Here is a 56,945-nt window from a genome sequence, read left to right on the forward strand (position 1 = left end):
GGGGGTGTCTGGAAAGTCGGTGGCTCGTTGCTCTGTTTGTGGTGCGTCGACATGAACTGACGGACGAGTCGTGGGCGTTGATCGCTCCGTTGCTGGCACCGGGCCGTATGGGCCGGCCTGGGCGGGACCGGCGCCAGATCGTAAACGGAATCCTGTGGAAGCTGTCCACAGGTGCCGCCTGGCGGGATCTGCCAGAGCGATACGGGCCATGGAAGACGATCTACGATCGCTTCCGACACTGGTCGGCCGACGGCACGTGGGATCGCTTGCTGGCCCATGTCCAGCAGCACTCTGACGCCGTCGGCTCGGTGGACTGGTCGATCGTGTGTGTCGACTCCACCACCGTCCGGGCCCATCAGCACGCGGCCGGGGCCCGAGAAGGGGGCCCTGGCAGGGCGAGGCGCTCGGCCGGTCGCGCGGCGGGCTGACCAGCAAGATCCACCTCGCCTGCGACGGCCAGGGCAGGCCACTCGCCTTCACCCTGACTGGCGGGAACGCCAACGACTGCACCCAGTTCGAGGCCGTCATGGGCCGGATCAAGGTCGCCCGGCCGGGTCCGGGACGCCCCCGGACCCGGCCGGACCGCGTCGTCGCCGACAAGGGCTACTCCGCCCGCAAGATCCGCGCCTACCTGCGACGACGGGGCATCGCCGCAGCGATCCCGGAGCGGATCGACCAGATCAACGGACGCATCCGCCGGGGCGAGACACTCTGCCGCCTCGACCGGACCGCCTACCGGCGACGCAACGTGATCGAACGCTGCTTCAGCCGCCTCAAACAGAACCGGGCCCTGGCCACCCGCTACGACAAACGAGCCACCCACTACCAGGCCATGGTCACCCTCGCCTGCCTCCGACTCTGGCTCCAAGACTTTCCGGACACCCCCTAGGGCGTGTTTTAAGAACTGCTGATCTGCCTGGTTGGCCGCCCCGGGATGTTCCGGGCGGCCAACCAGTGGATGAGGTCGCTTGCGATGTTTCCGATGTCGGATTCGGTGCTGACCTCGTGTTCGCGGCGCGTGGCATCGCGGAGGTCGATCTCGTAGCCGCCCTCGTCCAAGACGGCGACGGAGGCGAACCAGGCTGGGGCGTCCTCATCGGGCTGGACGACCACGAAGGTGTTGTCAGTGTCGTTGAGATCGTCGATCAGCATGAACAGCGCGTCCTCGGACGGGTCATCGATGTGCTCACCGTTCTCGCTGTCGGCGCAGTAGTACCGACTCCCCATCGGGCGCCCCTCCCCTGTGCCGACGTCCCATGCGCGGTTGAGAGCGGCATGCAGTGCGGCGGCCAATGCGCGCGCCATCGGCTCGCTGTCCACGCCGTGTAGTAGCACAAGTAGACGGGGCCGCGGAGGAGTCGGGGCGGTGCCGGGAGCGGATCAGGTGGAGGACGGCTTCGCGTACGGGAGGCCGTAATACGCGAAGATGCAGGCGCGGGCGGTGTGCGCGTCACGGAGCAGGGCGGCGAATGCCGCCTCGGAGCGCCGGACATCCTTTATGGCCTCGCGAAGCCCTGCCGTCTCCTCCCGGGCCTGCGCCGCGCTGAGCGGCGGCCGCTCCGGTCGGGTGACGGAGTCCTCGTTCTGGTCTTGCGCGCCCATGTCCCCATCGTCCTCTTCGCCGGCGGACGGCACCGGCGAACCGGGGGAGGTGAAGACGAGCTCCGCCACACGCGCGGACCAAGCCGACGGTGTCGCCGGATACCCGGCCGGGCGTTCTCGTGTCTGGGGATCAGCACCACTCGTCGGCCAGGTGGGGGACGACCCTCTGGCAGTAGTGACACGTGAACCCGCTATCCAGGCCCACCGTCGAGCCGGCGCAAGTGGGGCACTCGCCCCGTTCGAGGACCGGGCCCCGTCCGGCCTCGCAGGCGGGGCAGAGGTGCGCGAGGACGTCGGGCGCAGCCGGGTAGTCCGGCAGAGCGACTGCCGACGGCCGGATGACCCAACCGGCCTCCACGATGACGTCCTTGAACCGGGCACCCTCCGGCAACACCTCGGGCTCCAGGTACAGGGCGAGGCAGCCCTCACGGTCGCAGGTCACGGCATTGCGGATCATCGGCTCTCCCGGTTCTCGCGTGGCTGGGCCAGTACAAGCGGGTGCCCGGGGCGTCCCCGTTCCATACGTAGCGGGAGCCGTGGCTTCAGTCGCGGAGCCAGTGTTCGCCTCTTCCGGGGTCCGGACCGGTGCCGGCGGCTCCCCTCCGTGGTTCTCCTGCTTGAACGTCCAGCGCATTTCAGCCGGGGGGCTGGGCATCGGCGGGCCGGGCGCACGGTGAAGGCTGTGGTGCCCGGACCGGATCCACCGACTTCCCCCCTCCCATGCTGTGGGTCCTCCAACCAGGAGTCGAACCTGCGGCCACGGGTGACTCGGGCTGGAGCACCGGAAGCACAGCAGTGGAAATCGGGTCAAGCCTGCGGGCTGTTTTCTCTATGGACGGGTGCGAAGCCGTTGCCATACCGATCACGGAGTCTGCCGATCGAACGGGAGTCTCGATCGGGTGATCGCGGGCCCTGCCCGGCATGAGGGCAGGGCCTGGCGGTATACGGGGAAAATCCAGGGGAGCGGACGGCCGCGCGCTGCTACGGTCGGGCGCCATGAGCTGGCTTCCCGATGACTTCGTCCACCCCGTCCTGGTACCGCTGACGGGCGGTGGCCATCACCTGCGGCCGATCCGGGAGGCGGACACCCCGCTCGACTATCCGGCTGTGATGGGTTCGCGCGAGCGGCTGTGGACCGTCTTCGGCCCGGCCTGGGGCTGGCCCGCGGCCACCATGACCTACAAGGCCGACCAGGCCGACCTGTTGCGGCACGAGAAGGAGATCGCCGCACACCAGTCCTTCAACTACGCGCTGTTCGACGCGGCGGAGACAGCTCTGCTCGGCTGTGTTTACATCGACCCACCGGAGAGGGCCGGCGCGGACGGCGAGATCTCCTGGTGGGTGGTGGACGAGTTGGTGGGCAGCAAGGTCGAGCAGGCCCTCGACGCGCTGGTGCCGCAATGGATCGCCGCCGACTGGCCGTTCGAGCAGCCGCGCTTCCTCGGCCGCGAGATCTCCTGGTCGGACTGGCTCGCCCTGCCGGAGCATCCCGACACGTAAGTGGTTGTTGCCCGTACCGATCTCGAAGGCTGTCGATCGAACGGAAGTCTCGATCGGGTGACTGCGGCGGTTTCCGCGCGTGAAAGCAGGGCCTCCAGGTAGCTGGGGGGTGGGATCACATTCCGAGTGGTGCCCGGAGGCCCTGTTGTCTTTGTTGTGCGTTCCCGAGCATATTGACGTCAACTTGCCCGCCGTGTCGTGCGACTGTCTCGCGCACGTGCACGACAATGCGGCCGACCATCCGGGACCGGGTGCGCCGGTATCCGTCGGACATGACGGACGCGGAGTGGGCGGCTGTCCGGCCGTGGCTGCCGGTGCCGGCCTGGTTCCAGGGGCGGGGTGGACGACCCGAGGGCTACTGTCGCTGACGCCGCCGCCGTGGACGCGGCGCTGGCGTCGCCGCACGGCCAGCGGCTGGCCGCGGATGTCGCCAACTACGCCACCGGCGGTGCGGTCATCATCCGCTATCCGGTACAGGACAGCACCGGCTGAGGGAGGCCGGTACGCTCCGGGACGCGTTCGGTCGGCCGCTCAAGGCCAGGTCCGGCCAGCGGCGGACGCCGGGCGTGCGGTCGCTGCTGCGGCCGGCACCTCGCACGCGGCGTTCCTCGACCGGGGCGGGCGCCGGACGGTGGCCGACCGGTCCGGTTCTTCCGCCCACACCTCAGCGGGCTGACAGCGGCGTGCCGGCGGTACGGGCTCCTCGGCTGTTTCGTGTACGTACCGCCGGTGGGCGACCGCCCGGGTGCGGCGCGGATGTTCGCGCCGGCGATCGGTGTCGACGAGGACGTCGCCAACGCCCACCTGCTCGACACGACAGGGGCGCAGACGGTCGCGATCGAGGTGGAGCAGGGTGACACCCTCGGTCGACCGGCCAGCGTGCTCGCTTCGGCCCGACGCGGGCCGGCGGGCATCACGACCCGGGTCGGCGGGTCAGCGGTGGTCCGCGACGGACACTGAGGCGACGACTAGACCGTCCTCTTCTGCGATCCGCGCATGGGGCTGGGGCTGTCCACGAAAAGGAGACGACAAGTACGTACGAGTCGCAGCAGTACGGCGTGATCACAACGCAGAATGCTGGTCGGGATGCATCCCGACCAGCATTCAATGGTGTCCGAGGGGGGACTTGAACCCCCACGCCCGATAAAGGGCACTAGCACCTCAAGCTAGCGCGTCTGCCATTCCGCCACCCGGACAAGGTGTCTGTCGCCGCGCGGGGTGTTTCCCGCGGCGACATGGATAACTCTACCAGGGGTTCGAGGCGCCCCTCACCCGCATATCCCGTGGTCAGGTGGGTGGCGCAGCCGCAACGGGGGGCCTTGGGGGACGGTCTCGGGCGACACTCGCGCAGGGTGTTCAGGTGCGTACGGATGGTACGGATAGCGTGCGGCGGTGAGCTACGTGCCGGAATACCGCAGGCCCCGGATGCTGTCGCCGCTGCGGGAGCATCTGCGGGACACCTTCTGGTTCGCGCCGACCGCTGGGCTGGTGTGCGTGGTCGTGCTCTGGCTGGTGGCGGCGGGGCTCGATGCGGAGATCGTCGAGTATCTGCGGGAGCGGCGGGCGTACGACGAGATCGGTGATCTCACCGCGATCGCGGAGGACGCCAAGACGATCGTCACGACGGTCAGCTCGGCGATGATGACCTTCATCGGTGTGGTCTTCAGCATCTCGCTGGTCGCGGTGCAGATGGCCAGCGGGCAGCTCACGCCCCGGGTGGTGCGCATCTTCGTGCGGAGCCGGATCAGCAAGCTGACGCTGACGGTGTTCCTGTCGACGTTCCTGTTCTCGCTGCTGGTGCTGACGTCGTACGAGAGCGAGACGCAGCCGGAGCGGGTGACGGCCGTACCGCTGGTGCAGTCGGTGGTGACGCTGGGGCTGGTGGGGCTGAGCCTGCTGCTGTTCATCGCGTATGTGACGACCACGCTGCGCCTGATGCAGGTGGGGCCGGTGGTGGACCGGATCACCCGGGAGGCGTTGCGGGTGCTGGTGCGGCAGTCGGGCGGTGGGCCGGATCAGGTGGCGCTGCCGGGCGAGACGGGGCGGGTGGTGCACCGGGGGCGGGCGGGGGTGCTGCGGGATGTGGACGTGGCGCGGCTGGTGCGGGTGGCGCGGCGGCAGGGGGCGGTGCTGCGCCTGATCCCGCGTATCGGGGATTACGTGGTGCCGGGTACGCCGGTGCTGGCCGTGCACGGCGGGCGGGAGCCGGACGTGGGCGCGTTGCGGTCGGCGGTCTCGGTGGGGGTGGAGCGGACGTTCCATCAGGACATGGGGTTCGGGCTGCGGCAGCTGGTGGACATCGCGCTGCGGGCGATGTCGCCGGCGGTGAACGATCCGACGACGGCGGTGCAGTGCCTGGACCGGATCGTGCAGTTCCTGGCGGCCGCCGCGCCGCGGCCGCTGGGCACCGTGCTCCACCGTGACCGGCGTGGCTGGGTACGGCTGGTTCAGGACGTGCCGGACTGGGACGATCTGGTCGATCTTGGGTTCGCCGAGCTGAGGAGGTGCGCGGTGGAGAGCCCGCAGGTCACGCGGCGGATGCTGGCCGGTATCGACGATCTGCTGCTGCTCGTGGAGGAGGACCGGCGGGAGCCGCTCCTGCGCCACCGTGCGCTCCTCGAACAGGCCGTGGAGCGTACGGTGGCGCAGCCCGCCGACCGGGTGTTCGCCCTGGAGCCCGACCGGCAGGGCATCGGGTAGGGGTGGAAGCCCTCAGGGCATGAGGTGGTGGTCGGGGAAGTTGCCCGGCGGGCGTTCGGTGGGCGGGCCCTGCGTGACCGCTTTCACCAGCAGGGCGCCGCCGACGAAGGCGCCGCGCCAGGAGGCGCCGAAGCCGCCGAAGAGTTCGTCGCGGTCGCCGCGTGAACGGGGGACGCCGTGGCCGGTTTTGAAGGCGCGGATCTGGGGGGCGAGACGGGCGTAGGTGGCCGCGTCGTCGGTGGAGAGAGTGGCGACGAGGGCGCCGTTGGAGGCGTTCATCGCGGCGAGCAGTTCCGCCTCCGTATCGACGAGGACGATGGTGTCGACCGGGCCGAAGGGTTCCGCGTGGTGGAGCGGCGAGGAGGGGGGCGGGTTGAGGAGGGTGACCGGGGGGAGGTACGCGGCGGTGTCCTGGCCCGGGAGGAAGCGGCCGTCGGCGAGGGTGCCGCGGTGGAGGGGGACGGCGCCGCGGTCGATGGCCTCGGCCACCTGGTCGGCGAGCTCCTTGGCCTTGGCCGCGTTGATGAGCGGGCCGAAGTCCAGGGTGGGAAGCGGGTCACCGGGACGCTTGACGGCGAGGGGGTGACCGATGCGGAGGGAGCGTACGGCGGGGAGGTAGGCCGCGAGGAACTCGGCGAACAGGTCCCGCTGGACGACGAACCGCGGGTAGGCGGTGCAGCGCTGCTTGCCGTAGTCGAAGAGTTTGGGGACGACGGCGGTGAGGGCGGGCCAGTCGGTGTAGTTCCAGATGCCCCAGGTGTTGAGACCCTCTTGTTCGAGGATGTGCCGTTTGCCGAGGTCGGCCATGGCCGTGGCGATCCGGGCGCCGGTGTCGCGGCCGCCGACGAAGGAGACGCAGCCGATCTCGGGCGCGCGGACGAGCGGGTCGGAGAGTTCGCTGCCGCTGCCGCTGAGGAGGGTGATCGGGATGCCTTCGCGGGCGGCGAGCGCCGAGGCGAGGGTCAGGCAGGCCAGTCCGCCGTCGGTCGGGGTCTTGGCGATCACCGCGTTGCCGGCCAGGGCCTGCACGAGCATCGCGTGGACCAGGACGGACATCGGGTAGTTCCAGCTGGCGATGTTGGAGACGGGGCCGTCCAGCGGGGCGCGGCCCTCCAGCATGGGCGCGATGCCGTCGACGTACCACCTGACGCCGTCGATGGCTCGGTCCACGTCGGCCTGGGCGAGCCGCCAGGGCTTGCCGATCTCCCAGACGAGGAGGAGCGCGAGCAGTTCCCGGTGCTCGGTGAGGGCGTCGAGGGTGGCGGCGACGCGGGCACGGCGCTCGGGCAGCGGGATGTGCCGCCAGGCGCGGTGCTCGTCGAGGGACGCGCGGACCGCCTGGTGGGCGGTGGCGGCGTCGAGGCGGGGCGGGCCGGCGATGGGGCTGCCGTCGACGGGGCTGGTGGCGGGCAGGGCGTGGCCGTCGGGCCGCCAGGCCCCGTTCCAGAGGTTGAGGACGCGGTCGTCGTCCTGGAAGGCCTCGGGTGCGGTGGTGAGGCAGCGCTGCCAGGCGTCGGACCAGGCGGTGCCGGGTTTTAGGGTGAGGGGGGTGGGGGTGGGGCCGGATGCCCTCGCGGTTGCGGATGCGGATGTGGTTGCGGATGTGGATGTGGATGCTGCGGATGCCATGGGTGTCTCCGCTCTCGGTGCACAGTCGGGGGCGGGAGGTGTTACGTGCGGGCGGCGAGGACCAGGCGGGCGGTTTCGGTGGGTGTGGCGCCGACCTGGACGCCGGCGGCTTCGAGGGCCCTCTGCTTGGCCTGGGCGGTGCCGGACGAACCGGAGACGATCGCGCCGGCGTGGCCCATGGTCTTGCCTTCGGGGGCGGTGAAGCCGGCGATGTAGGCGATGACGGGTTTGGTGATGTGTGCGGCGATGTGGGCCGCGGCGCGTTCCTCGGCGTCGCCGCCGATCTCGCCGATGAGGACGATGAGGTCGGTGTCCGGGTCGTTCTCGTACGCGGTCAGGCAGTCGATGTGGGTGGTGCCGACCACCGGGTCGCCGCCGATGCCGACGGCCGAGGAGAAGCCGGTGTCGCGCAGCTCGTGCATGAGTTGGTAGGTGAGCGTGCCGGACTTGGAGACCAGGCCGATCGGGCCGGGTTCGGGGGCGATGTCGGCCGGGATGATGCCGGCGGTGGACTGTCCGGGGCTGATGAGACCGGGACAGTTGGGGCCGATGACGCGGGTGCCGCGTTCCCTCGCGTACGCCTGGAAGGCGACGGCGTCGTGGACGGGGATGCCCTCAGTGATGACGACGGCGAGGCCGATCCCGGCGTCGGCGGCTTCGGTGACGGCCGCCTTGGCGAAGGGGGGCGGGACGAAGACGACGGTGACGTCGGCGCCGGTGGCGGCCATGGCCTCGCGTACGGAGCCGAAGACCGGGACCGTACGGCCGGGGAAGTCGGCCGAGCGGCCCGCCTTGCGCGGGTTGACGCCGCCGACGATGTCGGTGCCGGCGGCGAGCATGCGGCCGGTGTGCTTCATGCCCTCGGCGCCGGTCATGCCCTGGACGAGGACCTTGCTCTCCTTGGTGAGGAAGATGGCCATGGCGGGTCCCTTCAGGTGGTGGCGAGTTCGGCGGCGCGGCGGGCGGCGCCGTCCATGGTGGTGACCTGTTCGACGAGGGGGTGGGCGCGGGCGTCGAGGATGGCGCGGCCCTGGGCGGCGTTGTTGCCGTCGAGGCGGACGACGAGCGGTTTGGTCAGGCGGACGCTGTCCAGGGCCTGGACGATGCCCTCGGCGACGGCGTCGCAGGCGGTGATGCCGCCGAAGACGTTGACGAGGACGCTGCGTACGTCCGTGTCGGCGAGGACGACGTCGAGGCCGTCGGCCATGACCTGGGCGGAGGCGCCGCCGCCGATGTCGAGGAAGTTGGCGGGGCGGGCGCCGCAGCCGGCGACGACGTCGAGGGTGGACATGACGAGTCCGGCGCCGTTGCCGATGACGCCCACCTGTCCGTCGAGCTTGACGTAGGTGAGGCCCTTGGCGGCCGCGGCCTCCTCCAAGGGGTCGGCGGCAGGGTCGGTTACCGGGTCGCCGTGCTTGTCGCCCCAGCGGCTCCGCCGGAAGCGGGCGTTGTCGTCGAGGGTGACCTTGCCGTCGAGGGCGAGCAGTTCGCCGTCGGTGGTGCGGACGAGCGGGTTGACCTCGACGAGCAGGGCGTCCTCGCGGACGAGGACCTGCCAGAGGCCCCGGAGGGTTCCGGCGGCTTCGGCGGGGAGGCCGGCCGCGGCGGCGATCTCGGCCGCCTTGGCGTGCGGGACGCCTTCGGCGGGGTCGACGGGGATGCGGACGACGGCCTCGGGGCGGGTGGCGGCGACCTCCTCGATGTCCATGCCGCCCTCGGAGGACGCGATGGCGAGGAAGCGGCCGGCGGCACGGTCGAGGACGTAGCTGACGTAGAACTCGGCGTCGATGTCGACCGGTCGGGCGAGCATGACCCTGCGTACGGTGTGGCCCTTGATGTCCATGCCGAGCATCTGGCGGGTGGCCAGTTCGGCGGCGGCGGGGTCGGCGGCGAGCCTCACACCGCCCGCCTTGCCGCGGCCGCCGGTCTTGACCTGGGCCTTGACGACGACGCGTCCGCCCAGGAGTTCGGCGGCGTGGCGCGCCTCGCGGGGGTGGTCCACGACGGCCGCGTCGGGGACGGGGATGCCGTGGTCCTTGAAGAGTTCCCTTGCCTGGTGCTCGTACAGGTCCATGGGCGGACTCCTGTCGATTCCTGTCGGTGGCCGGGCGCTGAGTGCCGGGCGCTGAGTGCCGGGCGCTGAGTGCCGGGCGCTGAGTGCCGGGCGCTGAGTGTGGGCGCTGGGTGACGGCGCTGAGTGCCGGGTGCCGCGGCGCTCGTTGCCGGGTGCCGGGGCGCTGGTTGCCGGGTGCCGCGGCGACCGGCGTCGGGCGATGAAAGTGCCGTACGACCCCTGGACACCTCCCAGCGGATGCGGGATAACAAGGTTCATACAGTATTCGTCGACTGTATGCAATCTACCGCTCCCCTACGAAGGGACAGGACTTCGCCATGTCCGATGACAGCCAGGACCGGCAGGACCGCATCTCCGGTGGACATCTGGTCGCCAAGGCCCTCAAGGCGGAGGGGGTCGACGTCATCTACACGCTCTGCGGCGGCCACATCATCGACATCTACGACGGATGCGTCGACGAGGGCATCGACGTCGTCGACGTACGCCATGAGCAGGTCGCCGCCCACGCCGCCGACGGGTACGCCCGCGTCACCGGCAAGCCGGGCTGTGCGGTGGTCACCGCCGGGCCCGGCACGACCGACGCGGTGACCGGTGTCGCCAACGCCTTCCGCGCCGAGTCGCCCATGCTGCTGATCGGCGGCCAGGGCGCGCACACCCAGCACAAGATGGGCTCACTCCAGGACCTGCCGCACGTGGACATGATGACGCCCATCACCAAGTTCGCCGCGACCGTTCCGGACACGGCCCGGGCGGCCGACATGGTGTCGATGGCGTTCCGCGAGTGCTATCACGGGGCGCCCGGGCCGTCGTTCCTGGAGATCCCGCGCGATGTGCTGGACGCGACCGTGCCGGTGGAGAAGGCGCGCGTGCCGAAGGCCGGGCACTACCGCGCCTCCACCCGCCAGGCCGGGGACCCCGAGGCGGTCGAGAAGCTGGCCCACCTGCTCGTACACGCCGAGAAGCCGGCGATCCTGCTGGGCAGCCAGGTGTGGACGACCAGGGCGACGGACGCGGCCATCGGCCTCGTACGGGCCCTGAACATCCCCGCGTACATGAACGGTGCCGGGCGCGGCACGCTGCCGCCGGGCGATCCGCACCACTTCCAGCTCTCGCGGCGCTACGCCTTCTCCCACGCGGACGTCATCGTGATCGTCGGTACGCCGTTCGACTTCCGGATGGGATACGGCAAGCGGCTGTCGCCGGACGCGACGGTGGTGCAGATCGACCTGGACTACCGGACGGTGGGAAAGAACCGGGACATCGACCTGGGGATCGTGGGGGACGCGGGTCTCGTCCTCGCGTCGGTGGCCCAGGCGGCGTCTGGGCGGCTCAACGGCGGCGCCGTGCGGCGCAAGGCATGGCTGGAGGAGCTGCGGGCCGCCGAGCAGACCGCCCTGGAGAAGCGGCTGCCGCAGCTAAGGTCGGACGCCTCCCCCATCCACCCGTACCGGCTGGTCAGCGAGATCAACGACTTCCTCACCGAGGACTCGATCTACATCGGTGACGGTGGCGACATCGTCACCTTCTCCGGGCAGGTCGTGCAGCCCAAGTCGCCCGGGCACTGGATGGACCCGGGACCGCTGGGCACCCTCGGCGTCGGTATCCCCTTCGTGCTCGCCGCCAAGCAGGCGCGGCCGGACAAGGAGGTGGTGGCGCTCTTCGGCGACGGCGCGTTCTCCCTGACCGGCTGGGACTTCGAGACCCTCGTCCGCTACGACCTCCCCTTCGTCGGCATCGTCGGCAACAACTCCTCCATGAACCAGATCCGTTACGGCCAGGCTCAGAAGTACGGCCTGGAGCGCGAGCGGGTCGGCAACACCCTCGGCGACGTCCACTACGACAAGTTCGCCCAGATGCTGGGCGGTTACGGCGAGGAGGTGCGCGACCCCGCCGACATCGGGCCGGCGCTGCGGCGCGCCCGTGAGTCCGGGAAGCCCTCGCTGATCAACGTGTGGGTCGACCCCGACGCATACGCCCCCGGAACCATGAACCAGACCATGTACAAGTGAGGAGCGAGCCGGTCATGACCAAGGCTCTTGAGGGCGTGCGCGTCCTCGACATGACGCATGTGCAGTCCGGCCCGTCCGCCACGCAGCTGCTGGCGTGGCTGGGTGCGGACGTGGTGAAGCTGGAGGCGCCGAGCGGTGACATCACGCGCAAGCAGCTGCGTGACATCCCGGACGTCGACTCGCTCTACTTCACGATGCTCAACTGCAACAAGCGGAGCATCACCCTCAACACCAAGACCGAGCGCGGCAAGGAGCTGCTCACCGAGCTGATCCGCCGGTCCGATGTGATGGTGGAGAACTTCGGTCCGGGCGCGGTGGACCGCATGGGCTTCACCTGGGACCGCATCCAGGAGATCAATCCGCGTATCGTCTATGCCTCCATCAAGGGGTTCGGCGAAGGCCCGTACACCAACTTCAAGGCGTACGAGGTCGTCGCGCAGGCCATGGGTGGCTCCATGTCCACCACCGGTTTCGAGGACGGCCCGCCGCTCGCGACGGGCGCCCAGATCGGCGACTCGGGCACGGGGGTGCATGCCGTGGCGGGGATCCTCGCCGCGTTGTTCCAGCGCGAGAGCACGGGGCGCGGGCAGCGTGTGCAGGTGGCGATGCAGCACGCCGTACTGAATCTGTGCCGGGTCAAGCTGCGGGACCAGCAGCGCCTGGCGCACGGCCCGCTGGCTGAATATCCCAACGAGGACTTCGGCACGGAAGTTCCCCGGTCAGGAAACGCCTCCGGCGGCGGTCAGCCGGGCTGGGCCGTCAGGTGCGCGCCCGGCGGTCCGAACGACTATGTGTACGTCATCGTCCAGCCGGTCGGCTGGGCTCCGATCTGCGAGCTGATCGGCCGGCCGGAGCTGGCCGAGGACCCCGAGTGGGCGACGCCGGAGGCGCGGCTGCCGAAGCTGGGGAAGATGTTCCAGCTGATCGAGGAGTGGTCGGCCACGATGCCCAAGTGGGAGGTGCTGGAGCAGCTCAACGCCCGGGGCATCCCGTGCGGTCCGATCCTCTCCACCAAGGAGATCATCGAGGACGCCTCGCTGGTCGCCAACGAGATGGTCGTCGAGGTCCCGCACCCGCGGCGCGGCACGTTCACGACGGTCGGCTCGCCGCTCAAGCTCTCCGACTCGCCGGTCGAGGTGGTCACCTCACCGCTGCTCGGCGAGCACAACGAAGAGGTGTACGTCGGTGAGCTCGGCCTCGGCGACGAGGAGCTGCGGCTGCTGAAGACGAGCGGGGTGATCTGATGACGTACGAGTTCCGGAAGGACGCCGTGCGGGCCGTGCTGGACGCCGTACGGGCCGAGGGGCGCACCGCGCTGACGGCGCCCGAGGGCAAGGCGGTGGCCGACGCGTACGGGATCGCCGTGCCCGGTGAGGAGCTGGCGGGTGATGTGGAGGCGGCGGTGGCCGCCGCCGACCGGCTCGGCGGGGGCAAGGTCGTCCTGAAGATTGTTTCCCCCGACATCCTGCACAAAACCGATGCGGGCGGGGTGGTTGTCGGCGTCGAGGGCGCGGCGGAGATACGGGCGGCGTTCCGCCGGATCGTCGAGAACGCGAAGGCGTACGCGCCGGGTGCCCGCATCGACGGCGTACAGGTGCAGCAGATGCTGCCGCCCGGCCAGGAGGTGATCGTCGGGGCGGTGACGGACCCGACGTTCGGGAAGGTCGTCGCCTTCGGGCTGGGCGGGGTGCTGGTGGAGGTGCTGAAGGACGTCACCTTCCGGCTGGCGCCGGTGGACGCGGACGAGGCGGCCTCGATGCTCGACTCGATCCGCGCGGCGGAGGTACTGCGGGGGGTGCGGGGCGCCGCGCCGGTGGACCGGTGGGCGCTCGCCGAGCAGATCCGGCGGGTGTCCCGACTGGTGACGGACTTCCCGGACATCGCGGAGGTGGACCTGAACCCGGTGATCGCCACGCCTGAGGGCGCGGTGGCGGCGGACATCCGGGTCATCCTCGCCGAGGGCGACGCGCCGAAGCCACGGCGCCGTTACGGCCGGGAGGAGATCCTCCGGTCGATGCGGCGGCTGATGCAGCCCCGTGCGGTGGCGGTGATCGGGGCGTCCAACCAGCAGGGGAAGATCGGCAATTCGGTGATGCGGAACCTCATCGACGGGGGCTTCCCGGGCGAGATCCATCCGGTGAACCCCAAGGCCGATGACATTCTGGGCCGCAAGGCGTACAAGAGTGTCACGGACGTTCCCGGTGAGGTGGATGTGGCGGTCTTCACCATCCCTGCCCCGTTCGTGGCGGCGGCGCTGGAGGAGGTGGGGCGCAAGGGGATTCCCAACGCCGTCCTCATCCCGTCCGGATTCGCCGAGACCGGGGAACACGCCTTGCAGGCCGAGATCGTGGCGATCGCGGAGCGGCACGGGATCCGGCTGCTCGGGCCCAACATCTACGGCTACTACTCGACCTGGCAGGACCTGTGCGCCACGTTCTGCACGCCGTACGACGTGAAGGGCGGGGTGGCGCTGACCTCGCAGTCCGGCGGCATCGGGATGGCGATCCTCGGGTTCGCCCGCACCACGCGGACGGGGGTGTCGGCGATCGTCGGGCTCGGCAACAAGTCGGACATCGACGAGGACGACCTGCTCACCTGGTTCGGCGAGGATCCCCACACCCAGTGCATCGCCATGCACCTGGAGGACCTCAAGGACGGCCGCGCCTTTGTGGAGGCGGCTCGCGAGACGGTGCCAAGGAAGCCGGTGGTGGTGCTGAAGGCGGGCCGTACGAGCGCGGGTGCCCGGGCCGCCGGCTCGCACACGGGCGCCCTGGCGGGCGACGACGCGGTGTACGACGACATCCTGCGGCAGGCGGGGGTCATCCGGGCGCCGGGGCTGAACGAGATGCTGGAATACGCGCGGGCGCTGCCCGTCCTGCCGGCGCCCAAGGGCGACAACGTCGTGATCATCACGGGAGCGGGCGGCTCGGGGGTGCTGCTGTCCGACGCCATCGTCGACAACGGGCTGTCGTTGATGGAGATCCCGGACGACCTGGACGCCGCCTTCAAGGCGTTCATCCCGCCCTTCGGCGCGGCCGGCAACCCGATCGACATCACGGGAGGGGAGCCTCCCTCGACGTACGAGGCGACGATCCGGCTGGGCCTGGAGGACCCGCGCGTCCACGCGCTGGTGCTGGGCTACTGGCACACCATCGTCACTCCCCCGATGGTGTTCGCCGAGCTCACCGCGCGCGTGGTGGCGGATTGCCGCGCCAAGGGCATCGAGAAGCCGGTCGTGGCGTCGCTCGCGGGCGACGTCGAGGTGGAGGAGGCGTGCCAGTACCTCTTCGAGCGGGGCGTCGTGGCGTACCCGTACACGACGGAGAAGCCGGTCGCGGCGCTGGGCGCCAAGTACCGCTGGGCGCGGGCAGCGGGGCTGCTGTGACGGCCCGGTGGGTGGACGGGGGCGGTGGTCGATGAGCTGAGTGACGGTTCGACCCGACGGGGCCCGCGGACACCGCTCGTCGCGGGCCCCCGCACGAGAAGTACTGGACAGGGGGCGCTGGCCTGGCTTCTTCGACGCAAGGGGTTCGATCGACATGGCGACAGCACACATCTCCACACCCGTCCCCTACAGGGAGGTGACGGACGCCAACGGCCGCGTTTACCGCATCGGCGAGTCCGATGTCGACATCATGGGCCGCAAGCGCAAGTGGATGGTCATCCTGCCGTGGGTCGGCATGATGGGCATCAGCTCGGCGGAGTACGCGTTCGCGTCCGCCGAGGAGACCCTGCACACCGCGCACGGCTGGGGCAGCCAGCACATCTTCTGGATGCTGGGCGTGTGGGTCTTCTTCCAGGCCGCGGTGGCCTTCCCGGCCGGCAAGCTGCGCGAGAGCGGGAAACTGCCCGCCCGGTGGGCGATGATGCTGGGCGCAGTGGGCACCCTGCTCGGTTATCTGTCGCTCGCGTTCGCGCCGCACGTCATCGCCGCGTACATAGGTTTCGGCATGTTCAGCGGCATGGGCGCGGGCATGGTCTACGCGACGTGCGTGAACATGGTCGGCAAGTGGTATCCGGAGCGCAAGGGCGGCAAGACGGGCTTCGTCAATGGCGGGTTCGCCTATGGTTCGGTGCCCTTCGTCTTCATTTTCACCGGCTATATGGACCTGACCAACTTCCGTTGGGTCCTGGTGTCGGTCGGGCTGTTCCTGGCGGCGACGGTGGCGGTCGCCGGGTACTTCTTCCAGGATCCGCCGAAGAACTGGTGGCCGGCCGAGGTCGACCCGCTGAGGAAGCCGGACGACCCGCGGGCGCGGCGCGCGCTGGAGAAGAATCCGCCGGCCGTGAAGCAGTACACCCCGAAGGAGGCCTGGCAGACCGGCCGGGTGGCCCTGATGTGGTTCTGCCTGCTGTGCACGTCGGGGGTGAACATCTTCGGTATCGCCTTCCAGGTACCGTTCGGTGACGAGGCCGGGTTCGCGGGCGGCATCGTGGCGACGGCGATGTCCCTGAAGGCGATCGTGAACGGCACGGGGCGCGGGGTCATCGGCTGGCTGTCGGACCGGTACGGGCGCAAGCAGTGCCTGATCTTCGTCTGCATCGTGCTGGGCCTGTCGCAGTACGGGATCCTGATGGCCGGCAACATCGGCAATCTGCCGCTGTTCCTGCTGTTCTCCAGCATCTCCGGGTTCGGCGGCGGGGCGATCTTCCCGATGTTCGCGGCGATGACGGCGGACTACTTCGGGGAGAACAACAACGCCTCCAACTACGGTCTGGTCTACAGCTCGAAGCTGGTGTCCGGGCTTCTCGGATCCGGCATGGGCGCCGTGGTGGTGGGCGCCTGGGGCTACGGCGGTGCCTTCGTGCTCGCGGGCTCGATCTCGCTGTTCGCCGGTTTCGTGGCGCTGTTCCTGCATCCGCCGGGGCGGCCGCGGGCCCGCCACATCACGGCGAACCCGCGGCCGATCAGCCGGGACGTCTAGCGTTTCCCGGGTTCAGCAGTCCTTCTCGCGCAGTGAGTGAAGGTGGGTGCTCGCCTTGCGGGCGAACGTGAAGGACTCAGCGGGGTTGTCGTGTTCGGCCTGCCAGTGGTGGTCGCGCCGGCCGCCGTGGGTGCGGGTGACCGCCGAGATGAACCGCTGGTAGTCGATGTCTCCGTCTCCGACGTCCACCATCCGGTAGCCGTCGCGGGCGGAGTCGTCGCGTTCGCCGTCCTTGACGTGGAAGAGCGGGTAGCGGTCGGGCTGCTTCAGTACGTAGGCGAGGGGGTCGAAGGGCGCGGGCGTGCCGTCGGCGCGCTTGCCGAACCGGAACTGGCCGGCGTAGGCCCAGTAGATGTCCATCTCCAGGTAGACGAGGTCCGGGTCGGTCTCGGCGAGGAGCACGTCGTAGAGGCGGACGTCCGGCCGGTCGGTGGCGAAGGAGAACTCCTCGGCGTGGTTGTGCTGGTAGAACTTCATGCCGCGCTTCTTCGCCTCGGCGCCGTAGTGGTTGAACTCCTCGGCGCAGCGCTTCCAGCCGTCGACGGTGGCGCCGTAGCGCCAGGGGCCGGAGGCGGTGCCGATGTGCTGGAGGCCGAGGGCCTGGGCGTCGTCGAGGACCTTCGTGAGGTTCTGGGCGAAGGTGTAGGCCTTGGGGTCGGAGGAGTAGTAGCCGACGTGGCTGCCGATGGCGCGCAGGCCGTGGTCGCGGGTGAGCCGCTTCAGCTGGGCGAGGGTGATGGGGCCCGCGGAGCCCTGGCTGTACCCGGCGTACTCGACCTCGTCGTAGCCGAAGCGCCTCAGCTCCTCGAAGACCTTGGCGAAGCCGAGGGTGGAGACCTTGTCGCGCAGGGAGTACAGCTGGATGCCGAGGCGGCCGGGGGGCAGGACGGGGCGGCCGCGGCCGCTGCTCGCGCCGGTGTCGGTGGCCGATGCGGTGGTGGTACCGCCGAGCAGGGCGGCGGCCGTGGCGCCGGCGGCGACTCCCAGCATGTTGCGTCTGCTGAGCCTGTGCGCGAGTTCGGGATCGGCGGTCGTGCTCGTGGTCGTGGTCGTGGTCGTGGTCGTGGTCGTGCGAGGCATGTGGATAACTCCTCGTTGTCAGTGGCGTCTGCTTCACTGGAGATCGCTGGAAATCAGTGGAGACCGGCGAGTTGAAGCAGCAGGGACTTCACATCGGTGGCCGCGACGCGGCCCGAAACTGCGCGGGGGGTGGAGCACACGATGAGCGGACCTTCGTCATCGCTCATGGGGAGGCGGCCATGGCTGCCGCGAATAGGTGAGGGGTCCAGGGGCACGACCGCCAGGCGGTAACGCATGCCCAGCTTCTTGCGGGCGATCGCCGTGGCCGCCTTGAGGCGTACGTAGGGGTCGAGGGGGTCCATGAACAGCTCGACGGGGTCGTAGCCGGGTTTGCGGTGGATCTCGACGAGCTGGGCGAAGTCGGGCGCGCGCGCGTCGTCGAGCCAGTAGTAGTACGTGAACCAGGCGTCGGGTTCGGCGAGGGCGACGAGCTCGCCCGAGCGGGGGTGGTCGAGGCCGTGGGCCTTCTTGCCCTCGTCGTCGAGGAGCGTCTCGATGCCGGGTACGCCAGTGAGGGCTTCGCGCGTGGCGGCCATGTTCCGGGGGTCTTCGGGGCGTCGGACGTAGATGTGGGCGATCTGGTGGTCGGCGACGGCGAAGGCCCGGGAGGCCATGGGGTCGAGGTACTCCATACCGTCCTGGGTGTGGACCTCGAGCAGGCCGGCGCGGCGCAGGGCGCGGTTGATGTCGACGTGCCGGTTCACGCGGGTGATGCCGTATTCGGACAGGGCGACGACGGTGCGGCCTTCGGCCTTCGCGTCGTCGAGGAGGGGGGCCATGGCCGCGTCGAGGTCGGCGGCGGCCCGGTGGGCGCGTGGGTCGTCGGGGCCGTAGCGCTGGAGGTCGTAGTCGAGGTGCGGGAGGTAACACAGGGCGAGGTCGGGGGTGCGGGTGCGGAGGATGTGGCGGGTGGCGTCGACGATCCACTGGCTGGATACGAGGTCGGCGCCGGGTCCCCAGAAGTGGAAGAGGGGAAATGTGCCGAATTTCTCGGTGAGTTCGTCGTGCAGGGCCGGGGGCCGGGTGTAGCAGTCGGGTTCCTTGCGGCCGTCGGCGTAGTAGACGGGACGGGGGGTGACGGTGATGTCGGTGTCGGCGCCCATGGCGTACCACCAGCAGATATTGGCGACGGTGTAGCCGGGGTGGGCGCGACGGGCCGCGTCCCAGAGTTTGTCGCCGGAGACCAGTCCGTTGTGCTGGCGCCACAGCAGGACGTCGCCGAGTTCGCGGAAGTACCAGCCGTTGCCGACGATGCCGTGTTCGGCGGGGAGGGTGCCGGTGAGGAAGGTGGACTGGGCGGCGCAGGTGACGGCGGGCAGGACGGTGCCGAGCGGGGCGTGGGAGCCGGACCGGGCGAGCCGCTTGAGGCGGGGCATGTGGTCGAGGAGCTGGGGGGTGAGGCCGACGACGTCCAGGACCAGGAGGGGGGTGGGCCGGTTCATGGGAGTTCCTTGAGGCCGAGGTCGGTGAGGAGGTCGCGGGCGAGGGTGAGTTCGGCGGCGATGCCGTCGGCGAGCCGGCCTCTGGTGCGGGGGCGCAGGTCGGGCGGGAGGGCCTGCCAGGTGTAGGTCTCGACTTCGAGGTGGCGGGTGTGCGGGGCCGGGCCGCCGACGAGCCGGGCCAGGGTGTCGCGGAGTACGGGAAGGGTGGAGGTGAGGGGCGCGGCGGGCGGGCTGTGCAGGGGGACGTGGAAGTGGGCGCGCCAGGGGGCGCCGTCGGGGAGCGTTTCGCCGGCGAGGGCCTCGGCGAGGTCGTCGGTGCCGCGCAGCCCGGCGGCGGTGCGGGTGCGGGTCTGGTGGAGGAAGCGGGGCTCGGCGAAGGCGGCGAGGGCTTCGCGTACGTCGGGGAGGTGAGGGTGTTCGGCGTGGAGGGCCGCGGAGAGCTGGGCCTTGGGGATGGGGATGCCGGCGGCGAGAAGGGCGTCCACGGCGGTGTCCGGGTTCTCGAAGGAGGTGGCGAGGTGGCAGGTGTCGACGCAGATGCCGATACGGGGGCTTGATACGTCGGTGAGCGGGCCGATCGCGTCGGTGGTGGTCTCGATGGTGCATCCCGGCTCGGGTTCGAGGGCGACGCGAACGGACTTGCCGGTGAGTTCCTCGAGGGCGTCCAGGCGCTCGGTGAGGGTGGTCAGTGCGGTGCGGGCGGTGTGGGCCGCGGCGGCGTCGAAGGAGGTGCGCCAGGCGAGGGGGAGGGTGGAGATGGAGCCCTCGGTGACGTCGTCGGGCAGGAGCGCGGCAAGGAGGCGGGCGAGGTCGGTGGTGTGGCCCAGGCGCTCGGGACGGGTCCAGTCCGGTTGGTAGACGCGGTACTTGACCTGTTCGGCGCCGAAGCCCTCGTAGGGGAAGCCGTTGAGCGTGACGACTTCCAGGCCGCGGCGGTCGAGCTCGGCGCGCAGGCCGCGCAGTGCGGCCGGGTCGGTGGTGAGGGCGTGTGCGGCGTCCTTGGCGAGCCAGAGGCCGATGCCGAGGCGGTCGCGGCCGAGGCGTCTGCGGACGGGTTCGCAGTGGTCGCGCAGTTGGGCGAGGACTCCGTCGAGTGTCTCGGCGGGGTGGACGTTGGTGCAGTAGGCGAGGTGGATGGTGGAGCCGTCCGGGTGGCGGAAGCGCATGGCCGGCTCCTCTCATTCCCCGCCGCGGAGGATGGAGTTGCCCTCGTGGAGGGGGCCTGGAGTGGGGAGGTCGAGATGAAGGCGGCCGCTGAGACCGTAGAAGGCGACGGGGTTGCGCCACAGGACCTGGTCGACATCGTCGTCGGTGAACCCGGCGGCGAGCATGGCGTCGGCGACCTTGCGGGTCTTGAGGGGGTCGCTCTTTCCCCAGTCGGCGGCGGAGTTCACCAGGACGCGCTCGGTGCCGTAGGTCTTGAGGACGGCGACCATGCGGTCCTCGTCCATCTTGGTGTCGGGATAGATGGAGAAGCCGAGCCAGGCGCCGCTGTCAGTGGCCTCCTTTACCGTTGTCTCATTGAGGTGGTCGAGCAGGACCCGCTCCGGGGGGAGGTGGGATTCTCGGACGACGTCGATGGTGCGGCGCAGTCCGGCGAGCTTGTCGCGGTGCGGGGTGTGGACGAGGGCGGGCAGGCCGTGGTCGGCGGCGAGCTGCAGCTGGGCGGCCAGTGCGGTGTCCTCGGCGGGAGTCATGGAGTCGTAGCCGATCTCGCCGACGGCGACGACGGAGTCCTTGACGAGATAGCGGGGCAGCGCGTCGAGAACGGGGGTGCAGCGGGGGTCGTTGGCCTCCTTGGGGTTGAGGGCCAGGGTGCAGTGGTGGGCGATGCCGTACTGGGCGGCGCGGAAGGGTTCCCAGCCGAGGAGGGAGTCGAAGTAGTCGAAGAAGCTGGCGGGCGAGGTGCGGGGCTGGCCGAGCCAGAAGGACGGTTCGACGAGGGCGCGTACCCCGGCGTCGTACATCGCCTCGTAGTCGTCCGTGGTGCGGGAGGTCATGTGGATGTGCGGGTCGAAGATGCGCATCAGGACTCCTCCGGGGGGACGGTCAGGGCGAGGACACGGTGGAGGTCGGCGGGGACGGGGCGGCCGGCGGCGGTGCGTTCGGCGGCGTAGTCGGCGAGCATCCGGGCCAGTTCGGCGTCGCCGCGGGCGCGCCGGGGCAGGTCGGTGACGGCGTCGACGGGGACGGCGGTGAAGAGGCACTTGAGGACGGCGTGGCGCCAGGAGTGCGGGTCGAGGTGGGCGGCGGCGTAGGGGCCGACGGCGGCGGCGACCAGCCGGGTGTCGTTGGTGCGCAGGGCGTCCTCGACCAGCGGCAGGGACTCCGGGCCCGGTACGAGTGAGGGGAGGGCGAGCAGGACGGCGCGGCGCTCGGCTGCGGTGCCGTGCTGGTAGAGGCGGGTGAGGGTGTCCGGGTCGGCGCGGGCCTCATGGAGGAGGAGGGTGCGTACGGAGTCGGCGAGTTCCGGTCCGCAGTGGCGGCCGGCGGAGGCGAACCGCAGTTCCCAGCTGGCCGGCACATAGGGGGTCGTCCCCTCGGGCGGGGCGTCGGCGGCGTGGGCGGCCTCGGCGAGGGCCTCGTGCAGCCAGGCGCGGGCGGCGCCGCCGAGCAGGCCGTCCAGTTCCTGGCGGGTCGTCGTCACGGTGCCGGTTCTCCCTTCGTGCCGGTCCGGCTGCGGAGGAACTCGATCGAGGCGCGGGCGAGTTCGGGGCCCGCGTGGGAGTGGCGGGGCAGTTCGACGACCGTCAGGCCCTGGTAGCCGGTGGCGGCGAGGGCTGCCAGGACGGGCGGGAAGTCGATCTCTCCGTCGCCGAACGGGAGGTGTTCGTGGACGCCGCGTCGCATGTCCTCGATCTGGACGTGGCGCAGCCAGGGCGCGGCGTCGCGTACGCAGTCGGCCGGGGATGCCGGCTCGAGGCACTGGCAGTGGCCGATGTCGAGGGTGAGGCCGAGGAGGTGGGGGTCGGGGTGGTCGAGGAGGCGGCGGAGGTGGTGGAAGTCGGCGAGGGTGGCGAGGAGGTGACCGGGTTCGGGTTCGATGGCGAGCGGGACGCGGGCGGTGGCCGCGGCGTCCAGGACGGGGGTGAGTGACTCTTCGAGCCGCTTCCAGGCGGTGGTGGTGTCGGTGGGCGGGACGTCTTCGGGGGCGATGCCGCTGAAGCAGTGCACGGCGTGCGCGCCGAGGTCGGCGGCGACCTGGACGGCGCGGATGAGGAGGCGGGTGCGGGCGGCTCGGCCGTCGGGGTCCGGGTCGAGGAGGGAGGGGCCGTGTTTGCGCCGCGGGTCGAGTACATAGCGGGCGCCGGTCTCGACGGTGACGCCCAGGCCCAGTTCGCCGAGACGTCGGGCGACCAGGGCGGTGCGGGCGGCCAGGTCCGGGGCGAGCGGGTCGAGGTGCATGTGGTCGAGGGTCAGACCGACGCCGTCGTACCCGAGGTCGGCGAGGAGGGCGAGGGCGTCGTCGAGACGGAGGTCGGTGAGGCCGTTGGTGCCGTAGCCGAACCGGAGGGTGGTGGTGCGGGCGGTCGTGTGGGGCTCACTCATGTGGGGCTCACCTTCCGGGCGAGTGCGCGGGCGAGCGGGGCGAGCCCCATGAGGGCGAGTCCGGTTCCGACGGCTCCGCCCCGGGCGGCGAGCGCGGCCTGGAGGGGGATCATGGCGCGGATACCGCCGCCGACGGCGCGTTGGGTGAGGGGCGGTGAGGGGTTGAGCGCGGCGTGGAGGAGGGGGACGGCGGCGGTGCGGAGGTAGGTGGCGGCGAGGGCGGCCGCGGTGACGGCCGAGAGCGGGGGCGGGCCCCCTCGTCCCCCGAGCACCGGGGCAGGGCGCTCTGACCAGCCGCGCCCGGTGTGCGGGGCGTTGTGGGGGCGTGCCGCGAGGGCGCTCAGGGCTGCGGTTGCCGCGAGGGCGCCCAGTGGGGTCGCCGTCCGGCCGCCGTGGGCCTCGTGCCGGGACACCGCGGTGACGGCGTACGTGTGCGCCCCGAGCAGGGCGGCGGACGGCAGGGCCGCGCGTGGGTGCGCGCCGGATGTCGGCCATCCGGGGCGTGGGACGGCCGGCGAGCTGCGGCGGGCCACGTGGCGGGCGACGGCGGTGGGCGGGGCGGTCAGGCCGGGGTGGGTGCTTCGGGCCCCGGTGATGGTCGCGCCCGCCGTACGGGGCGCGCGGGCGGCGGTGGGCGGGGTGGTCCGCCCGGGGCATGGGTGGGCCGTGCGGGGCGCGGCGGACGCGGTGGCGCCGAGGAGGAGGTCCAGGGCGCGGGCCGTGGCCATGGCGGCGGGGGCCGCGCGGGTGTGCTTCAGGCGGAGGTCGTACGCCCAGACGGTCGCGGCCAGGGCGGTCGCGACCGCCAGGGGCGCCCGGCCCGCGCGGGCGGCGAGCGCGAGGCCCATGGCCGTCAGGGCCGCCGAGGCGGCCAGGGCGGCGGGCGGCGCGATGCGGCCCGACGGGAGGGGGCGGTGCGGGCGGTCGACGGCGTCCTCGTCACGGTCGGCCCAGTCGTTGAGCGCCATGCCCGCCTCGTACAGGCAGAGGGAGGAACCGATGGCCAGCATGGTGCGCCGGTTGGGGCGCACACCCACGGCCGCCGCGCCCGCGAGCGCGTCGCCCGGCACCGTGAACAGGGCGGAGACACGCAGGAGTTCCGCCCAGGCTTGTCGCCGCGTACCTCGCGGGCGCTCGGCGGGCGGGGTGTACGCGGCGGGGCGGCCATCGGGGGCGGTGGACGGCAGGGGGCCCGCCCATGTCCGGCGGCGGCCCGGGGCCGGACGCCGCTGCGCCGGCGCTCCCGTGAGCGCGGCGCGTACGCCGGGAGCGGTGCCCGGGAGGAGCGTCACCAGGGCGCTCAGCCGCCGGCGGACCCAGCGCGGACGCCCTGTGCCGATCGCGCGCGACAGGGCGGCGGCGCGGGCCGGGGCGGTCGTGCTGGGCGCGTGGGGGGCTCGCGAGGGGTTCTGGTCCGCGGGGCCGTCGGGAGTGCCGGGCGGTAGCGGGGCGGCGGCGCCGGGGGGCGGGGTCATCGGGCGTCCCGGAGGCGCGTGGCGAAGGAGAGGAGCGCGGCGTATTGGTCGGAGAGGGCCGCCGGGCCGCCGTCGGGGTCCTTGAAGTAGAAGCCGAGTTCGGGGAGGGGGCCGGAGAGGCCGGCTTCGTGGGCGCGGGAGAGGAGGCGGGCCAGGTCCAGGACGAGGGGGGCGGCGAGGGCCGAGTCACAGCCCTGCCAGATGGTCTGGAGGACCATACGGGAGCCGAGGAAGCCGTCGAAGGCGATGTGGTCCCAGGCTGTCTTCCAGTCGCCGAGGGACGGGACGTCGTCGATGTGGACGTCCCCTTCCGGCACCGCGCCGAGGGTGTCGGCCAGCACGCGTTCCTTGCCGGCGTTCTTCGCGGCCGCCGCGGCCGGGTCGGCCAGCGCCGCTCCGTCCCCTCCGCCCAGGAGATTGGTGCCGGACCATGCCCGTACGGACAGGGCGCGCTGCACGAACATCGGGGCGAGTACGGAGCGGAGCAGCGTCTGGCCTGTCTTGCCGTCGCGGCCCGCGTGGGGAAGTCCACAGGCGGCGACGGCGTCGGCGAGGGCCGCGGTGCGCAGCCCGGTGGAGGGGGTGAAGTTGACGTAGGGGCAGCCGGCCCGCAGTGCGGCGGCCGCGTAGAGGGAGCTGGGCGCGAGGCGCGGGTCGTCCGGGCCAGGGGCGGGTTCCGTGGAGGCGACGTTGATCACGACCGTACGGGCGAGACCGTGGCGGCGCGTGAAGCCGGTGATGTCGGAGGTGAAGGACGTGATGAGTTCCTCGTCGGTGCGTGTGTCACCGGGGAGGGGGCCGCCGGGGCGGATCTCCGTGTCGGCGGCGGTGAGTTCGCCGCGTACGGCGGCGGGCAGGCCGTGCGGGAGGACGCCGGCCGCCGCCAGCTCCTCCGCCCGTTTGGGCAGCGGGCACGCCGCGGTGTCGTGCCCGCCGAAGACGAGCGAGGAGAGGGAGGGGAGGCCGGACGCGGCGAACGGCGCGGTTTCGGTGACCATGCCCGTCGGCGGGTGGAGCCCGGCGGCGACCGCCGCGCACCCCGCCACGGCGGTCGTGGCGACGGAGCCGCGCGCCCCGACGAACCAGACCCCGACACGTTGATCAGCACACATGGCCAGCCTCCCTGGGTGTGGTGCGTTGGAGACGGCGGGCGGGGGGTACGGCGCCTCCCCGCCCGCCGCCGGTTCTAGTCCAGCTCCTTGAGCTGGATGTTGCGGAAGGACACCTGGTCGTCGGCTCCGTGGTTCTGGAGGCCGATGTAGCCGTCCTTCAGGCTGCGGACCGGGTCGGTGTTGGTGAAGTCGTTGATCTTCACACCGTTGAGGAAGACCTGGAGGCGTTCCCCTTGGACCCTGATCTCGTAGCTGTTCCACTGCCCCGGCGGACGGAGGACCTGGTCACGGGCCTTGATGTCCGCCGATCTGAAGCCGTACACGGCTCCGGTCGTGCGGTCGGCGGCATCGGTGGCGTCGATCTGGATCTCGTAGCCGTTGTTCACGGCCGACCAGGGGTCGTCGGACGCCGGGAACCCGACGAAGACACCGGAGTTGTCGTCGCCCGCCATCTTCCAGTCCAGCTTCAGCGAGTACGACGAGAGCTCCTTCACCTGGTACCAGAGCATCCCCATACCGCCCTCGGTGCGCAGCTCACCGTCCACGACGGTGAACCTCCCCGGTCCGGCCTGCTTCCAGCCATCCAGGGTGTGGCCGTTGAAGAGGGGGCGGTACCCGGTCTGGGGCCTGCAGTCGGCCTTCACCTGACCGGTGGCGTAGCGGAGGCCGCCCAGGAGGTGCTGCCGGAAGGCGGGTTCGGCGTAGGACGCGGCCGTGTGGCCGCCTCCGGTGTAGAAGGCGCGCCCGCCCTCGTACGGCCGGCACCAGGCGATCGGGTGGTCGCCCTTCATCGTGCCGCCCTGGTAGGTGGTTTCGTCGAGGGTGGCGAGGACGCGGGCCTGACCGCGCGGGTTGGTGCGGTAGTTGTACCACTCGTCCGTGCGCTCCCAGGCCGCGGGAACGTCCTTCATCGCCGGGTGCTGGTGGTCCTCGACGCGCACGGTGGCGGGCTGGATGTGCGGGTGGGAGGCGAAGTGGGCGCCGACGAGGCCGCCGTAGAACTCCCAGTCGTACTCGGTGTCGGCGGCCGCGTGGACACCCACGTAGCCGCCGCCCGTGGCGACGTAGTTCTCGAACGCCTTCTGCTGCTCGTCGTCGAGTACGTCACCGGTTGTCGACAGGAACACCACCGCGTCGTACCGGGCCAGGTTGTTGGTGGTGAACTGGGCGGCGGTCTCCGTGGCGTCGACCGTGATGTTGGCGGCCGCCCCCAGCTCCTTGAGGGCCGCGATGCCGGCCGGGATGGAGTCGTGCCGGAAGCCGGCCGTCTTGGAGAAGACCAGCACCCGCTTGGCGGTCCGGTCGACGGGCGTGTTCGACAGCTCGAAGTCGTCGACGTCGTACAGGGCGCCCGCCCCGCCCTTGAAGACCAGGAACAGCTCGGTGGTCCGCTTCGGTACGGCCCGCAGCGGGACGTCGATGTCCTGGAACGTCTCCCAGCCGCCCGTCACCGGTACCGGGGCGGACCCCAGCAGCGTGCCGGTCGCCGATCCGGTGCGTACTTCCAGGAAGCCGCCCGCGCCACCCGAGGAGATCCGGGCGGTGAGCTTCGTCGATCCGGTCAGGTTGTAGGGCGTGAAGGAGATCCAGTCGCCGTTGTCGATGTCGCCGACCGTCTTGCCGCCGTGCGCGGTCGCCTTGTCGTACGTACGGATCCCGGACTGCGACGAGAAGTGCTCGGCCTGCCGGTGGCGCGGCTGGAGCAGCGCCTGGTCGTGGCTGGTCAGCGCGGCCTGGCCGCCGCCCCCGCCGTCCGTGTACTCGGCGTCGAAGACCCCGAAGATGTTGGCGTTCGGGTCGTGCCCGCCGTCCGCCGACGTCTTGATGGTGCCCGAGCATCCGTTCGCCGAGGTCACCGGGTGGCCGTGGCTGTCATGGCCGAGGATGTAGGTGACCTTGACCTTGGCGCAGTCGATCGTGCCGTCCTCCGGGTCGGTGACGGTCACCTTGAACGGGATCTCGTCGCCGAAGCTGAACAGCGCTCCGTTCGCCGGCAGGTCGAGCGTCACCTTGGGCGCGGTGTTGCCGACGACCACGTGCACGCTGGCGGAGCCGGTGCGGCCCGACGGGTCGCGTGCGGTGACGGTCGCGGTGTAGGTGCCGTTCTTCTTGTACGTGTACGTGGGGTTGGCGGCCGTGGAGGTGCCCCCGTCGCCGAAGTCCCAGCTGTACGTGAGGGCGTCGCCGTCGGCGTCCGTCGTGCCCGCCGACGAGAAGGCGACCCGCAGCGGCGCCTTGCCGGACGTCTTGTTTGCGGACGCCTCGGCGACCGGCGAGAAGCCGCCGGTGGCGTTCTCGATCCGGTAGAGGCCGGAGTTCTCGTCGCCGCCGAACCAGGCGGTGCCGTAGTCGAGGACGTACAGCGCCCCGTCCGGGCCGAAGGCCATGTCCATCACCTGCGTGCCGGTCCACGGCACCGGGTTGATGGACTGCACAACCCCGTCGGTACCATGTTCGATCCGCTTGATCCAGCGCCGCCCGAACTCACCGGCGAAGAAGTCACCGTCGTACGCCTCCGGGAACTTGACCGGCGACGGGTTATCGGCGTCGTACCGGTACACCGGTCCGCCCATCGGCGACTCCGAACCGGAACCGAACTCGGGCACGGACCCGCCGTCGTACGGGATCCAGGCGGGCTCGGACGGCGGCAGGTCGACCAGGCCCGTGTTGTGCGGGGAGTCGTTCTTGAGCGCCGCGCAGTCGAAGGTCGCGCCGGAGGTCCTGGTGGCGAAGTCGTAGTCGACGTACGGCTCGTTGTTCCCGACGCAGAACGGCCAGCCGAAGTTCCCCGGCTTGGTCACGCGCGCGAACTCGACCTGACCGGCGGGGCCGCGCTTGGGGTCGGCCGCGCCCGCGTCGGGCCCGTAGTCACCGACGTACAGCACGCCCGTCTTCTTGTCGACGCTGAAGCGGAACGGGTTGCGGAAGCCCATCGCGTAGATCTCGGGCCGCGTCTTGGCCGTGCCGGGCGCGAAGAGGTTGCCGTCGGGGATCGTGTACGAGCCGTCGTCGGCGACCTTGATGCGCAGGATCTTGCCGCGCAGGTCGTTGGTGTTGCCGGACGTCCGGCGGGCGTCGTACGCGGGGTTGCGGGTGGGCCGCTCGTCGATCGGGGTGTAGCCGTCGGAGGCGAACGGGTTGGAGTCGTCGCCCGTCGACAGGTACAGGTTGCCCTGCGCGTCGAAGTCGATGTCGCCGCCTACGTGGCAGCAGATGCCGCGCGTCGCGGGGATGTCGATGACCTTTTTCTCGCTGGCGTTGTCGAGGGTGCCGTCCGCCTTCAGCACGAACCGCGAGAGCCGGTTGACGCCGTCGTACTTCGCGAAGTCGGCGGCCGTCCCGTCGCTCGGCGCGTCCCCGGCCGGGGTGTCGAGCGGGGGCGCGTAGTACAGGAAGATGGCCCTGTTCTGCGCGAAGCCGGGGTCGAGGGCGATGCCCTGGAGGCCCTCCTCGTCGTGGGAGTAGACCGGGACGGTGCCGATGACGCGGGTGTTGCCGGCGGCGTCGGTACGCCGCAGCTCGCCGTTGCGCGAGGTGTGCAGCACGCTGCGGTCGGGCAGCACGGCCAGCGACATCGGTTCGCCGACCTCCTCGCCGCCCTTGGCGAGGGTGACCTGCTGGAACTGTTCCTCGGCCGCCGTGGGCGACGGCGCCTCGGCCGCCGCGCCCGGTGGGGCTCCGAGGGCGAACGACGTCATGGCGAGTACGCCGCCGGTCAGAAGTGCGAGCGCGTTGCGTGCTCCGAGCCGTTTTCTGTGCACGAGTGTCCTCCGGAGAAGGCCGGGGTACGGGCTGTTGCCTCGATCGGGCGGCTCGGCGGGGAGTGCCCCCGCCGGAAGCCGCGCCGGGATGTCCGGGGACCGGCGTGCGCCGTCACGCTGGTCGTTGGTCGGAAGTGGGTTCACGCCCTGCTGTGCTCGTGTCCTGTACACCTCAGGGCCGTACACGGAAGGGACGTTAGCCGGGTTGGTCGTGCGCCGAAAGCCCTTGCGCGTGACCGGAATCGCACTTTTTCCCGGCACTGGACAAAGCCGGGGCAGGCAGGCCGGACCGTCCGGTGGCGGCGACCGCCACCGGCCCGGGGACCTGCCCTGATGCCCCTACTCGGAGCCGCCGAACGCGGCGTCGAACGAGGCGGCGGGCGGGTCGAAGTCGTACCGCTTCAGCGTGGCAAGCGCTTCCGGAGCGCCGGTCAGCCGGTCCATGCCGGCGTCCTCCCACTCCACCGACACCGGCCCGTCGTAACCGATCGAGCGCAGCATCCGGAACACATCCTCCCACGGCACGTCCCCGTGCCCGGCCGACACGAAGTCCCAGCCGCGCCGGGGATCGCCCCACGGCAGGTGCGAGCCGAGCCGGCCGTTGCGGCCGTCGAGCCGGCGCCGAGCCTCCTTGCAGTCCACGTGGTAGATCCGGTCGCGGAAGTCGTACAGGAACCCGACCGGGTCCAGGTCCTGCCACACGAAGTGGCTCGGGTCGAAGTTGAGCCCGAAGGCCGGACGCCGGTCCACCGCCTCCAGGGCCCGCTGCGTGGTCCAGTAGTCGTACGCGATCTCGCTCGGGTGGACCTCGTGGGCGAACCGCACGCCCTCCACGTCGAACACGTCCAGGATCGGGTTCCACCGGTCGGCGAAGTCCTCGTACCCACGCTCGATCATCCGCTCCGGCACCGGCGGGAACATGGCCACCAGGTGCCAGATGGACGACCCGGTGAACCCGATGACCGTGCGTACGCCAAAGGCGGCGGCCGCCCGCGCGGTGTCCGCGAGCTCCCGCGCGGCCCGCTGCCGTACGCCCTCGGGGTCGCCGTCGCCCCAGATCCGCCCCGGCACGATCGCCTGGTGCCGCTCGTCGATGGGGTGGTCGCAGACGGCCTGGCCGACCAGGTGGTTGGAGATGGCCCAGCATTTCAGCCCGTACTTGTCGAGCAGCGCCCGCCGCCCGTCCAGGTACGAGGGATCGGCCAGCGCCTTGTCGACCTCGAAGTGGTCCCCCCAGCAGGCGAGTTCGAGCCCGTCGTAGCCGAAGTCACGGGCGAGGCGGCAGACCTCCTCCAGCGGCAGGTCGGCCCACTGGCCGGTGAAGAGGGTGAAGGGACGTGGCATCACATACCTCCTACAGCGGTACGGGGGTGTAGACGGCGTTCTTCTCGGCGCTCTCCTCCACGGCCGCCAGCACGCGCTGCACCCGCAGCCCGTCCGCGAAGGAGGGCGCCGGCTCGGTGCCGGAGGCGATGGCGTGGACCAGGTCACGCGCCTGGTGGGCGAAGGTGTGCTCGTAGCCGAGGGCGTGGCCGGGCGGCCACCACGCCTCCAGGTAGGGGTGGTCCGGCTCGGTGACGAGGATCCGCCGGAAGCCGGCCGACTCCGCCGGATCGCTCCCGTCGTAGAACGAGAGCTCGTTGAGCCGTTCCAGGTCGAAGGCGAGCGAGCCGCGCTCCCCGTTGATCTCCAGCCGCAGCGCGTTCTTGCGGCCCGCGGCCATCCGCGTCGCCTCGAACGACACCAGCGCGCCCGACGCCAGCCGCCCGGTGAACAGCGCCGCGTCGTCCACCGTCACGGGCCCGCGCTCGGCGCCCCCCGACGCCGAGAGCCCCGCGGACGCCGACAGCCCCCCGGACGCCGGCAACCCCGCGGACGCCGGCGGCTCCGTGGACTCCGCCGGCCCCGCGGACGCCGCGAGCAGCCCCGCCGGCGCCGGGAGCCCGGCCGACGCGCCCGAGAGCCCGGCCGACGCCCCCGCGAGCAGCGGCCGTTCGCGTACGAAGGTCTCGATGAGCGCCGACACCCCCACGAGCGGCTCCCCCGCCAGGTACTGCGCGAGGTCCACGATGTGCGCGCCCAGGTCCCCCAGCGCGCCCGACCCCGCGTGCGCGCGCTGAAGCCGCCAGGTGAGCGGGAAGTCCGGGTCGACCAGCCAGTCCTGGAGGTACGTCACCCGTACGTGGCGCAGCGCGCCCAGCCGCCCCTCTTCGATGAGGCCGCGCGCGTACGTCATCGCGGGCACGCGCCGGTAGTTGAAGCCGACCATGGCGACCCGGCCGCGTGCCCGGGCCCGCTCGGCGGCCGCGACCATGGCCTCCGCCTCGGCGACCGTGTTGGCGAGGGGCTTCTCGCACAGCACGTGCTTGCCCGCCTCCAGGGCGGCGATGGCGATCTCCGCATGGCTGTCGCCCGGGGTGCAGATGTCCACCACGTCCACGTCGTCGCGCGCGACGAGGTCCCGCCAGTCGGTCTCGGCGGCGGCCCAGCCGTGCCTGTCCGCGGCCGCCCGCACGGCGGCGGCGTCGCGTCCGCAGACGGCGGCGAGCACCGGCCGCAGCGGCAGGTCGAAGACGCGGCCGACGGTGCGCCAGCCCTGTGAGTGGGCGGCGCCCATGAACGCGTACCCGACCATGCCGATGCCGATCGTCCGCTCGCCGATCGTCCGCTCGCCGCTGGTCCGCTCGCCGGTCGTCCGTTCGCCGCTGGTCCGTTCGCCGGTCGTCCGTTCGCCGCTGGTCCGTTCCTGCTGCGCCATACGGGTTCCTCCTCGTCGGTTGCTCGGTGGGGGCGGGCAGAGCCGCGTCAGCTGAAGCCCGTCGGCAGGTACTCGTCCACGTTCTCCTTGGTCACCACGGCGGAGTACAGGGTGACCGACGCCGGGATCTCCAGCTCCGACATGCCGCTGACGCCCTTCTTCTGGCCCAGCGCCCGGGCCAGGTCGATGGCGGTGGCCGCCATGGTCGGCGGGTAGAGCACGGTCGCCTTGAGCACGCTGTTGTCGGCCTTGATGGCGTCCATCGCCGACTTGGCGCCCGCCCCGCCCACCATCAGGAATTCGCTGCGGCCGGCCTGCTGAATGGCCCGCAGCGCGCCCACGCCCTGGTCGTCGTCGTGGTTCCACAGCGCGTCGAACGTCCCCTGTGCCTGGAGGAGCTGCGCCATCTTCGCCTGGCCGGACTCGACGGTGAACTCGGCGGCCTGGCGGGCCACCTTCTTGATGTTGGGGTAGTTCTTCAGCGCGTCGTCGAAGCCCTGGGTGCGCTGCTTGGTGAGCTCCAGGTTGTCCATGCCCGCCAGTTCGACGACCTTCGCGTTGGGCTTGTCCTTGAGCCGCTCACCGATGAAGCGGCCGGCGTTGAGGCCCATGCCGTAGTTGTCGCCGCCGATCCAGCAGCGGTACGCCTGCGGGGACGCGAAGATCCGGTCGAGGTTGATCACCGGGATGCCGGCCTTCATGGCCTGGAGGCCGACCTGGGTGAGGGCCTTGCCGTCGGCCGGGAGGATCACCAGCACGTCGACCTTCTTGTTGATCAGGGTTTGGATCTGGCCGATCTGGACGGCGGTGTCGTTCGATCCCTCGGTGATCTCCAGGGTCACCTCGGAGTACTTCTCCGCCCGTTGCTTGGCGTTGACGTTGATGGCATTGAGCCAGCCGTGGTCGGCCTGCGGTCCGGCGAAGCCGATGGTCACCGGGGTGCCGGGCTTGTCGTCGGCGGCCGGGACGTTGTTGGTGGCGGGGGTGGAGTTCTTGGGTTCGTTGCTGGTGCAGGCGGTCAGCAGCGCGCCGGCGGAGACGGCGGCGGTGCCGAACAGCAGACCTCTGCGGCTGGTTTCTGGCATGGCGGGGGAACCCTTCCGGTCGGGACACACAGGCGGGGAACGCAAGCGAGGGCGTCAGGCCTCGCCCGAGCCGCGTGCGGTGCGGCGCTGGACGAGGACGGCGGCGACGATGATCGCGCCCTTGGCGATCTGCTGGACGTCGCTCTGCAGGTTGTTCAGGGCGAAGATGTTGGTGATCGTGGTGAAGACGAGGACGCCGAGTACGGAGCCGACGATGGTGCCGCGTCCGCCGCTGAGCAGCGTGCCGCCGATGATCGCGGCGGCGATCGCGTCGAGTTCGTACAGGTTGCCGTTGGTGTTCTGGCCGGAGCCCGCCAGGACGATCAGGAGGAAGGCCGCGATGCCGCAGCACAGCCCGGACAGCAGGTAGAGGTAGAGGCGCTGGCGGCGGACGTCGATGCCGGCGAGCCGCGCGGCCTCCGCGTTGCCGCCGACGGCGACGGTGCGGCGCCCGAAGGTGGTGCGGTTCAGCAGCAGCCAGCCGATGACGGTGACGGCGGCGAAGACCAGGACCAGCGGCGGTACGCCGAGGATGTACGCGTCGGGGACGCCGAGGTCGAGGACCGACTGGACGGTGACGATCTGGGTCTTGCCGTCGGTGATCTGGAGGGCGAGGCCCCGCGCCGAGGCGAGCATGGCCAGCGTCGCGATGAAGGGGACCATCCCGCCGTACGCGATGAGCACGCCGTTCACCAGGCCGCAGCCCAGGCCGACCACGACGGCCGTGAAGAGGATGCCGGCGAAGCCGTACTCCTGGGTGGCGACGGTGGTCGCCCACACGGACGCCAAGGCGACGATCGCGCCGACCGACAGGTCGATGCCGCCGCTGGTGATGACGAACGTCATGCCGACGGTGACGACCCCGATGACGGACGCCTGGGTCAGGACGAGTTGGAGATTGTTGGTGTCGAGGAACTGGTCCGGCTTGGTGATGCCGCCGACCGCGATAAGCACGGCGAGGACACCCAGCAGGGAGAGGTTGCGGACATCGGCCCGCAGCCCCAGGGTCGGTCGCCCACCGGCTTTGCCGACGGGTGGTTCGGCGGTCGTGACGGGCGCGGGCGGCGCGGGCTGCGTCATGACGTCGGGCTCCCTTCCATCACAAGGTCGAGTACGCGGTGCTCGTCGAGCTCCCGGGCGGGCGCCGTGTGGACGACGTGGCCCTCCCGGAGCACCAGCACCCGGTCGGCGAGGCCCAGCACTTCGGGGACCTCGCTGGAGACGAGCAGGACGGCGAGCCCCTCGTCGGCGAGGCGGCGGATCACGGCGTACAACTCGGCGCGGGCGCCGACGTCGACGCCGCGCGTCGGCTCGTCGAGGAGCAGGACGCGGCAGCCGCGCAGCAGCCAGCGGGCGAGGACGGCCTTTTGCTGGTTGCCGCCGGAGAGGGTGCGGATACGGGCGTCGGGGTTGTCGGGGCGCAGCGACAGTTCGCGGGTGGCGGTGCGGGCGGCGGCGCGCTCCGCCGTACGGTCGAGCCAGCCGGCGCGCGAGAAGCGGGCCAGGGACGACACGGAGACGTTGCGGGCCACGGATTCGAGCATCAGCAGGCCCTGCGCCTTGCGCTCCTCGGGGGCGAGGCCCAGTCCGGCGCGGACGGCGGCGCGGACGCTGCCGGGGCGCAGGGGTCGGCCGTCGACGAGGACGCGTCCGGCGGTGGGGCGGCGGGCTCCGTAGATGGTCTCCAGGATCTCGGAGCGTCCGGAGCCGACGAGTCCGGCGAGGCCGACGATCTCGCCGGGCCGCAGTTCGAGGTCGACCGGCGCGAACTCGCCCTCGCGTGCGAGGCCTTCGACCTTCAGTACGGGGGCGTCGCCGATCAACCGGTCGGTGCGCTCGGGGAAGACGTACTCGACGTTCCGGCCGGTCATCATGGCAACGATGTCGCGTGTCGGTGTGTCCTTGGCGGGCAGCCCCCCGGCGACGGCCCGCCCGTCCTTCAGTACGGTCACGCGGTCGCCGATGCGGCGGATCTCCTCCAGGCGGTGGGAGATGTAGACGACGGCGACCCCGTCGGCGGTGAGGTCGGCGACGATCCGGAAGAGGTTGGCGGTCTCGTCCGGGTCGAGGGCGGCGGACGGCTCGTCCATGACGATGAGGCGTACGTCGTGGGAGAGCGCGCGGGCCATGGAGACGATCTGCTGCTGGGCGGCGGACAGGTCGCCGACCGGCCGGGCGGGGTCGATCTCGGGGTGGCCGAGGCGGCGCAGCAGGGCGGCGGTGGTGGTACGGGCGCTCCGGCCACGTACGACGAAGCCTGCGGTGGTGGGCTCATGGCCGAGGAAGACGTTCTCGGCGACCGACAGCCCTTCCACCAGGTCCAGTTCCTGGTAGATGGTGGCGATGCCGAGGCGCATGGCGGCGATGGGCGACTTGAGCGTGACCCGTTCGCCCCGCCAGGTGATGGTGCCGTCGTCGGGCTGGTGGGCGCCGGCGAGGACCTTGATGAGGGTGGACTTCCCGGCGCCGTTCTGGCCGAGGAGGCAGTGGACCTCACCGGGCCGGACCTCCAGGTCGACGCCGTCGAGGGCGCGCACGCCGGGGAACGACTTGGTGATGCCGGACATGGTGAGCAGGGGTGGTTCTGGTGTTGCCATGACGAATCCCCTCGGCGGGCGGGTGCGGTGCCGGTGAGCGGGCAGGGCGAGGTACCAGGTGCGCGGTAAGAGGTGCTGCGGTCCGGCCGGGGGGGAGGATCAGGCCGGTGAGAACAGGTGGTCGCTGATGAGCCGGGCGGCGCCGATGACTCCGGCGATCGCGCCCAACTCCCCCAGGACGATGGGGAGGTTGCCGGTGGCGAGCGGGAGTGACGTGCGGTAGACCTGGGTGCGGACGGCGGCGAGCAGGTTGTGGCCGAGGCCGGTCACCCCGCCGCCGATCACCACCAGGCCCGGGTTGAAGAAGCTGACGAGCCCGGCGATGACCTGGCCGACGCGGTTGCCGCCCTCGCGGATCAGGGCGAGCGAGGTGGCGTCACCGGCGGCCGCGCCGGCGGCGACGTCCACTGCGGTGAGCCTCCCGGCCGCCTCCAGGCGGCGGGCGAGCTCCTCGGACTGGCCGGCGCGCGCCGCGTCCTCGGCGTCCCGGGCGAGCGCGGCGCCGCTGAAGTGGGCCTCCAGGCAGCCCCGGTTGCCGCAGGCGCAGGCACGGCCTTCGGGTACGACCTGGATGTGGCCGATGTCGCCGGCGCTGCCGGTCGTACCCCGGTAGACCTCGCCGCCGACGACGATGCCGCAGCCGATACCCGTACCGATCTTGACGCAGAGGTAGTCGCCCACGGAGCGCGCGACGCCCGCGTGCTGCTCCCCCATCGCCATCAGGTTCACGTCGTTGTCGACCATGACCGGGCAGCCCAGCTCCTGGCTGAGCGCCTCCCGGACGGGGAAGCCGTCCCAGCCGGGCATGATCGGCGGCGCGACCGGTACGCCCTCGGGGAAGCGGACCGGCCCGGGTACGCCGATCCCGGCACCGTCGAAGCCTTCGGCGAGGCCGGACGCCTTGAGCTTGGCCGCCATGGCGAGCACCTGCTCGAACACGGCGACCGGGCCCTCGCGTACGTCCATGGGGTGGTTGAGGTGGCCCAGCACCTCCAGCTCGGCGTTGGTGACGGCCACGTCGATCGAGGTGGCGCCGATGTCGACGCCGAGGAAGCGGAGTCCGGGCGCGAGCCGTATGTTGTGCGACCGCCGCCCCCCGCGCGAGGCGGCGAGCCCGTCCGCCACCACGAGCCCGGTCTCCAGGAGCCGGTCCACCTCGACGGCCAGCTTGGACCGGGACAGGTCGATCTGGTCGCCCAGTTGCGCACGGGAGTTGGGCCCGCCGTCGCGCAGCAGCCGCAGCAGTCGTGCCTGGTGCGCGTTGGCGGGTCGAGCCGTCATACGTCTCACGCGCCCCTCCCCGCCGTCGTGTTCGGCCTTGGTGTGCTGCTTTCGAGGGGGAACGTAGCAGCGCTTTCCCGCAGGGGGAAGAAGTTGCGCGCGAATCCGTGTCAACTTTCTCCACAGCCAGGACAAAGACTGGCACCACCCCGTCGGGCCGTCTTGTACGGGGAATTCACCGGGACTTCGTCGGCTACGCCGAGGCCGCCGCCGCCCACGGCGGGTGGGACACCTGGCGGTCCTCCTCCACCCCGGTCAGGCCGTGTCGCGGTGGTGGTAGGTGGTGCGGGTGTGTTCGGTGTGGGCGCGCATGACGTGGGTGGCGCGCTGTTCGTCACGGGCGGCGATCGCGGCGATCAGTTCGCGGTGCTCGATCCAGGACTGCTTGCCCCGCTGCCGGGCGACCGGCGTGTAGTACCAGCGCACCCGGCGGTCCACCTGGGCGGCCAGCTCGGCGAGGACGACGTTTCCGGCGAGCTCCATCACCTTGGCGTGGAACGCGGCGTTCGTCGCCACCGCCTGGTCCACGTCGTCGTCCGCCACCGCCTGCTCGCCCCGCGCGCACAGCTCCTCCAGGGCGGCGATGCCGGCGGTGCCGGAGTTGGCGGCGGCCAGCCGCGCGGCCTCGGCCTCCAGGAGCGTACGGACCGAGAGCAGCTGGTCCGCCTCCTCCTCCGTCGGCTCGTGGACGAACGCGCCCTGCGCCGGGCGCAGATCGACCCACCCCTCCGTGTTGAGCCGCTGCAACGCCTCGCGCACCGGCTGGCGGGAGACCCCGAGGTGGCCGGCGAGCTCGCTCTCGACGAGGTGCTGGCCGGGCCGCAGGGCGCGGGTGGTGATCAGTTCGAGCAGCGCCTCGTAGACGCGCTCGCGCAGCGGGCCGGGCCTCTCCAGCCTCGGTACGGCACCTTGCGGCAGTCCTGCGGACAACATCGCGGCCCCCTCACTGGACAACAGCTGTCTATTGTCTACAGTCTACCGAGGCGTTACGGAGAGTATGCAACGATCACGCCCGGAGAGACGCGGGTCACAGATACCGCGCGCGGCGTCACGGTACGCGGACGACCTGACCGGCGTACGAGAGGTTCCCGCCGAAGCCGAAGAGCAGGGCGGGCGCGCCGGAGGCGACCTCGCCGCGCTCGACCAGCTTGCTGAGCGCCATGGGGATGGAGGCGGCCGAGGTGTTGCCGGACTCGGTGACATCGCGGGCGATCACCGCGTTCACGGCGCCGATCTTCTGCGCGACCGGCTCGATGATCCGCAGGTTGGCCTGGTGCAGCACCACCGCCGCCAGGTCCTCCGGCGCGATGCCCGCCCGCTCGCACACCGTGCGGGCGATGGGCGGCAGCTGTGTGGTGGCCCAGCGGTAGACCGCCTGGCCCTCCTGGGCGAAGCGCGGCGGGGTGCCCTCGATGCGGACGGCGTGGCCCATCTCGGGGACGGAGCCCCACAGCACCGGGCCGATGCCCGCCTCGCCGCCGGGGACGGCCTCGACGACCGCCGCGCCCGCGCCGTCACCGACCAGGACGCAGGTGGTGCGGTCGGTCCAGTCGGTGACCTCGGTCATCTTGTCGGCGCCGATCACCAGCGCGCGGCTCGCCGAACCCGCCCGTATGGCGTGGTCGGCGGTGGCCAGCGCGTGGGTGAAGCCGGCGCACACGACGTTGAGGTCCAGGGTGGCGGGCGACCCCATGCCCAGCCGGGCGGCGACCCGGGCGGCGGTGTTCGGGGAGCGGTCGATCGCCGTGGAGGTGGCCACCAGGACCAGATCGACGTCGGCGGGGGTGAGCCCGGCGGCGGCCAGCGCCTTGGCGCCCGCGTGGGCGGCCATCTCGTCGACCGGCTCGTCGGGGCCCGCGACATGGCGGGTCCTGATGCCGACCCGGCTGGTGATCCACTCGTCGCTGGTGTCGACCAGCGCGGTCAGGTCGGCGTTCGTCAGGACCTTGGCGGGCTGGTAGTGCCCGAGCGCGGCGATACGAGTGCCCGTCATGCTCGGGACCCCCTTGGTGTGCGGTGTGCGGTGTGCGGTGTGCTGCGTGCTGCGTGCTGCGTGAGACATGCGGCGTGCGGCGTACGAGAGCACCCCAGTCTCGCCAGCGACTGACGAGTAACCGGTCGGGTGAACCGACAGGATTTGCGCCCGCCTCTTGGAGACTCCGCAACATCGGCCCTCGTGGCCGCCCCTCCCGCGAAAACCCCGTGTCAGCGCTCAGGGCCTGTGCAGGAGTCCCCTCTCCAGCGCCACCACCACGGCCCGCGTCCGGTCGTTCACGTCGAGCTTCGCGAACAGGCGCAGGAGGTGCGTCTTGACGGTCGCCTCGGCGATGACCAGGCGCCTGCCGATCTCGGCGTTGGTCAGGCCGTCCGCGACGGCGTCGAGGACGTCGGTCTCGCGGGCGGTGAGCGGCTCCTGGGCCGGACGCCTCATCCGCGCGATCAGCCTCTCGGCCACCCGGGGTGCGAGGACGGTCTCGCCGCGTGCGGCCGAGCGGATCGCGTCGGCGAGCTGTTCGCGGGTGGTGTCCTTCAGGAGGTAGCCGATGGCTCCGGCCTCCACTCCGCGCTCGATGTCCTGGTCGGTGTCGTACGTCGTCAGGATCAGGACCCGGGTACGCGGGTACCGGGCGACGATCCCGGCGGTCGTCCCCACCCCGTCGAGCACCGGCATCCGCAGGTCGACCAGCGCGACGTCGGGGTCGCACCGCTCGACGAGGTCGAGGGCGGCCCTGCCGTCCCCCGCCTCCCCGATGACGTCGATGCCGTCCTCTGCGGCGAGCAGGGCGATCACGCCCGCCCGCATCACGGTGTGGTCGTCGACGACGACCACCCGGATCGGTCCTCCGGTCATCCCGCCCCCTCGCTCCCCTTGTCGCGCTCCACGCCGCCGTCCTCGGGAGTCTCCAGCGGAATCACCGCCAGGACCCGGGTGCCGTCGCCGACCGAACTGGTGACCGTCAGCCGGCCGCCCAGTTCCGCCAGGCGTTTGCGCATACCGTCGAGCCCGAAGCCCGTCGACTCCTCCGGGACGAAACCGGTCCCGTCGTCGGTGACCTCCAGCTCCACGCCGTACGGCCGGCGGGCCAGGACCACCCCGACGGTGGAGGCGTGCGCGTGCTTGCGGACGTTGGCCAGGGACTCCTGGGTGCAGCGCAGCAGCGCGATCCGGGTGTGCTGGTCGCACCCGACGTCCGTCAGGTCGGCGGCCACCGTGAGTCCGGTGTCCTCCGCGAAGCGGTCGAGGATGCGGCGCAGCGTCGGCGCGACGGAGCCGGCCGCCGTCCCGCCGTACTGCTGTGCCGATCCCACCAGTTCCCGTGCCTCGGCGAGGTTCTCGCGGGCCGTCGACTCGATCGAGCGCAGTTGCCGGCCACTGCGTGCCGGATCGGAGGCGAGCCCGGCGCGGGCGGCCTCCGCGAGCACGACGATGGACGCGAAGCCCTGCGCGAGGGTGTCGTGGATGTCCCGGGCCATCCGCTCCCGTTCGTCCGCCGCCCCCTGACGCTGGTGCGCCTCGGACAACTCCGCCTGGGCCCGCTCCAACTCGACGATCAGCCGGGCCCGTTCGGTGCTCCGAGCGACCACCGCGTGCGCCCACAGCCCGATCAGGACGCCCACGGCCACGACGATCAGCGTGGACACCACGGTCTCGCCGAAGAACTCCGGTGACCAGCCCTGCCGGTACCAGCTGCCCGCCAGGGTCGCGGCGGTCGCCAGCCCCAGGAACCCCATGGAGGCCCTGGGCGTCCGGCCGAACATCCAGTAGTGCGGCAGCGTCACCATGAACAGTGCCGCGTAGCTGCTGCGCAGATACGCGAGGCCGCCGAGGACGAGCACCAGCACGGAGAGGTAGACGTGCGGCCGTACGAGGGGGTGGCCGGGGAAGCGGTCGATGAGCGCGTAGCAGAGCGCCACGCAGCCCAGGAGCGCCAGCGCCCCGTACCTGCTCCCGCCGGGCCGGTCCATCGCGGCGAGCCCGACGGCCATCGCCGCGAACAGCACCCAGCACACCGCGTTCCAGCGGCGAAGCGAAGCGGCCCAGAAGGCGTCGGCGGTGGGCCCGGCGAGAGCGGTCATACCGATCAACGTACGTCAACCACCGGTGCGGCAGCGGCAGTCGGACCCGGCACGGCCGGCGCACGTCGCGCCGGACGCGACGGCCACCAGGTGGCATCGCCGAGCAGGAGCAGGGCCGACGGCAGGATCATGATCCGGACGACGAAGGCGTCCAGCAGCACGGCCGCCGCGAGGACGAAACCGATCTGCTTCATCTCGATGATGTGCAGGAAGACGAAGCTCACGAAGACGGTCGTCATCACGACCGCGGCACTGGTCACCACGCTCGCCGACGTGCGGATCCCGTCGAGGACCGCCTGCCGCGTGGGGACGCCGGCGAGCGCGGCCTCCCTGATCCGGCTGACCACGAACACCTGGTAGTCCATGGAGAGCCCGAAGAGGATCACGAGGAGGAAGAGCGGTACGCGCGATCCGATCGTGCCGGTGGAGTGGAAGTCCAGGGGCCCCTCGGCCCAGGTGCCCTGGAAGACCAGGACGAGCAGCCCGAGTGCGGCAGCGGCGGACAGCAGGTTCAGTACGACACCGATCAGGCCGAGCACCACCGAACGGAAGGCGTACACGGTCATGGCGAACGTCACCAGCAGCAACGCGGCGAGAACGAGGGGGAGTTTGCCGTTCTGGTGGGCCGGATAGTCGGCGTAGCGGGCGACGTCACCGCTGACGCCGTACTCCACGCCGTCGAGCCGGCCGACGGTGGCGGGCAGGTAGTCGTGGCGCAGGTGGGCGAGGGACTCGTACGCCTGGGGGGAGTTGCCCAGATGCGGCACCTTCAGCCGCAGGACGCTGATCCGGTGGTCCGCCGACGTGCTGATCGGCGCGCCGTCCGCGAACAGCGGGTCGCGGCCGGCGATGTCGCCCAGCCGGCGGAGCGCCCCCGCGACCTCTCCGGCGCGCGAGGCGTCGGCGCGTACGACGACGTCGTGCGTGACCCGCTGCTCGGGGAACGCCTCGTTGAGGCGGTCGTACACCCGCATCGCGGGAATCTCACGGGAGTGCGTGTCCCGGCTCATCTCCGTGATGTTCAGCCAGGCCAGCGGAAGGACGAGAGCGAGCAGGGCGAGGACGGAGACGCAGAGCGTGCCGCGGGGGTGCCGGGTGGCGGGCCGCAGCAGCGCCGTCCAGATCCGGCCGCCGCCCTGTCCCCGGCTCCGCCGGGCCGGCCTGCCGCGCTCCGCCCGGCGCCGCGCGTCGCGTTCCGCGCGTTTGCCGAGCGCGGCCAGCAGTGCGGGCAGCGCGGTCAGGGAGCTGGCCACGGCGACCAGGACGACCACGATGGTGCCGGTGGCGAGCGAGGAGAAGATCACGTCGGAGGCGAGGTACAGCGTGGCGGTGGAGGCGACGACCGCCAGCCCCGACACCACCACCGCCCGGCCCGAGGTGGCCGCCGCCAGCCCCACCAGCGCTTCGGTGCTCAGCCGGCCGCCGGAGCGGGCCCGTTCCTCGCGCTCCCGCTTGAGGTAGAAGAGGGTGTAGTCGACGCCGACCGCGAGACCGATCATCAGGATGACGTTCGTACTGACCCCGGCGTCGGGCGAGACGTGCGAGACGACCATCGACAGGCCGATCGCCGCCGCGATCGACGACAGCGCCAGCAGCAGCGGCACCAGGGCCATGACGACCGAGCCGAAGACGGCCAGCAGGGTGACGAGCGTGACGGGAAGCGTGATCTTCTCGGACAGCGCCAGGTCCTCACCGCGCTGCTGGTCGACTCCCTTGCTGATGGAGGGGGATCCGGTCTCCTCCAGCAGCAGCCGGGGGTGGGACTCCTGGACGGCCGCTGTCTGTACGAGGAGCGCGTCGACCTTGTCCTTGGCGTCCCGTTCCTCGCCCTTCAGCGCCACCTCCACCATGAGGATCCGGCCGTCGCCCGACCACAGCGGCGCGGCCACGCCGGCCACTTCGGGCAGTGACGCCATCCGGGCCGTGAGGTCCCGCGCCGCCGCTTCGGCGGCCCGCTCGTCGAGCGTGCCCGACCGGGCCGAGATCAGTACCTGCTCGGTGGACCGGCGTTCCAGCCGCCCCTCGGCCGCCATGGCCTCCGCCCGGCCCGCCTCGCCGACGCGGTAGTCCGCCGTTTTGGCGCTGTTGGTGCCGACGGCTCCGCCGACCACCAGGCACAGCACCACGAACGCAAGCCATCCGGCGACTGCCCGCCAGGGGTGCCGCGCGCTCCAGCGTGCCGTTCGCGCAGTGAGTGAGTTCATGCTCGAAAGCCTTGTCGACCAGGGCGGTTGGCCGACAGAGGCGTCAGGTTGAACCTGCCGTCCATCGATCGGTGGACCCGGGGCCTGGGGAAAACCCCCGCACGCGCGTCGACGCCGCCGCTCCTCGACCCCTTGTCGGGCGCGACTCCATACTGTAGACAATATTTCGTCGACAAAGGCTTGTTTCCGGTCCCTTGTCTCGGTCCGTTGCCTCGGTCCCTTGCCTCGGTCCCTCAACCGAACGGAGACCTCCACGTGAAAGTCGCAGTCCTCGGCGCCGGAGCGATCGGCGCCTACGTCGGAGCCGCGCTGGACCGCGCGGGCGCCGACGTCCATCTGATCGCCCGTGGACCGCACCTGGCGGCCATGAGGCAGCACGGCGTGCGGGTCCACAGCCCGCGCGGCGACTTCACCGCGCGCGTCCACGCCACCGACGACCCGGCCGACGTGGGCCCGGCCGACTATGTGTTCCTGGGGCTCAAGGCCAACTCCTACGCGGCGTGCGGGCCGCTGATCCGGCCCCTGCTCCATGACACCACCGCGGTCGTCGCCGCCCAGAACGGCATCCCCTGGTGGTACTTCCACCGGCACGGCGGGCCCCACGACGGGCGGCGCGTCGAGAGCGTCGACCCGGGCGGGGCGGTCAGCGCGGTCCTCGCGCCGGAACGCGCCGTCGGGTGCGTGGTGTACGCCGCGACCGAGCTGGCCGGCCCCGGCGTCGTACGCCACCTGGAAGGCACCCGGTTCTCGATCGGCGAGCCGGACCGGTCGGTCTCCGAGCGGTGCGTGCGGTTCAGCGAGGCCATGCGGGCCGGTGGCCTGAAGTGCCCGGTGGAGCCGGAGCTGCGCGAGGACATCTGGATCAAACTGCTCGGCAACATCTCCTTCAACCCCATCAGCGCGCTCGCCCGCGCCACCATGCGCGAGATGTGCCTGCACGGCGGTACGCGGCAGGTCATCGAGCTGATGATGGCCGAGACCCTGGCCGTCGCCGCGGCCCTCGGCTGCCGCCCCGAAATCTCCGTCGAACGACGCCTCGCGGGCGCCGAACGGGTGGGCGACCACCGCACCTCCACACTCCAGGACCTGGAGAAGGGCAAGCCGCTGGAGCTCGACGTACTGCTCGCGGCCGTCGTGGAACTGGCCGGGGTCGGCGACGTCCCGGTGCCGACGCTGCGCACGGTCCACGCCCTGTCCGACCTGCTGGCCGCCCAGATGACGAGGAGCGCGGCATGAAGAGCTACGTACGCCTGACCCATCCGCTCGTACGCGACGCCAAGGGCGGCCCGCTGCGGCGGGCCACGTGGGACGAGGCGCTGGACCGGGCCGCGGCCGGGTTCCGGGCGGCCCGGGGCGCCTTCGGGATGTTCTCCTGCGCCCGCGCCACCAACGAGATGAACTACGTGGCGCAGAAGTTCGCCCGCGTGGTGATGGGCACCAACGACGTCGACTCCTGCAACCGGACCTGTCACGCGCCGAGCGTCGCCGGCCTGTCGGCCGTCTTCGGCTCGGGCGGCGGGACGTCGTCGTACGAGGAGATCGAGCACACCGACGTCATCGTGATGTGGGGCTCCAACGCCCGCTTCGCGCACCCGATCTTCTTCCAGCACGTCCTGAAGGGGATACGGAACGGGGCGCGGATGTACGCGGTCGATCCGCGCCGCACCTCGACGGCGGAGTGGGCCGAGGGCTGGCTAGGACTCGACGTCGGCACCGACATCCCGCTCGCCCACGCCGTCGGCCGCGAGATCATCCACGCGGGCCTGCACAACCGGGCGTTCGTCGAACGGGCGACGACCGGCTTCGAGGAGTACGCGGAGCTCGTCGAGCCATGGACCCCGACCCTCGCCGAGAAGGTCACGGGCGTGCCCGCCACGGCGATCCGGGAGCTGGCGCACGCCTACGCCCGCGCCGAACGGGCCCAGCTGTGCTGGACGCTGGGCATCACCGAGCACCACAACGGCACCGACAACGTCCGCGCCCTGATCAACCTGGCGCTGCTCACCGGCCATGTGGGCCGGTACGGCTCCGGAGTGCAGCCGCTGCGCGGGCAGAACAACGTGCAGGGCGGCGGCGACATGGGCGCCATCCCCAACCGCCTGCCCGGCTTCCAGGACATCCTCGACGACGGCGTACGGCGGAAGTTCGAGTCCTTCTGGGGCACGGAGATCCGGCCGTCGTACGGGCGCACCCTCACCGAGATGTTCGAGGCGATGGAGACCGGTGAGCTGCGGGCGGTGTACTGCATCGGGGAGAACCCGGCGCAGTCGGAGGCCGACAGCGAGCAGGCCATGCGGCGTCTGGCGCGCCTCGACCACCTGGTGGTCCAGGACATCTTCCTGACGAGGACCGCCGAGTTCGCGGACGTGGTGCTGCCGGCCACGGCCGCGTGGTGCGAGACGGACGGCACGACGACGAACAGCGAGCGGCGCGTGCAGCGCGTACGCAAGGCGCTGGACCCGCCGGGCGAGGCGCGCGAGGACATCGACGTCATCTGCGACCTCGCGCGGCGGCTCGGCCACGACTGGACGTACAAGGACGCCGAAGCCGTCTGGAACGAGCTGCGCGCGCTGTCCCCGGACCACTGGGGCATGACGTACGAGCGGCTGGAGCGGCACCAGGGCATCCAGTGGCCGTGCCCGGACACCGAGCGGCTGGAGCCCTCGTACCTCCATGGCCGGCTGTGGGAGGCGGACCCGGCGCGGCGCGGTAGGCCGGCGCCCTTCGGGATCGTGCGGCACGACCCGCCCGTCGACCTGACGGACGACCGGTACCCGATCCGGCTGACGACGGGCCGGCGCCTCGACTCGTACAACACGGGCGTGCAGAGCGGCAGTTTCGCCTCGCCGCTGCGGCGCGGGGAGTACGTCGAGCTGTGCCCCGAGGACGCGGAGCGGTACGGGGTCGTGGTCGGCGAGGAGGTGCTGGTGACGTCCCGGCGGGGGGCGGTGACGGCGCCGGTGTGGGTGGACCCGGCGCTGCGGCCGGGCCTGGCATTCATGACCATGCACTTTCCGGACGAGGTGGACACCAACCAGCTGACGATCGAGGCGAACTGCCCGATCGCGGGGACGGCGGAGTTCAAGGCGTCCGCGATCCGCATCGAGAAGAGGAGCTGATCGGGCGTGGACCTGCGCTTCGGTGACAGCAAGCCGACCGACGAGGAACGGGCGGCGGTGGACGCGCTGCTGGGGCCGCCGGCCTCGGCCTGGGAGGGCGCCGACGACCGCACGGACGCGGACCTGCGCTGGGCGCGCGGCGGCCGCGCGGCCCGCGAGCGGCGCGACCAGCTGTTGCCGGGGCTGCACGCGCTGAACGACCGGGTCGGCTGGATCAGCGAGGGCGGGCTCGACTACCTGTGCCGACGGCTGACGGTGCCGCCGGCGGAGGCGTACGGGGTGGCCACGTTCTACTCGCTGTTCGCGGTACGGCCGCGCCCCGCGACGGTGCTCCACGTCTGTACGGACCTGGCGTGCGCGGCCCGCGGCGCGGGCGCCCTGACGGCGGCGGTCGAGGACCGGCTCGGCCCGCCGGGCGCCGCGTCGAACGGCGCGGTGTGGCAGCCGAGCCCCTGCCTGGGCCTGTGCGAACGCGCCCCGGCGGCGCTGCTGCTGCGGGCGGGCGAACCGCCCGGGGGCGGCCCGCCCCGGGAGCCCGGCCGAGCGGGTGCCGGGGCGGTGGGTCCGGGAGCCTCGCTCCTTGCCGCGTTGAGCGGTGAGGAACCCGGTACGACGGAGCCCGCGGCTCCCGCCGGTGAGTCCCCCGTGAGCAGCGCCGTGGCGGAAGGGCCGGTCCCGGCCGAGGGGCGGCGGCCCGGGATCGTGGCGGCCGCCACCCAGAGCGGCGGGTCCCGGGTCAGTGCCGCCGCGGCGAACGCCGGCCACGCGTCCCGGCCGCCGACGCGGGCCGCCGCCGTCGTGGCGCCCGCCTCCGCGGACGCGCTCGTGGAGGCGGTGCGGGCGCCGGAGGACGCGCCCGCCGAGCCCAGCGCGCGGATGGCGGTGCCTCAGGCCGGGCAGGGCGGCCTGTCGTTGTTGCGGCGCGTCGGGGTCGTCGATCCGTACAGCCTGGACGACTACCGGGCGCACGGCGGGTACGCCGCGCTGCGCCGGGCGTTCGCGCTCGGGCCCGCCGGGGTCATCCGGGAGGTGACCGAGGCCGGGCTCCTCGGGCGCGGCGGGGCGGCGTTCCCGACGGGGCGCAAGTGGCAGGCGACCGCCGCCCAGCCCGACCACCCGCACTATCTCGTGTGCAACGCCGACGAGTCGGAGCCGGGCACCTTCAAGGACCGGGTGATCATGGAGGGTGACCCGTACGCGCTGATCGAGGCCATGACCATCGCCGGGTACGCGGTCGGCGCCCACCTCGGACACCTCTACATCCGGGGGGAGTACCCGAGGGCCACGGAGCGGCTGGAGAACGCGATCGTACGGGCCCGGGAGCGCGGGCTCCTGGGTGACGACGTCCTCGGGCAGGGCTACGCCTTCGACATCGAGATCCGGCGCGGCGCCGGGGCGTACATCTGCGGCGAGGAGACGGCCCTCTTCAACTCCATCGAGGGCTACCGCGGCGAACCCCGCTCCAAGCCGCCCTTCCCCGTGGAGAAGGGCCTGTTCGGCAAGCCGACCGCCGCCAACAACGTCGAGACGCTGGTCAATGTCCTGCCGATCCTCATGGGGACAGCGGAGACGAAGCTGTTCTGCGTGTCGGGGAACGTGGCGCGGCCCGGCGTGTACGAGCTGCCGTTCGGCGCCACCCTCGGCGAGCTGCTGGAGCTGGCGGGCCGGCCGGACCGGATGCGGGCCATCCTGCTCGGCGGGGCGGCGGGCGGGTTCGTACGCCCCGACGAGCTGGACATCCCGCTCACCTTCGAGGGCACGCGCGCCGCCGGGACCACCCTCGGCTCGGGCGTGGTCCTCGTCCTGGACGACACCGTCGACCTGCCCGGCATCCTCCTCCGTATCGCCGAGTTCTTCCGGGACGAGTCGTGCGGCCAGTGCGTGCCGTGCCGGGTCGGCACCGTCCGGCAGGAGGAGGCGCTGCACCGTATCAAGGACCGTACCGGCGCCGCGGCCGCCACCGACATCGCCCTGCTGCGCGAGGTCGGCCAGGCCATGCGCGACGCCTCGATCTGCGGACTGGGGCAGACCGCGTGGAACGCCGTCGAGTCCGCCATCGACCGTCTGGGGGCCTTCGAATGACCGCCGTACCGCTGCAACTCCCGCGCCGCCTCGTCGAGTTCACCCTCGACGGCGAACCCGTCCGCGTCCCCGAGGGCTCCACCGTCCTGGACGCCTGCCGGGCCGCCGGGAAGGACGTCCCGACCCTGTGCCACGGCGACACGCTCACGCCCAAGAACGCCTGCCGCGTCTGCGTCGTCGAGGTGGAGGGCGCCCGCACGCTCGCCCCCGCCTGCTCGCGCCGCGCCGAGCCGGCCATGACCGTCCGCACGGACACGGAACGGGCCCGGCACAGCCGGAAGGTGGTGCTGGAGCTGCTCGCCTCGTCCGTCGACCTGTCGACCACCCCGCACGTCGCGACGTGGCTCAAGGAGTACGAGGCGAAGCCGGACCGTTTCGGCCCGGACGCGGCCCGCCTGGGCGAGGACCCGAAGATCGACAACGACCTGTATGTCCGCGACTACGACAAGTGCATCCTGTGCTACAAGTGCGTCGACGCGTGCGGCGAGCAGTGGCAGAACTCCTTCGCCATCTCCGTCGTCGGCCGTGGCTTCGACGCCCGGATCGCCGTCGAGCACGACGCCCCGCTCACCGACTCCGCGTGCGTGTACTGCGGCAACTGCGTCGAGGTGTGCCCGACGGGCGCGCTCAGCTTCAAGAGCGAGTTCGACATGCGGGCGGCCGGTACGTGGGACGAGTCGCGCCAGACGCAGACCACGACGGTCTGCGCGTACTGCGGAGTCGGCTGCAACCTCACCCTGCACGTGCAGGACAATGAGATCGTCAAGGTCACCTCGCCGCACGACAACCCGGTGACCCACGGCAACCTCTGCATCAAGGGCCGTTTCGGCTACCAGCACGTACAGAACCACGTACAGAACCCTCGGAAGCGGGACTGATCAGCATGGGACGGGTCACCGAGCGCCGCCGCGTCATCCGCATCCGGGACGGAGCCGTCTCGACCCGTCCCGACACCCTGGTGGCCGAGGAGCCGCTGGAGATCCGGCTCAATGGCAAGCCGCTCGCCGTCACCATGCGTACGCCGGGTGACGACTTCGCGCTGGCGGCCGGTTTCCTCGTCAGCGAGGGGGTGCTGGGCGCCGCCGGCGACGTACGGAACATCGTGTACTGCGCCGGGGCCAAGGAGGACGGGACCAACACGTACAACGTGGTGGACGTGCAGCTCGCGCCCGGCGTGGCCGTCCCGGACATCACGCTGGAACGGAACGTCTACACCACGTCCTCGTGCGGCCTGTGCGGGAAGGCGAGCCTGGACGCCGTACGCACCACCGCCCGCTTCCCGATCGCCGACACTCCCCCGGTCCGCGTCGAGCCGGAGCTGCTCGCCGCGCTCCCCGACCGGCTGCGGGCGGCGCAGCGGGTCTTCGACCGGACCGGCGGGCTGCACGCGGCCGCGCTGTTCTCGGAGGACGGCGAGCTGCTGGACGTACGGGAGGACGTCGGCCGGCACAACGCGGTGGACAAGCTGGTCGGCCGGGCGCTGCGGGAGGACCTGCTGCCGCTGGACCGGGCGATCCTGCTGGTGTCGGGGCGGGCGTCGTTCGAGCTGGCGCAGAAGGCGGTGATGGCGGGGATCCCGGTGCTGGCGGCGGTGTCGGCGCCGTCGTCGCTCGCCGTGGACCTGGCCGCCGAGACGGGCCTGACGCTGGTCGGCTTCCTGCGCGGCCGGAACATGAACGTGTACGCGGGTGAGGACCGGATCGCCCTGACGGCCGCGGCCTCCCAGGGCTGACGCCCGGCCCCGCCCGGTGCACGGGCCGGGCCGGCCGGCGGGGTGCGCCCCCTGCGCCGGCCGGTTCCGCGCCCTATGTCTTCTTCGGCGGGTCGATCATCTGCAGGGCGAGCGTGTCCGGGGGCTCCGCGACGCCGGGGCCGCCCGCCTCCACCCACGCCAGGATGTCGTCGAGGCAGTCGTCGTCGAGCGCCCAGCCGATCCACGCGGCCCGTGCACCGCGCCGCCGGGCCTCTGTCGACGGCTGGACGACCATGACGTTGGCCTGGCCGCACGGCCCGAGGCAGTCGCTGGTGCGGACGGCGAGCCGCCCGCCGGACGCCGCCGCGGCCTCGCGCAGCCGGGCCAGCTGACCGGCGTGGTCGGTGCCGGGGCGTTTACGGGCGTCGCCGCAACAGCAGCCGCGGCACACGACCAGGGAGCAGGGGCGGGTGGCGCCGGGGCGTATCCAGGTGCGGTTCACCGGGCGGCGTCCGGGGCGTCGGATGAGGGCATGACCTCACGGTATCGACCTGGGTGATCATCCCGGGACGGTGGGGTGCGCGATCCGCTCCTGCAGGGCCACGAACCGGTTTGCGTTCGGCGGGCGTCAGCGGCGGGCGGGCTCTGCCGGGCGCGGGCCGGGCGCCGGCTGTGCCGGAACCGGGTCGTTCGCGCGGCGCTTCGCGATGACCGCGCAGACCATCAGCTGCATCTGGTGGAACAGCATCAGCGGCAGCACGGCGAGCGAGGCGTGCGCGCCGAACAGCACGCTCGCCATGGGAAGGCCCGCCGCCAGGCTCTTCTTGGACCCGGCGAACTGGATCGCGATCCGGTCCTCCCGGCCGAACCCCAGCCGCCCCGCTCCGTACCAGGTGAGCGCCAGCATCACGGCGAGCAACACCGCCTCGACGCCCAGCAGGGCCGCCAGCCGGGCCGGCGTCACCTGGTGCCAGACGCCCTGGACCATGCCCTCGCTGAACGCCGTGTAGACCACGAGCAGGATCGAGCCCCGGTCGACGTACCCCAGTACCTTCTTGTGCCGGGTCAGGAACCCTCCCACCCAGCGGCGCAGCACCTGCCCCGCCAGGAACGGCACCAGCAGCTGCGCGACGATCTTCACCAGCGAGTCGGCCGAGAAGCCACCTGCGCTGCCGCCCAGCAGCAGCGCCGCCAGCAGCGGCGTCAGGACGATCCCCGCCAGCGACGAGAAGGAGCCCGCGCAGATCGCGGCGGGCACGTTGCCGCGCGCGATCGACGTGAAGGCGATCGACGACTGGATGGTGGACGGCACCAGGCACAGGAACAGCAGCCCGCCGTACAGGGCGGGCGTCAGCACGGACGGCACCAGGCCCTTCGCCGCCAGCCCCAGCAACGGGAAGACCACGAACGTCGCCGCCAGCACGGTCACATGGAGGCGCCAGTGCCGCAGCCCGTCCAGCGCCTCCCGGGTGGACAGCCGCGCCCCGTACAGGAAGAACAGCAGGGCGATCGCGCCGGTCGACACCCCGCCGACCGCGTCGGCGGCCGCGCCGGAGGCCGGGAACAGTGCCGCGAGGGCCACCGTCGCGACCAGCGCCAGGATGTACGGGTCGATCGGCAGCCAGGACAGGGGTCGGCGGCTCATGTGCTCCACGTGCTCTCGGGTTCGGGTCGTGCCCTCTCCATCGTCCACGTGATCGCGCCGATCGGGAATCCCGTACACCGCTCTGACTGTCATCATGTTCCACGATGACCGCCTAGTCTGGGGAGCGTGTACGAGCCCACTCAGCTGCGCACCTTCCTGGCCGTGGCGCAGACCCTGAGCTTCACCCAGGCCGCGCGCCGCCTCGGGCTGCGCCAGTCGACGGTCAGCCAGCACGTGCGGCGGCTGGAGGAGGAGGCGGGGCGTGCCCTGTTCACCCGGGACACGCACAGCGTGGAGCTGACGGAGGACGGCGAGGCCATGCTCGGCTTCGCCCGGACGATCCTGGCGGCGCACGAGCGGGCGGCGGCGTTCTTCACCGGTACGCGGCTGCGCGGGCGGCTGCGGTTCGGGGTGTCGGAGGACTTCGTGCTGACCCGGCTGCCCGAGATCCTGGAGTCGTTCCGGCGCGAGCACCCCGAGGTGGACCTGGAGCTGACGGTCGGCCTGTCCGGCACGCTGCACGAGAAGCTGGCGGCCGGGCGGCTGGACCTGGTGCTCGCCAAGCGGCGCGGCGGCGACACCCACGGCCGGCTGGTCTGGCACTCCACCCTGACGTGGATCGGCGCGCCCCGGCTGCGGCTGGACCCGGACCGCCCGGTTCCGCTGATCGTCTTCCCGCCGCCGGGCATCACCCGGGCCCGCGCTCTGGAGGCGCTGGAGGCGCACGGCCGCCCGTGGCGGATCGTCTGTACGAGTTCGAGCCTGAGCGGCCTGATCGCGGCCGCCCGCGCGGGCCTCGGCGTGATGGCCCACACCCGTGGCCTGATCCCGCCGGGCCTGAGCCCTGTGCCGGCCCGGGCGGGCCTGCCGGAACTGGGCGCCGTGGACTTCGTCCTCCTCCACGGCCGCCCCAAGGGCACCGCCCAGGAGGCGGCGGACGCCCTGGCGGCGGCCATCCTGGCGGGCGGCGACCGGCTGCACCGGTAGCCGCCCCCGGTGATCCCGCGTGAGCGCGGCGTACAGATTCCGTGGAGATTCCGCCACCCACTACTTACCCGGCGGTCAGTAGCGTGCGTGTCCCCACGCCCGTGGCTGGGCACTTAGCTTCTGACCTGTGGCGATGTCGCACGGACGGGGTTGGCGAAGGCCCTCCCGCGCGGGTCCGGCGTGGGGTACCGTCACCCACCGCCGTGCGGAGCACCCCCCAAGGAGCAGGCCATTGCGCGAGTTCACTGTCCCCCCCATGGCGACGGCTCCCCTGGTCGGCGGACTGGCCGATTCCGTATTCGAGCACGCCGTGGACGATCCGGACCGTGTGGCGCTGGGGCGCAAGGACGCGGACGGGCAGTGGGTCGATGTGACGGCGGCGCGGTTCCGGGACGAGGTGCTGGCGCTCGCCAAGGGGCTGCTCTCGGACGGCGTACGGTTCGGCGACCGGGTCGCCATCATGGCGCGTACGCGCTACGAGTGGACGCTGTTCGACTTCGCGTTGTGGACGGTCGGTGCGCAGTCCGTGCCCGTCTACCCCACCTCCTCCGCCGACCAGGTCCACTGGATGCTCCACGACGCCGAGGTGACGGCGTGCGTGGTGGAGCACGAGGACCACGCCATGACCGTCGGCTCGGTGGTCGACCGGCTCCCCCGGCTGAAGCGGCTGTGGCAGCTGGACGCCGGGGCGGTCGCCGAGCTGGTGGAGGCGGGCGCCCGCATCGACGAGGAAGTGGTGCACCGGCACCGGCGCGCGGTGACGCCCGAGTCGATCGCCACGATCGTCTACACGTCCGGGACGACGGGCCGCCCCAAGGGGTGCGTCCTGACGCACGCCAACTTCATGTTCGAGGCGGACACCCTGGTCAGCCGCTGGGAGCCGGTGTTCCACGCCAAGCCCGGCGACGAGGCGTCGACGCTGCTGTTCCTGCCGCTCGCGCATGTCTTCGGGCGGATGGTGGAGGTCGCGGCGGTCCGCAAGCGCGTGAAGTTCGGCCATCAGCCGGAGCTGACGGCGAGCGCGCTGCTGGCCGACCTGGCGGCGTTCCGGCCGACGTTCGTGCTGGCCGTCCCGTACATCTTCGAGAAGGTCTACCAGGCGGCGCGCCGCAAGGCGGAGGCGGCAGGGAAGGCGGGGCCCTTCGACAAGGCCGTCGAGGTGGCGGTGCGGTACGCGGAGGCGCTGGAGAACAAGGCGTTCGGGCTGGGGCCGGGCCCGTCGGCGGCGCTGCGCGTGCAGCACCAGTTCTTCGACAAGGTCGTCTACGGCAAGGTGCGCGACGCGCTGGGCGGGCGGGTGCGGCACGCCATGTCGGGCGGGTCGGGGATGGCCCGGCGGCTGGGCCTGTTCTTCGAGGGCGCGGGCGTCACCGTGTACGAGGGGTACGGGCTGACGGAGTCCGCGTCGGCGGCCACCGCGAACCCGCCCGAGCGGACCAAGTACGGCACCGTCGGCCCGCCCATCCCGGGCACGACGGTGCACATCGCGGACGACGGCGAGGTGTGGCTGCGCGGCCCGCACATCTTCTCCGGCTACCTGGGCGACCCTGCCGCGACCGCCGCCGTGCTCCACGACGGCTGGCTGGCCACCGGTGACCTGGGGAAGCTCGACGAGGACGGCTATCTGACCATCACCGGGCGGAAGAAGGAGATCCTGGTGACGTCGGGCGGCAAGAGCGTGTCGCCGGCCGGCCTGGAGGAGCGGGTGCGCTCCCATCCCCTGGTGGCGCAGTGCATCGCGGTCGGCAACGACCGCCCGTACATCGCCGCTCTGGTGACCCTCGACCTGGAGGCGGTCGAGCACTGGCTGGCCATGCAGAACCGGCCGCCCCTGCCGCCCGCCGAGCTGGTGCGCGACCCGTCGCTGGAGACGGAGATACGGCGGGCGGTGGTGGCCGCGAACACCCTGGTGTCGCAGGCCGAGTCGATCCGTACGTTCCGGATACTGGCGCATCCGTTCTCGGAGGAGCACGGCCTGCTGACGCCGTCGCTGAAGCTGAAGCGGAAGGCGATCGAGGCGGCGTACGCGGCGGAGGTCGAGGCGCTGTACCGGTGACCGGCCGCCGCGCGCGCCCGTGGTGTCAGCCGATCGTGACCTCGAGGATCCGGTCCGAGCCGGCCGGCTGCCCGCCGTTGCCGTCCGCGTTGGTCGTGGACAGCCACAGGTGCTTGGCGCCCGGCACCGTGGTGACGGTGCGCAGCCTGCCGTACGTCCCCACGTAGTACGCCGTCGCCGTGCCGACCTCCTCGGTGCCGGCGTCGAGAGGGATCCGCCACAGCCGTTGGCCGCGCAGGGACGCCATGTAGACGGCGCCGTCGGCGACGGCGATGCCGCTCGGGGACGCTTCGGCGACGCCCCAGGTCTTCTTCGGGTCGGTCATGCCGGCGACGCCGCAGGTGCCTTCGCAGGCCGGCCAGCCGTAGTTGGCGCCGGGCTTGATGAGGTTGAGCTCGTCGCGGGAGTTCTGGCCGAGTTCCGCCTCCCACAGCCGGCCCCGCTCGTCGAAGGCCAGGCCCTGCGGGTTGCGGTGGCCCAGGCTGTATACGAGGGTGCCGAAGGGGTTGCCGGGGGCGGGCCTGCCGTCCTTGGTCATGCGGAGGATCTTGCCGTTGAGGGAGTTCCTGTCCTGGGCGAGCGAGGTGACCTGGGCGTCGCCGGTCGAGGCGTACAGATACCCGTCGGGGCCGAAGGCGAGCCGTCCGCCGTTGTGGTACCGGGCCTTGCGGATGCCCCGGACGATCGTGGTGTAGCCGGTGAGGGTGGTCCCGTCGTAGGTCATGCGGGCGATGCGGTTGCCCTCGGACGACGTGTGCATGAAGTACACGTGCCTGGTGGTGGCCCAGCCGGGGTCGACGGCGACCCCCATGAGGCCCCCTTCGCCGCCCGTGGTCTGGGAGTTGGGTACGGTGCCGACGCGCGTCCGCGTGCCGGACGGGGTGACCTTGTACACCGTGAAGGTGTCGCGCTCGGTGACGAGGGCGGCGGAGCCGTCGGGCAGCCAAGCGGTGCCCCAGGGGATGGTCCAGCCGGTGGAGAGGGTGGTGACGCCGGTGGGTTCGCTCGCGGGGGCGGTCGCGGCGGAGGACGGCGGTACGAGGCCGGTGAGGAGCGCGGCCGCGCCGAGGGCGGCCGCGAGGAGGGTCCTGCGTGTGGGGGTCATCGGGGTCCTTCCGTGCGGTAGGAGTAGCCGGAGCCGGTGCTCACGGCGGCCGCGTCGACGAGGGCGGTGACGAGTCCGTGGTCGGGGGACTTGCGGCAGGCGGGGTCGGTGCGGGTGGCGTCGCCGGTCAGCGCGTACGCCTGGCAGCGGCAGCCGCCGAAGTCGCTGGTGCGCAGCTCGCAGCTCCGGCACGGTTCGCGCATCCACTCCTCGCCCCGGTACGCGGTGAAGGCCGGGGACTCGCGCCAGATCCAGTCCAGGGCGTGGTCCTTGACGTTCGGCGCGCCGAGCCCCGGCAGGGCGGCGGCGGCCGGGCAGGGCAGGACGGTGCCGTCGGGGTGGACGGTCAGGGACACGGCGCCCCAGCCGCCCATGCAGGGCTTGGCGGTGCCGTCCACGTAGTCGGGTGCGACCCACACCAGGTCCAGGCGCCCGGCCAGCCGCTCCCGCCACCGTGCGACGGCCTCCCGTGCCCGGGCCACCTGCGCCCGGTCGGGCAGGAGGGCGGCGCGGTTGCGCAGCGCCCAGCCGTAGAACTGGGTGTTGGCCAGCTCGACGCGCTCCGCGCCCCAGGTGAGGGCGAGGTGGACGAGGTCGTCGAGCGCGTCCAGGTTGGCGCGGTGCAGGACCACGTTGACGCCGAGCGGGAGGTCCGCCTCCCGTACGAGGCGGGCGGCGCGCTCCTTGGCGGTGAACGCCCTGGCTCCCGCGATTCGTTCGGCGGCGGCCGGGTCGGTGTGCTGAACGGACAGCTGGACGCTGCGCAGCCCGGCCGCCACCAGGCCGCGCAGCCGCTGCGCGGTGAGTCCGACGCCGCTGGTGACGAGCTGGGTGTGGATGCCGGCGCCGTCGGCGGCGGCCACGATGGCGTCCAGGTCGCGGCGCAGCAGGGGTTCGCCGCCCGACAGGTGGGTCTGGACGACACCGAGAGCGGCGGCCTGCCGGAAGACGCCCGCCCACTCGCCGGCCGTCAACTCCGCCGAGCGGGCGACCAGTTCGAGGGGGTTGGAGCAGTAGGCGCAGCGCAACGGGCAGCCGTGGGTGAGTTCGGCGAGCAGCGCCCACGGCGGTGGGGGCGGCGGTGTCATGTGAGCCAGCCCTCCGCGCGCAGCCTCCCGAGGAAGTCGGGCACCTCCTCGGCGACGGGCGCGCCCGGGTGGCGGGCCTGGAGCGCGGCCACGATGCCGTCGACGTCCCGCGCGCCGTCGCAGAGCCGCAGGACGGACCCGGCGTTGCCGTGCAGGACGACGACCCGTTCGGGCAGGACGAGCAGGTCGGTGCCGCGGACGTGGTCGTGCCGGAGCATCACGGACCGGTGCAGCGCCGGCCGCCACGTACCGCTGCCGCCGCCCGGGCCGCTGCCGGCGCTCAGGCCGCTGCCGCTGTCGGCGCTCAGGC

At 71.9% G+C, this 56,945-nt stretch carries 46 protein-coding genes, 1 tRNA gene and 1 pseudogene; 16 read left to right on the forward strand and 32 right to left on the reverse strand.

Annotation, left to right across the window (positions count from 1 at the left end):
* Positions 1–107 precede the first annotated feature (107 nt).
* Positions 108–889: pseudogene (locus AMK26_RS13170) on the forward strand (IS5 family transposase).
* An 8-nt stretch (positions 890–897) separates the two neighbouring features.
* Here AMK26_RS13170 and AMK26_RS13175 read toward each other — a convergent pair.
* The 3 genes from AMK26_RS13175 to AMK26_RS13185 all read right to left on the reverse strand — a co-directional run bounded on the left by AMK26_RS13175 (position 898) and on the right by AMK26_RS13185 (position 2,059).
* On the reverse strand, positions 898–1,227 hold the full coding sequence (locus AMK26_RS13175) for a hypothetical protein (protein WP_073754809.1): 330 nt from the start codon (positions 1,225–1,227) through the stop codon (positions 898–900).
* A 153-nt stretch (positions 1,228–1,380) separates the two neighbouring features.
* Positions 1,381–1,602 carry a hypothetical protein gene (locus AMK26_RS36950; RefSeq protein ID WP_158071112.1) on the reverse strand — a complete coding sequence of 74 codons (222 nt, stop codon included), beginning with the start codon at positions 1,600–1,602 and terminating at the stop codon, positions 1,381–1,383.
* A 130-nt stretch (positions 1,603–1,732) separates the two neighbouring features.
* Entirely contained in the window at positions 1,733–2,059 is a 327-nt protein-coding gene (locus tag AMK26_RS13185; RefSeq protein WP_073754811.1) for a hypothetical protein, read from the reverse strand.
* 539 nt (positions 2,060–2,598) lie between these two features.
* Here AMK26_RS13185 and AMK26_RS13190 point away from each other — a divergent pair.
* The 3 genes from AMK26_RS13190 to AMK26_RS13205 all read left to right on the forward strand — a co-directional run bounded on the left by AMK26_RS13190 (position 2,599) and on the right by AMK26_RS13205 (position 4,062).
* Entirely contained in the window at positions 2,599–3,102 is a 504-nt protein-coding gene (locus AMK26_RS13190; protein WP_073754812.1) for a GNAT family N-acetyltransferase, read from the forward strand.
* A gap of 339 nt (positions 3,103–3,441) precedes the next feature.
* Positions 3,442–3,594, forward strand: a complete 153-nt coding sequence (locus AMK26_RS13200; protein WP_198944060.1) for a hypothetical protein — start codon at positions 3,442–3,444, stop codon at positions 3,592–3,594.
* Positions 3,595–3,831: 237 nt separating this feature from the next.
* Complete coding sequence (locus AMK26_RS13205) at positions 3,832–4,062, forward strand: PhzF family phenazine biosynthesis protein (RefSeq protein WP_241837885.1); 231 nt, start codon at positions 3,832–3,834, stop codon at positions 4,060–4,062.
* 148 nt (positions 4,063–4,210) lie between these two features.
* Here the strand turns inward: AMK26_RS13205 and AMK26_RS13210 are convergent.
* Positions 4,211–4,298: transfer RNA gene (locus AMK26_RS13210), tRNA-Leu, on the reverse strand.
* A 229-nt stretch (positions 4,299–4,527) separates the two neighbouring features.
* Here AMK26_RS13210 and AMK26_RS13215 point away from each other — a divergent pair.
* Positions 4,528–5,802 carry a DUF2254 domain-containing protein gene (locus AMK26_RS13215; protein ID WP_073754813.1) on the forward strand — a complete coding sequence of 425 codons (1,275 nt, stop codon included), beginning with the start codon at positions 4,528–4,530 and terminating at the stop codon, positions 5,800–5,802.
* Positions 5,803–5,814: 12 nt separating this feature from the next.
* Here the strand turns inward: AMK26_RS13215 and AMK26_RS13220 are convergent, their stop codons facing one another.
* Genes AMK26_RS13220 through sucC form a run of 3 tightly spaced genes read right to left on the reverse strand, consistent with a single transcriptional unit; the run spans position 5,815 to position 9,505 of the window.
* Positions 5,815–7,431 (reverse strand): aldehyde dehydrogenase family protein, encoded by a 1,617-nt coding sequence (locus AMK26_RS13220; protein ID WP_073754814.1) that lies wholly within the window; start codon positions 7,429–7,431, stop codon positions 5,815–5,817.
* 41 nt (positions 7,432–7,472) lie between these two features.
* On the reverse strand, positions 7,473–8,351 hold the full coding sequence (gene sucD, locus AMK26_RS13225) for a succinate--CoA ligase subunit alpha (RefSeq protein ID WP_073754815.1): 879 nt from the start codon (positions 8,349–8,351) through the stop codon (positions 7,473–7,475).
* Positions 8,352–8,362: 11 nt separating this feature from the next.
* The gene (gene sucC, locus AMK26_RS13230; protein ID WP_073754816.1) at positions 8,363–9,505 is read right to left on the reverse strand and encodes an ADP-forming succinate--CoA ligase subunit beta; all 1,143 of its coding nucleotides are present in this window, start codon (positions 9,503–9,505) and stop codon (positions 8,363–8,365) included.
* 317 nt (positions 9,506–9,822) lie between these two features.
* Between sucC and AMK26_RS13235 the strand changes: the two genes are divergently transcribed.
* The 4 genes from AMK26_RS13235 (at position 9,823) to AMK26_RS13250 (ending at position 16,439) form a co-directional block, all read left to right on the forward strand.
* Positions 9,823–11,514 (forward strand): thiamine pyrophosphate-binding protein, encoded by a 1,692-nt coding sequence (locus tag AMK26_RS13235; RefSeq protein WP_073754817.1) that lies wholly within the window; start codon positions 9,823–9,825, stop codon positions 11,512–11,514.
* A 14-nt stretch (positions 11,515–11,528) separates the two neighbouring features.
* Positions 11,529–12,758, forward strand: a complete 1,230-nt coding sequence (gene frc / locus AMK26_RS13240; protein ID WP_073754818.1) for a formyl-CoA transferase — start codon at positions 11,529–11,531, stop codon at positions 12,756–12,758.
* Entirely contained in the window at positions 12,758–14,899 is a 2,142-nt protein-coding gene (locus AMK26_RS13245) for an acetate--CoA ligase family protein (RefSeq protein ID WP_073754819.1), read from the forward strand. Before frc ends, AMK26_RS13245 begins: the two co-directional genes overlap by 1 nt.
* Positions 14,900–15,053: 154 nt before the next feature.
* The gene (locus AMK26_RS13250) at positions 15,054–16,439 is read left to right on the forward strand and encodes an OFA family MFS transporter (RefSeq protein ID WP_073754820.1); all 1,386 of its coding nucleotides are present in this window, start codon (positions 15,054–15,056) and stop codon (positions 16,437–16,439) included.
* Between the two features lie 12 nt (positions 16,440–16,451).
* On the opposite strand, the gene AMK26_RS13255 is transcribed toward AMK26_RS13250, so the two are convergent.
* The 20 genes from AMK26_RS13255 to AMK26_RS13350 all read right to left on the reverse strand — a co-directional run bounded on the left by AMK26_RS13255 (position 16,452) and on the right by AMK26_RS13350 (position 42,860).
* Positions 16,452–17,519 carry a sugar phosphate isomerase/epimerase family protein gene (locus AMK26_RS13255; RefSeq protein WP_073754821.1) on the reverse strand — a complete coding sequence of 356 codons (1,068 nt, stop codon included), beginning with the start codon at positions 17,517–17,519 and terminating at the stop codon, positions 16,452–16,454.
* Between the two features lie 53 nt (positions 17,520–17,572).
* Positions 17,573–18,961, reverse strand: coding sequence for a nucleotide pyrophosphatase/phosphodiesterase family protein (locus AMK26_RS13260; protein ID WP_073754822.1), 1,389 nt, complete (start codon positions 18,959–18,961; stop codon positions 17,573–17,575).
* Positions 18,958–20,127, reverse strand: a complete 1,170-nt coding sequence (gene eboE, locus AMK26_RS13265) for a metabolite traffic protein EboE (RefSeq protein ID WP_073754823.1) — start codon at positions 20,125–20,127, stop codon at positions 18,958–18,960. The genes AMK26_RS13260 and eboE overlap by 4 nt, the downstream gene beginning before the upstream one ends.
* Before the next feature lie 12 nt (positions 20,128–20,139).
* Positions 20,140–20,988 carry a TatD family hydrolase gene (locus AMK26_RS13270; RefSeq protein ID WP_073754824.1) on the reverse strand — a complete coding sequence of 283 codons (849 nt, stop codon included), beginning with the start codon at positions 20,986–20,988 and terminating at the stop codon, positions 20,140–20,142.
* Positions 20,988–21,608, reverse strand: a complete 621-nt coding sequence (locus tag AMK26_RS13275) for an EboA domain-containing protein (protein ID WP_073754825.1) — start codon at positions 21,606–21,608, stop codon at positions 20,988–20,990. Before AMK26_RS13275 ends, AMK26_RS13270 begins: the two co-directional genes overlap by 1 nt.
* Positions 21,605–22,510: a sugar phosphate isomerase/epimerase family protein gene (locus tag AMK26_RS13280; protein WP_073754826.1), complete on the reverse strand. Its 906-nt coding sequence runs from the start codon at positions 22,508–22,510 to the stop codon at positions 21,605–21,607. The genes AMK26_RS13275 and AMK26_RS13280 overlap by 4 nt, the downstream gene beginning before the upstream one ends.
* On the reverse strand, positions 22,507–23,985 hold the full coding sequence (locus tag AMK26_RS13285; RefSeq protein WP_079277574.1) for an SCO3242 family prenyltransferase: 1,479 nt from the start codon (positions 23,983–23,985) through the stop codon (positions 22,507–22,509). Before AMK26_RS13285 ends, AMK26_RS13280 begins: the two co-directional genes overlap by 4 nt.
* Complete coding sequence (locus AMK26_RS13290) at positions 23,982–25,097, reverse strand: inositol-3-phosphate synthase (protein WP_073754827.1); 1,116 nt, start codon at positions 25,095–25,097, stop codon at positions 23,982–23,984. The genes AMK26_RS13285 and AMK26_RS13290 overlap by 4 nt, the downstream gene beginning before the upstream one ends.
* A gap of 74 nt (positions 25,098–25,171) precedes the next feature.
* Positions 25,172–28,858: a ThuA domain-containing protein gene (locus AMK26_RS13295; RefSeq protein WP_073754828.1), complete on the reverse strand. Its 3,687-nt coding sequence runs from the start codon at positions 28,856–28,858 to the stop codon at positions 25,172–25,174.
* A gap of 339 nt (positions 28,859–29,197) precedes the next feature.
* Positions 29,198–30,202 (reverse strand): sugar phosphate isomerase/epimerase family protein, encoded by a 1,005-nt coding sequence (locus AMK26_RS13300; RefSeq protein WP_073754829.1) that lies wholly within the window; start codon positions 30,200–30,202, stop codon positions 29,198–29,200.
* Positions 30,203–30,212: 10 nt separating this feature from the next.
* The gene (locus AMK26_RS13305; RefSeq protein WP_073755480.1) at positions 30,213–31,493 is read right to left on the reverse strand and encodes a Gfo/Idh/MocA family protein; all 1,281 of its coding nucleotides are present in this window, start codon (positions 31,491–31,493) and stop codon (positions 30,213–30,215) included.
* A gap of 170 nt (positions 31,494–31,663) precedes the next feature.
* Positions 31,664–32,701 carry a substrate-binding domain-containing protein gene (locus tag AMK26_RS13310; RefSeq protein WP_073754830.1) on the reverse strand — a complete coding sequence of 346 codons (1,038 nt, stop codon included), beginning with the start codon at positions 32,699–32,701 and terminating at the stop codon, positions 31,664–31,666.
* A 54-nt stretch (positions 32,702–32,755) separates the two neighbouring features.
* Entirely contained in the window at positions 32,756–33,781 is a 1,026-nt protein-coding gene (locus AMK26_RS13315; protein WP_073754831.1) for an ABC transporter permease, read from the reverse strand.
* Positions 33,778–35,298 (reverse strand): sugar ABC transporter ATP-binding protein, encoded by a 1,521-nt coding sequence (locus AMK26_RS13320; protein ID WP_073754832.1) that lies wholly within the window; start codon positions 35,296–35,298, stop codon positions 33,778–33,780. The genes AMK26_RS13315 and AMK26_RS13320 overlap by 4 nt, the downstream gene beginning before the upstream one ends.
* Before the next feature lie 99 nt (positions 35,299–35,397).
* Complete coding sequence (locus AMK26_RS13325; RefSeq protein WP_073754833.1) at positions 35,398–36,579, reverse strand: ROK family transcriptional regulator; 1,182 nt, start codon at positions 36,577–36,579, stop codon at positions 35,398–35,400.
* Positions 36,580–36,834: 255 nt separating this feature from the next.
* Positions 36,835–37,512 (reverse strand): GntR family transcriptional regulator, encoded by a 678-nt coding sequence (locus AMK26_RS13330; RefSeq protein WP_073754834.1) that lies wholly within the window; start codon positions 37,510–37,512, stop codon positions 36,835–36,837.
* A gap of 115 nt (positions 37,513–37,627) precedes the next feature.
* Positions 37,628–38,572: a beta-ketoacyl-ACP synthase III gene (locus AMK26_RS13335; protein ID WP_073754835.1), complete on the reverse strand. Its 945-nt coding sequence runs from the start codon at positions 38,570–38,572 to the stop codon at positions 37,628–37,630.
* A gap of 219 nt (positions 38,573–38,791) precedes the next feature.
* The gene (locus AMK26_RS13340; RefSeq protein ID WP_073754836.1) at positions 38,792–39,430 is read right to left on the reverse strand and encodes a response regulator; all 639 of its coding nucleotides are present in this window, start codon (positions 39,428–39,430) and stop codon (positions 38,792–38,794) included.
* Complete coding sequence (locus AMK26_RS13345; RefSeq protein WP_198944061.1) at positions 39,427–40,656, reverse strand: sensor histidine kinase; 1,230 nt, start codon at positions 40,654–40,656, stop codon at positions 39,427–39,429. The genes AMK26_RS13340 and AMK26_RS13345 overlap by 4 nt, the downstream gene beginning before the upstream one ends.
* 5 nt (positions 40,657–40,661) lie before the next feature.
* A complete protein-coding gene (locus tag AMK26_RS13350) occupies positions 40,662–42,860 on the reverse strand; it encodes an MMPL family transporter (RefSeq protein WP_073754838.1) in 2,199 nt (732 codons plus the stop codon).
* 255 nt (positions 42,861–43,115) lie between these two features.
* On the opposite strand from AMK26_RS13350, the gene AMK26_RS13355 reads away from it, so the two are divergent.
* From AMK26_RS13355 to fdhD, 5 genes are read left to right on the forward strand one after another with little or no spacing between them, the layout of a single operon-like run.
* Positions 43,116–44,096: a 2-dehydropantoate 2-reductase gene (locus AMK26_RS13355; RefSeq protein WP_073754839.1), complete on the forward strand. Its 981-nt coding sequence runs from the start codon at positions 43,116–43,118 to the stop codon at positions 44,094–44,096.
* Positions 44,093–45,979: a molybdopterin oxidoreductase family protein gene (locus AMK26_RS13360; protein WP_073754840.1), complete on the forward strand. Its 1,887-nt coding sequence runs from the start codon at positions 44,093–44,095 to the stop codon at positions 45,977–45,979. The genes AMK26_RS13355 and AMK26_RS13360 overlap by 4 nt, the downstream gene beginning before the upstream one ends.
* A 6-nt stretch (positions 45,980–45,985) precedes the next feature.
* Positions 45,986–48,061, forward strand: a complete 2,076-nt coding sequence (locus AMK26_RS13365) for an NADH-ubiquinone oxidoreductase-F iron-sulfur binding region domain-containing protein (RefSeq protein ID WP_073754841.1) — start codon at positions 45,986–45,988, stop codon at positions 48,059–48,061.
* Positions 48,058–48,939 carry a 2Fe-2S iron-sulfur cluster-binding protein gene (locus AMK26_RS13370; RefSeq protein WP_073754842.1) on the forward strand — a complete coding sequence of 294 codons (882 nt, stop codon included), beginning with the start codon at positions 48,058–48,060 and terminating at the stop codon, positions 48,937–48,939. The genes AMK26_RS13365 and AMK26_RS13370 overlap by 4 nt, the downstream gene beginning before the upstream one ends.
* A 5-nt stretch (positions 48,940–48,944) precedes the next feature.
* Positions 48,945–49,793, forward strand: a complete 849-nt coding sequence (gene fdhD, locus AMK26_RS13375) for a formate dehydrogenase accessory sulfurtransferase FdhD (protein ID WP_073754843.1) — start codon at positions 48,945–48,947, stop codon at positions 49,791–49,793.
* A gap of 73 nt (positions 49,794–49,866) precedes the next feature.
* Here the strand turns inward: fdhD and AMK26_RS13380 are convergent, their stop codons facing one another.
* Both AMK26_RS13380 and AMK26_RS13385 read right to left on the reverse strand, forming a co-directional pair.
* Positions 49,867–50,256, reverse strand: a complete 390-nt coding sequence (locus AMK26_RS13380; RefSeq protein ID WP_073754844.1) for a hypothetical protein — start codon at positions 50,254–50,256, stop codon at positions 49,867–49,869.
* Positions 50,257–50,382: 126 nt separating this feature from the next.
* On the reverse strand, positions 50,383–51,399 hold the full coding sequence (locus AMK26_RS13385; RefSeq protein ID WP_073755481.1) for a bile acid:sodium symporter family protein: 1,017 nt from the start codon (positions 51,397–51,399) through the stop codon (positions 50,383–50,385).
* 126 nt (positions 51,400–51,525) lie between these two features.
* On the opposite strand from AMK26_RS13385, the gene AMK26_RS13390 reads away from it, so the two are divergent.
* Together AMK26_RS13390 and AMK26_RS13395 are read left to right on the forward strand one after the other, a co-directional pair.
* Complete coding sequence (locus AMK26_RS13390) at positions 51,526–52,386, forward strand: LysR substrate-binding domain-containing protein (RefSeq protein ID WP_079277576.1); 861 nt, start codon at positions 51,526–51,528, stop codon at positions 52,384–52,386.
* Between the two features lie 256 nt (positions 52,387–52,642).
* Positions 52,643–54,442 (forward strand): AMP-dependent synthetase/ligase, encoded by a 1,800-nt coding sequence (locus AMK26_RS13395; RefSeq protein ID WP_073754846.1) that lies wholly within the window; start codon positions 52,643–52,645, stop codon positions 54,440–54,442.
* A gap of 25 nt (positions 54,443–54,467) precedes the next feature.
* Here AMK26_RS13395 and AMK26_RS13400 read toward each other — a convergent pair whose 3' ends face one another.
* The 3 genes from AMK26_RS13400 to pqqD are packed head-to-tail and all read right to left on the reverse strand — an operon-like array spanning position 54,468 to position 56,853.
* Positions 54,468–55,547, reverse strand: coding sequence for a PQQ-dependent sugar dehydrogenase (locus AMK26_RS13400; RefSeq protein ID WP_073754847.1), 1,080 nt, complete (start codon positions 55,545–55,547; stop codon positions 54,468–54,470).
* The gene (gene pqqE, locus AMK26_RS13405; protein ID WP_073754848.1) at positions 55,544–56,635 is read right to left on the reverse strand and encodes a pyrroloquinoline quinone biosynthesis protein PqqE; all 1,092 of its coding nucleotides are present in this window, start codon (positions 56,633–56,635) and stop codon (positions 55,544–55,546) included. The genes AMK26_RS13400 and pqqE overlap by 4 nt, the downstream gene beginning before the upstream one ends.
* Positions 56,632–56,853, reverse strand: coding sequence for a pyrroloquinoline quinone biosynthesis peptide chaperone PqqD (pqqD, locus tag AMK26_RS13410; protein WP_241837936.1), 222 nt, complete (start codon positions 56,851–56,853; stop codon positions 56,632–56,634). Before pqqD ends, pqqE begins: the two co-directional genes overlap by 4 nt.
* Between the last annotated feature and the right edge of the window lie 92 nt (positions 56,854–56,945).

This window comes from Streptomyces sp. CB03234 (assembly GCF_001905885.1).
Taxonomy (GTDB): domain Bacteria; phylum Actinomycetota; class Actinomycetes; order Streptomycetales; family Streptomycetaceae; genus Streptomyces.

Coding starts and splice junctions, on each gene's coding strand:
- AMK26_RS13270 (WP_073754824.1), bottom strand. CDS start 20,988: ATGCGCATCTTCGACCCGCACATCCACATGACCTCCCGCACCACGGAC.
- pqqE (WP_073754848.1), bottom strand. CDS start 56,635: ATGACACCGCCGCCCCCACCGCCGTGGGCGCTGCTCGCCGAACTCACC.
- fdhD (WP_073754843.1), top strand. CDS start 48,945: ATGGGACGGGTCACCGAGCGCCGCCGCGTCATCCGCATCCGGGACGGA.
- eboE (WP_073754823.1), bottom strand. CDS start 20,127: ATGCGCTTCCGCCACCCGGACGGCTCCACCATCCACCTCGCCTACTGC.
- AMK26_RS13385 (WP_073755481.1), bottom strand. CDS start 51,399: ATGAGCCGCCGACCCCTGTCCTGGCTGCCGATCGACCCGTACATCCTG.
- AMK26_RS13340 (WP_073754836.1), bottom strand. CDS start 39,430: ATGACCGGAGGACCGATCCGGGTGGTCGTCGTCGACGACCACACCGTG.
- AMK26_RS13190 (WP_073754812.1), top strand. CDS start 2,599: ATGAGCTGGCTTCCCGATGACTTCGTCCACCCCGTCCTGGTACCGCTG.
- AMK26_RS36950 (WP_158071112.1), bottom strand. CDS start 1,602: ATGGGCGCGCAAGACCAGAACGAGGACTCCGTCACCCGACCGGAGCGG.
- AMK26_RS13350 (WP_073754838.1), bottom strand. CDS start 42,860: ATGAACTCACTCACTGCGCGAACGGCACGCTGGAGCGCGCGGCACCCC.
- AMK26_RS13260 (WP_073754822.1), bottom strand. CDS start 18,961: ATGAACCGGCCCACCCCCCTCCTGGTCCTGGACGTCGTCGGCCTCACC.
- AMK26_RS13300 (WP_073754829.1), bottom strand. CDS start 30,202: ATGCCACGTCCCTTCACCCTCTTCACCGGCCAGTGGGCCGACCTGCCG.
- AMK26_RS13290 (WP_073754827.1), bottom strand. CDS start 25,097: ATGTGTGCTGATCAACGTGTCGGGGTCTGGTTCGTCGGGGCGCGCGGC.
- AMK26_RS13235 (WP_073754817.1), top strand. CDS start 9,823: ATGTCCGATGACAGCCAGGACCGGCAGGACCGCATCTCCGGTGGACAT.
- AMK26_RS13185 (WP_073754811.1), bottom strand. CDS start 2,059: ATGATCCGCAATGCCGTGACCTGCGACCGTGAGGGCTGCCTCGCCCTG.
- AMK26_RS13175 (WP_073754809.1), bottom strand. CDS start 1,227: ATGGGGAGTCGGTACTACTGCGCCGACAGCGAGAACGGTGAGCACATC.
- sucC (WP_073754816.1), bottom strand. CDS start 9,505: ATGGACCTGTACGAGCACCAGGCAAGGGAACTCTTCAAGGACCACGGC.
- AMK26_RS13255 (WP_073754821.1), bottom strand. CDS start 17,519: ATGCCTCGCACGACCACGACCACGACCACGACCACGACCACGAGCACG.
- AMK26_RS13325 (WP_073754833.1), bottom strand. CDS start 36,579: ATGACGGCTCGACCCGCCAACGCGCACCAGGCACGACTGCTGCGGCTG.
- AMK26_RS13400 (WP_073754847.1), bottom strand. CDS start 55,547: ATGACCCCCACACGCAGGACCCTCCTCGCGGCCGCCCTCGGCGCGGCC.
- AMK26_RS13320 (WP_073754832.1), bottom strand. CDS start 35,298: ATGGCAACACCAGAACCACCCCTGCTCACCATGTCCGGCATCACCAAG.
- AMK26_RS13310 (WP_073754830.1), bottom strand. CDS start 32,701: ATGCCAGAAACCAGCCGCAGAGGTCTGCTGTTCGGCACCGCCGCCGTC.
- AMK26_RS13280 (WP_073754826.1), bottom strand. CDS start 22,510: ATGAGTGAGCCCCACACGACCGCCCGCACCACCACCCTCCGGTTCGGC.
- AMK26_RS13285 (WP_079277574.1), bottom strand. CDS start 23,985: ATGACCCCGCCCCCCGGCGCCGCCGCCCCGCTACCGCCCGGCACTCCC.
- AMK26_RS13370 (WP_073754842.1), top strand. CDS start 48,058: ATGACCGCCGTACCGCTGCAACTCCCGCGCCGCCTCGTCGAGTTCACC.
- frc (WP_073754818.1), top strand. CDS start 11,529: ATGACCAAGGCTCTTGAGGGCGTGCGCGTCCTCGACATGACGCATGTG.
- AMK26_RS13395 (WP_073754846.1), top strand. CDS start 52,643: ATGGCGACGGCTCCCCTGGTCGGCGGACTGGCCGATTCCGTATTCGAG.
- AMK26_RS13250 (WP_073754820.1), top strand. CDS start 15,054: ATGGCGACAGCACACATCTCCACACCCGTCCCCTACAGGGAGGTGACG.
- AMK26_RS13305 (WP_073755480.1), bottom strand. CDS start 31,493: ATGGTCGGGTACGCGTTCATGGGCGCCGCCCACTCACAGGGCTGGCGC.
- AMK26_RS13360 (WP_073754840.1), top strand. CDS start 44,093: ATGAAGAGCTACGTACGCCTGACCCATCCGCTCGTACGCGACGCCAAG.
- AMK26_RS13220 (WP_073754814.1), bottom strand. CDS start 7,431: ATGGCATCCGCAGCATCCACATCCACATCCGCAACCACATCCGCATCC.
- AMK26_RS13315 (WP_073754831.1), bottom strand. CDS start 33,781: ATGACGCAGCCCGCGCCGCCCGCGCCCGTCACGACCGCCGAACCACCC.
- AMK26_RS13245 (WP_073754819.1), top strand. CDS start 12,758: ATGACGTACGAGTTCCGGAAGGACGCCGTGCGGGCCGTGCTGGACGCC.
- AMK26_RS13330 (WP_073754834.1), bottom strand. CDS start 37,512: ATGTTGTCCGCAGGACTGCCGCAAGGTGCCGTACCGAGGCTGGAGAGG.
- AMK26_RS13335 (WP_073754835.1), bottom strand. CDS start 38,572: ATGACGGGCACTCGTATCGCCGCGCTCGGGCACTACCAGCCCGCCAAG.
- AMK26_RS13215 (WP_073754813.1), top strand. CDS start 4,528: ATGCTGTCGCCGCTGCGGGAGCATCTGCGGGACACCTTCTGGTTCGCG.
- pqqD (WP_241837936.1), bottom strand. CDS start 56,853: ATGCTCCGGCACGACCACGTCCGCGGCACCGACCTGCTCGTCCTGCCC.
- AMK26_RS13345 (WP_198944061.1), bottom strand. CDS start 40,656: ATGACCGCTCTCGCCGGGCCCACCGCCGACGCCTTCTGGGCCGCTTCG.
- sucD (WP_073754815.1), bottom strand. CDS start 8,351: ATGGCCATCTTCCTCACCAAGGAGAGCAAGGTCCTCGTCCAGGGCATG.